The organism is Arthrobacter sp. SLBN-53 (assembly GCF_006715585.1).
Classification (GTDB): domain Bacteria; phylum Actinomycetota; class Actinomycetes; order Mycobacteriales; family Mycobacteriaceae; genus Mycobacterium; species Mycobacterium neoaurum_A.
Genome location: NZ_VFNN01000001.1, coordinates 1201479 through 1259149 on the forward strand (window position 1 = coordinate 1201479; position 57671 = coordinate 1259149).

At 67.9% G+C, this 57671-nt stretch carries 54 protein-coding genes and 2 tRNA genes; 27 read left to right on the forward strand and 29 right to left on the reverse strand.

Features of this window, described 5'->3' with window-relative positions; genetic code table 11:
- The first annotated feature begins 194 nt into the window (after window positions 1-194).
- The 3 genes from FBY28_RS05695 to FBY28_RS05705 are packed head-to-tail and all read left to right on the forward strand — an operon-like array spanning window position 195 to window position 3331.
- Window positions 195-2396 carry a SpoIIE family protein phosphatase gene (locus FBY28_RS05695; RefSeq protein WP_286178486.1) on the forward strand — a complete coding sequence of 734 codons (2202 nt, stop codon included), beginning with the start codon at window positions 195-197 and terminating at the stop codon, window positions 2394-2396.
- 33 nt (window positions 2397-2429) lie between these two features.
- Window positions 2430-2723: a putative quinol monooxygenase gene (locus FBY28_RS05700; RefSeq protein ID WP_141865022.1), complete on the forward strand. Its 294-nt coding sequence runs from the start codon at window positions 2430-2432 to the stop codon at window positions 2721-2723.
- 5 nt (window positions 2724-2728) lie between these two features.
- The gene (locus FBY28_RS05705) at window positions 2729-3331 is read left to right on the forward strand and encodes a class I SAM-dependent methyltransferase (protein ID WP_216847516.1); all 603 of its coding nucleotides are present in this window, start codon (window positions 2729-2731) and stop codon (window positions 3329-3331) included.
- A 4-nt stretch (window positions 3332-3335) separates the two neighbouring features.
- Here the strand turns inward: FBY28_RS05705 and FBY28_RS25845 are convergent, their stop codons facing one another.
- The 5 genes from FBY28_RS25845 to FBY28_RS05725 all read right to left on the reverse strand — a co-directional run bounded on the left by FBY28_RS25845 (window position 3336) and on the right by FBY28_RS05725 (window position 6157).
- Window positions 3336-3836: a hypothetical protein gene (locus FBY28_RS25845; protein WP_019512136.1), complete on the reverse strand. Its 501-nt coding sequence runs from the start codon at window positions 3834-3836 to the stop codon at window positions 3336-3338.
- A complete protein-coding gene (locus tag FBY28_RS25850) occupies window positions 3833-4372 on the reverse strand; it encodes a hypothetical protein (protein WP_174241499.1) in 540 nt (179 codons plus the stop codon). The genes FBY28_RS25845 and FBY28_RS25850 overlap by 4 nt, the downstream gene beginning before the upstream one ends.
- Before the next feature lie 48 nt (window positions 4373-4420).
- On the reverse strand, window positions 4421-4807 hold the full coding sequence (locus FBY28_RS05715) for a hypothetical protein (protein ID WP_141865028.1): 387 nt from the start codon (window positions 4805-4807) through the stop codon (window positions 4421-4423).
- A 378-nt stretch (window positions 4808-5185) separates the two neighbouring features.
- Window positions 5186-5881: a hypothetical protein gene (locus tag FBY28_RS25855; RefSeq protein ID WP_174241500.1), complete on the reverse strand. Its 696-nt coding sequence runs from the start codon at window positions 5879-5881 to the stop codon at window positions 5186-5188.
- A gap of 45 nt (window positions 5882-5926) precedes the next feature.
- Entirely contained in the window at window positions 5927-6157 is a 231-nt protein-coding gene (locus FBY28_RS05725) for a hypothetical protein (protein WP_141865030.1), read from the reverse strand.
- Between the two features lie 155 nt (window positions 6158-6312).
- Here FBY28_RS05725 and FBY28_RS05730 point away from each other — a divergent pair, with 155 nt between their 5' ends.
- Together FBY28_RS05730 and FBY28_RS05735 are read left to right on the forward strand one after the other, a co-directional pair.
- On the forward strand, window positions 6313-6657 hold the full coding sequence (locus FBY28_RS05730; RefSeq protein ID WP_141865032.1) for a hypothetical protein: 345 nt from the start codon (window positions 6313-6315) through the stop codon (window positions 6655-6657).
- A 10-nt stretch (window positions 6658-6667) separates the two neighbouring features.
- Complete coding sequence (locus FBY28_RS05735) at window positions 6668-7420, forward strand: enoyl-CoA hydratase (RefSeq protein WP_141865033.1); 753 nt, start codon at window positions 6668-6670, stop codon at window positions 7418-7420.
- Here FBY28_RS05735 and FBY28_RS05740 read toward each other — a convergent pair.
- The 8 genes from FBY28_RS05740 to FBY28_RS05775 form a co-directional block, all read right to left on the reverse strand.
- A complete protein-coding gene (locus tag FBY28_RS05740; RefSeq protein WP_141865035.1) occupies window positions 7417-8523 on the reverse strand; it encodes a dihydrolipoamide acetyltransferase family protein in 1107 nt (368 codons plus the stop codon). The genes FBY28_RS05735 and FBY28_RS05740 overlap by 4 nt on opposite strands.
- Window positions 8520-9551: an alpha-ketoacid dehydrogenase subunit beta gene (locus FBY28_RS05745; RefSeq protein WP_141865038.1), complete on the reverse strand. Its 1032-nt coding sequence runs from the start codon at window positions 9549-9551 to the stop codon at window positions 8520-8522. The genes FBY28_RS05740 and FBY28_RS05745 overlap by 4 nt, the downstream gene beginning before the upstream one ends.
- Window position 9552: 1 nt before the next feature.
- Complete coding sequence (pdhA, locus tag FBY28_RS05750) at window positions 9553-10620, reverse strand: pyruvate dehydrogenase (acetyl-transferring) E1 component subunit alpha (protein ID WP_141865040.1); 1068 nt, start codon at window positions 10618-10620, stop codon at window positions 9553-9555.
- Window positions 10621-10715: 95 nt separating this feature from the next.
- Window positions 10716-11528 (reverse strand): HpcH/HpaI aldolase/citrate lyase family protein, encoded by an 813-nt coding sequence (locus tag FBY28_RS05755; protein WP_141865043.1) that lies wholly within the window; start codon window positions 11526-11528, stop codon window positions 10716-10718.
- Window positions 11525-12025, reverse strand: coding sequence for a MaoC family dehydratase (locus FBY28_RS05760; RefSeq protein ID WP_141865045.1), 501 nt, complete (start codon window positions 12023-12025; stop codon window positions 11525-11527). Before FBY28_RS05760 ends, FBY28_RS05755 begins: the two co-directional genes overlap by 4 nt.
- Window positions 12022-13182: an acyl-CoA dehydrogenase family protein gene (locus FBY28_RS05765; protein WP_141865047.1), complete on the reverse strand. Its 1161-nt coding sequence runs from the start codon at window positions 13180-13182 to the stop codon at window positions 12022-12024. Before FBY28_RS05765 ends, FBY28_RS05760 begins: the two co-directional genes overlap by 4 nt.
- Complete coding sequence (locus tag FBY28_RS05770; protein WP_141865049.1) at window positions 13179-15185, reverse strand: acetyl-CoA carboxylase biotin carboxylase subunit; 2007 nt, start codon at window positions 15183-15185, stop codon at window positions 13179-13181. The genes FBY28_RS05765 and FBY28_RS05770 overlap by 4 nt, the downstream gene beginning before the upstream one ends.
- 5 nt (window positions 15186-15190) lie before the next feature.
- On the reverse strand, window positions 15191-16729 hold the full coding sequence (locus FBY28_RS05775) for a carboxyl transferase domain-containing protein (protein WP_141865051.1): 1539 nt from the start codon (window positions 16727-16729) through the stop codon (window positions 15191-15193).
- 92 nt (window positions 16730-16821) lie between these two features.
- Between FBY28_RS05775 and FBY28_RS05780 the strand changes: the two genes are divergently transcribed.
- Together FBY28_RS05780 and FBY28_RS05785 are read left to right on the forward strand one after the other, a co-directional pair.
- A complete protein-coding gene (locus FBY28_RS05780) occupies window positions 16822-17421 on the forward strand; it encodes an SACE_7040 family transcriptional regulator (protein ID WP_216847518.1) in 600 nt (199 codons plus the stop codon).
- Between the two features lie 33 nt (window positions 17422-17454).
- On the forward strand, window positions 17455-18201 hold the full coding sequence (locus tag FBY28_RS05785; protein WP_141865053.1) for an MmpS family transport accessory protein: 747 nt from the start codon (window positions 17455-17457) through the stop codon (window positions 18199-18201).
- On the opposite strand, the gene FBY28_RS05790 is transcribed toward FBY28_RS05785, so the two are convergent.
- The gene (locus FBY28_RS05790) at window positions 18198-19499 is read right to left on the reverse strand and encodes an MFS transporter (protein ID WP_141865055.1); all 1302 of its coding nucleotides are present in this window, start codon (window positions 19497-19499) and stop codon (window positions 18198-18200) included. The genes FBY28_RS05785 and FBY28_RS05790 overlap by 4 nt on opposite strands.
- A 34-nt stretch (window positions 19500-19533) precedes the next feature.
- Here FBY28_RS05790 and cmrA point away from each other — a divergent pair, with 34 nt between their 5' ends.
- On the forward strand, window positions 19534-20340 hold the full coding sequence (cmrA, locus tag FBY28_RS05795; RefSeq protein WP_141865057.1) for a mycolate reductase: 807 nt from the start codon (window positions 19534-19536) through the stop codon (window positions 20338-20340).
- 51 nt (window positions 20341-20391) lie between these two features.
- Here the strand turns inward: cmrA and FBY28_RS05800 are convergent, their stop codons facing one another.
- On the reverse strand, window positions 20392-22002 hold the full coding sequence (locus FBY28_RS05800; RefSeq protein ID WP_141865059.1) for a helicase HerA-like domain-containing protein: 1611 nt from the start codon (window positions 22000-22002) through the stop codon (window positions 20392-20394).
- Between the two features lie 81 nt (window positions 22003-22083).
- On the opposite strand from FBY28_RS05800, the gene orn reads away from it, so the two are divergent.
- The 5 genes from orn to FBY28_RS05825 all read left to right on the forward strand — a co-directional run bounded on the left by orn (window position 22084) and on the right by FBY28_RS05825 (window position 25280).
- A complete protein-coding gene (orn, locus tag FBY28_RS05805; RefSeq protein ID WP_031601619.1) occupies window positions 22084-22713 on the forward strand; it encodes an oligoribonuclease in 630 nt (209 codons plus the stop codon).
- A 46-nt stretch (window positions 22714-22759) separates the two neighbouring features.
- Window positions 22760-22832: transfer RNA gene (locus tag FBY28_RS05810), tRNA-His, on the forward strand.
- Between the two features lie 118 nt (window positions 22833-22950).
- Complete coding sequence (locus FBY28_RS05815; protein WP_141865061.1) at window positions 22951-24066, forward strand: hypothetical protein; 1116 nt, start codon at window positions 22951-22953, stop codon at window positions 24064-24066.
- A gap of 60 nt (window positions 24067-24126) precedes the next feature.
- A complete protein-coding gene (locus tag FBY28_RS05820) occupies window positions 24127-24813 on the forward strand; it encodes a DUF899 domain-containing protein (protein WP_141865063.1) in 687 nt (228 codons plus the stop codon).
- Entirely contained in the window at window positions 24810-25280 is a 471-nt protein-coding gene (locus tag FBY28_RS05825; protein ID WP_141865065.1) for an SRPBCC family protein, read from the forward strand. The genes FBY28_RS05820 and FBY28_RS05825 overlap by 4 nt, the downstream gene beginning before the upstream one ends.
- Here FBY28_RS05825 and FBY28_RS05830 read toward each other — a convergent pair.
- Entirely contained in the window at window positions 25277-26425 is a 1149-nt protein-coding gene (locus tag FBY28_RS05830) for a L,D-transpeptidase (RefSeq protein WP_286177784.1), read from the reverse strand. The two genes, FBY28_RS05825 and FBY28_RS05830, sit on opposite strands and share 4 nt — an antisense overlap.
- A gap of 231 nt (window positions 26426-26656) precedes the next feature.
- Between FBY28_RS05830 and FBY28_RS05835 the strand changes: the two genes are divergently transcribed.
- Window positions 26657-26732, forward strand: a tRNA-Lys gene (locus FBY28_RS05835).
- Between the two features lie 85 nt (window positions 26733-26817).
- Here the strand turns inward: FBY28_RS05835 and FBY28_RS05840 are convergent.
- On the reverse strand, window positions 26818-27567 hold the full coding sequence (locus tag FBY28_RS05840) for an IclR family transcriptional regulator (RefSeq protein ID WP_141865067.1): 750 nt from the start codon (window positions 27565-27567) through the stop codon (window positions 26818-26820).
- A 134-nt stretch (window positions 27568-27701) separates the two neighbouring features.
- Here FBY28_RS05840 and FBY28_RS05845 point away from each other — a divergent pair, with 134 nt between their 5' ends.
- The 5 genes from FBY28_RS05845 to FBY28_RS05865 all read left to right on the forward strand — a co-directional run bounded on the left by FBY28_RS05845 (window position 27702) and on the right by FBY28_RS05865 (window position 31935).
- Window positions 27702-29054, forward strand: coding sequence for an SLC13 family permease (locus tag FBY28_RS05845; RefSeq protein WP_174241545.1), 1353 nt, complete (start codon window positions 27702-27704; stop codon window positions 29052-29054).
- Window positions 29051-30472, forward strand: coding sequence for an acyl-CoA synthetase (locus FBY28_RS05850; protein WP_141865069.1), 1422 nt, complete (start codon window positions 29051-29053; stop codon window positions 30470-30472). The genes FBY28_RS05845 and FBY28_RS05850 overlap by 4 nt, the downstream gene beginning before the upstream one ends.
- A complete protein-coding gene (locus FBY28_RS05855) occupies window positions 30469-30861 on the forward strand; it encodes a PaaI family thioesterase (RefSeq protein WP_141865071.1) in 393 nt (130 codons plus the stop codon). Before FBY28_RS05850 ends, FBY28_RS05855 begins: the two co-directional genes overlap by 4 nt.
- 193 nt (window positions 30862-31054) lie before the next feature.
- On the forward strand, window positions 31055-31468 hold the full coding sequence (locus FBY28_RS05860) for a hypothetical protein (protein WP_141865074.1): 414 nt from the start codon (window positions 31055-31057) through the stop codon (window positions 31466-31468).
- 284 nt (window positions 31469-31752) lie between these two features.
- Window positions 31753-31935 carry a hypothetical protein gene (locus tag FBY28_RS05865; protein ID WP_141865076.1) on the forward strand — a complete coding sequence of 61 codons (183 nt, stop codon included), beginning with the start codon at window positions 31753-31755 and terminating at the stop codon, window positions 31933-31935.
- On the opposite strand, the gene FBY28_RS05870 is transcribed toward FBY28_RS05865, so the two are convergent.
- Window positions 31922-32149: a DUF3618 domain-containing protein gene (locus FBY28_RS05870; RefSeq protein WP_141865078.1), complete on the reverse strand. Its 228-nt coding sequence runs from the start codon at window positions 32147-32149 to the stop codon at window positions 31922-31924. The two genes, FBY28_RS05865 and FBY28_RS05870, sit on opposite strands and share 14 nt — an antisense overlap.
- Before the next feature lie 92 nt (window positions 32150-32241).
- Between FBY28_RS05870 and bcp the strand changes: the two genes are divergently transcribed.
- Window positions 32242-32715, forward strand: coding sequence for a thioredoxin-dependent thiol peroxidase (gene bcp, locus FBY28_RS05875; protein WP_019511616.1), 474 nt, complete (start codon window positions 32242-32244; stop codon window positions 32713-32715).
- Here the strand turns inward: bcp and FBY28_RS05880 are convergent.
- The 4 genes from FBY28_RS05880 to FBY28_RS05895 form a co-directional block, all read right to left on the reverse strand.
- Entirely contained in the window at window positions 32704-34038 is a 1335-nt protein-coding gene (locus FBY28_RS05880) for a dipeptidase (RefSeq protein WP_141865080.1), read from the reverse strand. The genes bcp and FBY28_RS05880 overlap by 12 nt on opposite strands.
- Window positions 34039-34142: 104 nt before the next feature.
- Entirely contained in the window at window positions 34143-34532 is a 390-nt protein-coding gene (acpS, locus tag FBY28_RS05885) for a holo-ACP synthase AcpS (RefSeq protein ID WP_019511614.1), read from the reverse strand.
- 29 nt (window positions 34533-34561) lie between these two features.
- Window positions 34562-43792, reverse strand: a complete 9231-nt coding sequence (locus FBY28_RS05890) for a type I polyketide synthase (RefSeq protein WP_141865082.1) — start codon at window positions 43790-43792, stop codon at window positions 34562-34564.
- Between the two features lie 555 nt (window positions 43793-44347).
- Window positions 44348-45142 (reverse strand): MerR family transcriptional regulator, encoded by a 795-nt coding sequence (locus FBY28_RS05895; RefSeq protein ID WP_216847520.1) that lies wholly within the window; start codon window positions 45140-45142, stop codon window positions 44348-44350.
- Here FBY28_RS05895 and FBY28_RS05900 point away from each other — a divergent pair.
- Window positions 45117-46403, forward strand: coding sequence for an MFS transporter (locus FBY28_RS05900; RefSeq protein WP_141865084.1), 1287 nt, complete (start codon window positions 45117-45119; stop codon window positions 46401-46403). The genes FBY28_RS05895 and FBY28_RS05900 overlap by 26 nt on opposite strands.
- Here FBY28_RS05900 and FBY28_RS05905 read toward each other — a convergent pair.
- Complete coding sequence (locus tag FBY28_RS05905; protein WP_286177789.1) at window positions 46393-47640, reverse strand: low temperature requirement protein A; 1248 nt, start codon at window positions 47638-47640, stop codon at window positions 46393-46395. The two genes, FBY28_RS05900 and FBY28_RS05905, sit on opposite strands and share 11 nt — an antisense overlap.
- A gap of 66 nt (window positions 47641-47706) precedes the next feature.
- Between FBY28_RS05905 and FBY28_RS05910 the strand changes: the two genes are divergently transcribed.
- Window positions 47707-48420, forward strand: a complete 714-nt coding sequence (locus FBY28_RS05910) for an IspD/TarI family cytidylyltransferase (RefSeq protein ID WP_216847521.1) — start codon at window positions 47707-47709, stop codon at window positions 48418-48420.
- Here FBY28_RS05910 and FBY28_RS05915 read toward each other — a convergent pair.
- Complete coding sequence (locus FBY28_RS05915) at window positions 48404-49006, reverse strand: IspD/TarI family cytidylyltransferase (RefSeq protein ID WP_141865086.1); 603 nt, start codon at window positions 49004-49006, stop codon at window positions 48404-48406. The genes FBY28_RS05910 and FBY28_RS05915 overlap by 17 nt on opposite strands.
- 169 nt (window positions 49007-49175) lie before the next feature.
- Between FBY28_RS05915 and FBY28_RS05920 the strand changes: the two genes are divergently transcribed.
- The gene (locus tag FBY28_RS05920; RefSeq protein WP_019511607.1) at window positions 49176-49514 is read left to right on the forward strand and encodes a hemophore-related protein; all 339 of its coding nucleotides are present in this window, start codon (window positions 49176-49178) and stop codon (window positions 49512-49514) included.
- On the opposite strand, the gene FBY28_RS05925 is transcribed toward FBY28_RS05920, so the two are convergent.
- From FBY28_RS05925 to FBY28_RS05940, 4 genes are read right to left on the reverse strand one after another with little or no spacing between them, the layout of a single operon-like run.
- A complete protein-coding gene (locus FBY28_RS05925; RefSeq protein WP_141865088.1) occupies window positions 49508-49741 on the reverse strand; it encodes a hypothetical protein in 234 nt (77 codons plus the stop codon). The two genes, FBY28_RS05920 and FBY28_RS05925, sit on opposite strands and share 7 nt — an antisense overlap.
- Window positions 49742-49776: 35 nt before the next feature.
- Window positions 49777-50925 (reverse strand): acyl-CoA dehydrogenase family protein, encoded by a 1149-nt coding sequence (locus FBY28_RS05930; protein WP_141865090.1) that lies wholly within the window; start codon window positions 50923-50925, stop codon window positions 49777-49779.
- 16 nt (window positions 50926-50941) lie between these two features.
- The gene (locus FBY28_RS05935; RefSeq protein ID WP_141865092.1) at window positions 50942-52087 is read right to left on the reverse strand and encodes a thiolase family protein; all 1146 of its coding nucleotides are present in this window, start codon (window positions 52085-52087) and stop codon (window positions 50942-50944) included.
- The gene (locus tag FBY28_RS05940) at window positions 52087-53328 is read right to left on the reverse strand and encodes a CaiB/BaiF CoA transferase family protein (protein WP_141865094.1); all 1242 of its coding nucleotides are present in this window, start codon (window positions 53326-53328) and stop codon (window positions 52087-52089) included. Before FBY28_RS05940 ends, FBY28_RS05935 begins: the two co-directional genes overlap by 1 nt.
- Before the next feature lie 105 nt (window positions 53329-53433).
- Between FBY28_RS05940 and FBY28_RS05945 the strand changes: the two genes are divergently transcribed.
- Complete coding sequence (locus tag FBY28_RS05945) at window positions 53434-54084, forward strand: TetR/AcrR family transcriptional regulator (protein ID WP_141865096.1); 651 nt, start codon at window positions 53434-53436, stop codon at window positions 54082-54084.
- A gap of 29 nt (window positions 54085-54113) precedes the next feature.
- Complete coding sequence (locus FBY28_RS05950) at window positions 54114-54995, forward strand: DUF1295 domain-containing protein (protein ID WP_174241546.1); 882 nt, start codon at window positions 54114-54116, stop codon at window positions 54993-54995.
- A gap of 59 nt (window positions 54996-55054) precedes the next feature.
- Here the strand turns inward: FBY28_RS05950 and FBY28_RS05955 are convergent, their stop codons facing one another.
- On the reverse strand, window positions 55055-55324 hold the full coding sequence (locus FBY28_RS05955) for a hypothetical protein (protein WP_216847522.1): 270 nt from the start codon (window positions 55322-55324) through the stop codon (window positions 55055-55057).
- A gap of 177 nt (window positions 55325-55501) precedes the next feature.
- On the opposite strand from FBY28_RS05955, the gene FBY28_RS05960 reads away from it, so the two are divergent.
- Entirely contained in the window at window positions 55502-56074 is a 573-nt protein-coding gene (locus tag FBY28_RS05960) for a TetR/AcrR family transcriptional regulator (protein WP_141865098.1), read from the forward strand.
- 74 nt (window positions 56075-56148) lie between these two features.
- Complete coding sequence (locus FBY28_RS05965; RefSeq protein ID WP_141865099.1) at window positions 56149-57600, forward strand: neutral zinc metallopeptidase; 1452 nt, start codon at window positions 56149-56151, stop codon at window positions 57598-57600.
- The last annotated feature ends 71 nt before the right edge of the window (window positions 57601-57671 follow it).

Here is a 57671-nt window from a genome sequence, read left to right on the forward strand (position 1 = left end):
CGAGCCTAACGTAAAGATTCGGTCCCGATCGTGTCGCGGCACCCGGGCGGACGGCAATTCGCCGACCTGGCACGCTGTGCACCGTAGTCGGGGAGAGGTAGTCGGGGAGAGAACGGGGAGGTCCACCCATTTCGCGTCAGAATGATGATGACGTCGCCGTCGAGGGCCTCCTGCCGCCCGGCACCGTCATCGACCTGGACAATTGTGCGCGCGAGCCCATCCACATTCCCGGTAGTGTCCAACCGCGCGGTGTACTCGCGGTGGTCCGCGAACCCGGTTTCGAGATCCGCCAGATCAGCGCGAACGTCGACGACCTGCTGGGACGTTCCGTCGACGAAGTGCTCGACAAGGATCTGTCGGCCCTCATCGGCATCGATCAGGCCAATCTGATCAGACAGGCCGCCGCCACTTTCGGGGACCTGCGTCAGCGCAACCCCCTGGAGCTGACCGTGGAGGTCCGCGGACTCACCCGGCCGTTCGACGCGCTGTTGCATCGCGAACCCGGCGGCATCCTGCTCATCGAGATCGAGATGGCCTACGGCGAGCGCCCCTTCTCGTTCCCCAACACCTACCAGGCCGTACGCAACTCGGTAGAGGAACTGAATCGCGCCGACGGGCTCGGGGCCCTCTACGACACCGCGGCGAAGGCGGTCCGCGAGCTGACCGGATTCGACCGCGTCATGGTGTACCGGTACGACCGGGACTACAACGGTGAGGTCGTCGCCGAGAACAAACGTGACGATATCAATTCCTTTCTCGGACTTCACTATCCGGCCAGCGACATACCCGCCCAGGCACGCGCGATGTATGAGAAGAGTTGGCTGCGCCTGATCTCCGATGTCGACTACGCGCCGGCGCCGTTGGTGCCGCCGACGGACCCGGACACTGGGACGCCGGTGGATCTGACCCACGCCACCCTGCGCAGCGTCTCCCCCATACACATCGAGTACTTGAAGAACATGGGCGTGCGAGCGTCGATGTCGATCTCGCTGTTGCGACACGGGCGCCTGTGGGGTCTGATCGCCTGTCATCACTATGCCGGGCCGCACCTGCCGCCCTACGGTGCGCGCGCCGCCGCCGAGTTCCTCGGTTCGACATTGTCCCTGCGCATGGTCGACCGGTTCGAGGAAGACCAGTTACGCGAACAGCTCGCCGCGCAATCGCTGCTGAGCCATCTGACGGTGGCCACGCACAACGACGCGGAACCGCTGACCACCACCCTTCTGGGCACTCCCAGCGTGCTCGACCTGCTGCCCTCCACCGGGGTCGTGGTCAACGTCGGTGGCGAGTACGCAGCACTGGGTTCGCCGCCGGCGAGCGAGCAGGTCGCGGCCATCGCGGCGTGGGCCCGGAACACCGGTGAGGAGATCGCGGTCACCGAATGTCTTTCACGTGATGTGCCTGCGGTGCCGGTCGATCCTCAGGTCGCAGCCGGGGCGCTCGCGCTGAATCTGCCGGAGGACCAGTACGTCATCTGGTTCCGCGACGAGGCCGTCCGCTCGGTGGACTGGGGTGGCGACCCGCACAACAAGGCGATCGCTGTACAGGAGGGTGACCAGATCCGGCTCAGCCCGCGCAAATCATTCGATCGTTGGCGGGAGGTGGTCGACAAGTGCAGTGAGCCTTGGGCGCCCATCCAGCTGGAGTCGGCCGAAGGGTTACGCGCCAACCTGGTCGAAGAGCTCTATCGCCGGACCCGCAGTGCGCTTCGAGTGGCCGAGGTGCTGCAACACAGCTTGCTACCGGAATCCATCCCGACCGTCGAGGGCTGGGAATTGTCCGCCGACTACCGTCCGGCGGCCGGCGGACGAGTCGGCGGCGACTGGTACGACGCGTTCGAACTCCGCGATGGCCGGCTGGTCGTCCTGCTCGGTGATGTGGCCGGCCATGGCCTGGCTGCGGCGGGAACCATGGCTCAGTTGCGAAATGTACTGCGGGCCAATCTTTTCGCCGGCGCCGCGCCTGGAACAGCTATCAGTGATCTGAACTCGTTCAGCGTCCACCTGATGCCCCGCACGTTCGCCACCGTCATCGTCGCCCGGATCGATACCCGCACCGGCCATGTGGAGGCGTCCTCAGCCGGTCATCTCATGCCGTTCATCACCGGGTCGGTCGACGACGCGCCCACCGCGGCGCCGATCAAACTATCGCCGCCGATCGGCGTCCGGGGCGCGAGCTATGTCACCAGCGAGTTCGTCCTAGAGCCCGGCCAGTACATGGTGATGTTCTCGGACGGATTGGTGGAACGGCGGACCGCATCGATAGACGAAGGTCTGCAGCGCTTGGCGACCCAGCTCGCGGCGTCCCGGGATCGACGTGCGCCGACGGTGTCGGAAGCGATGACGCCCAACGACACCGATGACGACGTCACCGTCATCATCCTGGGCCGCCGGTGAACGACCGTACCGACACACCTTGAGGAGATTGCAATGCCAGTGACCGTGTTCCTCGAACTCCGTTTCCAGCCGGGTGCCGTCACACGTGCCCGCGCGGTAATGGGGCGCGCGCTCCAAGACACCCGAGCGTTCGCCGGCAACATCAGCACCGAAGTCCTGATCGACGAGGACGACGAAACACATTGGGTGATCAGCGAAGTATGGGAGTCGGTCGAACACGACGAGGCCTACCGAGCGTTTCGCGCAGGCACCGGCAAGCTCGCCGAGCTGCCGCCACTGTTGAGCGCGCCACCGATTAAGACGCGGTACGTCACGTCCGACGTGTGATGCCGATGGCCGCAACGGATGGCTACTGGAATCACAACACGGCTTACCATCCGTGGCTGCTCACACTCACCCGTCGAGACGGTCATGCACTCGATGTGGGGTGCGGCGATGGCCTGCTGGCGCAGCGCCTTGCCACGGTGTCACGAGCGGTGACGGCGCTGGATCCGGACCCGGCGGCGATTACGCGGGCCCATGACCGGATCGGAACCGAGACGAGGGTCTCGGTGCAGAACTGCTCATTCGACGATTTCGATTCCGGCGGAGATCGTTTCGACCTGATCACGTTCGTCGCCAGCCTGCATCACATGGATCTGCGCACGACGCTGCAGAGAGCCCGCGGTCTGTTGGCTCCGGAAGGGACCATCGCCGTCGTCGGCCTGAGCGCCAACACCTCGGTCGGTGACTGGCTGATCTCGGCCCTGTGTCTTCCCGCGGTGCGCCTCGGATCACGTTGGCATCGGGAACATCCCGATATCGGCGTGGTCATCGCCGACCCGCGCGAATCTCTTTCCGAGATTCGACGCGTGGCCAGCGACGTCCTGCCGGGCGTGACGATCCGCCGAGCCCTGTACTACCGGTACCTACTGCGCTGGACGCTGCCCGACTGACGGGTCACCAGTCGTCGGACCGAATACCCGCAGTGGCGTCCGGCATGACGCTGCCGGTGCCCGGCGTCGACAGGGACCAGCCGCCGACTCCCTCACACACCAGGTCGGTGGGCATCGACACCTGCGACGGCACCGGGACGCCCAACCCGGAGATACCCGGCATGTTCAGCTGCGGGGTGGGAAGCATTCCGGTCAGCCCACCGACGCCAGACGGGGCGGCCAGCGAGGGTTGCGGAAGCATTTCGGCCAACACGCCCGTGACACCGGCCAGCGGGGCCATCACCATGCCCGGGAGACCGGACGCGGCGCCGGCCGCCGGGAGGATCGCGCCCGGAATACCGGCGAACGCGGTTCCACCGCCTGCTGCCGCGGCGGGTGCGCCGACCCCGACCGCACCGGCCGGGGCAGCCGCCTGGACTGCAGCCACCGCGGGCGCGGTCACTGCCTGCACGGCTCCGAGCCCGCCCGTGCTGGCCATCAGGGGGCCGACAGCGGCGGCGTTCACGCCACCCGCACCCGCACCGCCCGCTCCTGCGCCGCCCGCGCCACCCGCGGCACCACCAGCCGCGCCGCCACCGGCACCACCACCCGCAGCACCACCGCCACCAGCTCCTGCTCCGCCGGCACCACCCGCAGCACCACCGCCGCCAGCTCCTGCGCCGCCGGCACCACCGGCGCCTGCTCCACCGGCACCACCCGCAGCACCACCGCCACCGGCACCGCCGGCAGCACCACCGCCACCGGCACCGCCCGCACCCGCGCCACCGGCACCACCACCTGCGGCACCACCACCGCCACCGGCACCACCCGCACCGCCGGCAGCACCACCGCCACCGGCACCACCGGCACCGGGGATCGCGACGGCCGCCGCATCCTCGATCGGTGCGCCGATCGGCGCACCGGCTGCACGCGCAGCGGCATCGTCGAGGGCCGCGCCGGGCAATCCACCGACACCAGGGGCTCCACCTGCGCCGGGCAGACCGGCACCGGGCGCACCTGCCGCGCCCGCGGCATCGACGAGCGCCGCCGCGGGACCTTCACCGTTGAGTCCTGTGCTGGCCAATAGCGGTCCGACACCCGCACTATCCATCAGGGGGGCGCCACCTGCCGCGTCGGCAAGCGGTGCGCCAAGCGCTGCGGGCGCTCCGCCCCCGACGGGGGCACCACCACCCACGGGAGCACCGCCACCCACCGGGGCGCCACCACCCACCGGGGCGCCACCACCCACCGGGGCGCCACCACCCACCGGGGCACCGCCACCAGCACCACCACCGGCCGGGGCACCGCCACCAGCAACACCACCGGCCGGAGCGCCACCGACTGCAGCCGCCGGGGCACCGGCGCCACCGGCGCCCGCACCGCCACCAGCTGCGCCCGCACCGCCACCAGCTGCGCCCGCACCACCTGCGCCACCACCGGCCGCGCTTGCGCCGCCGGTACCACCGGCAGCCTGCAGAGCCGCTCCGGATCCGCCACCGGCCGCCGCGCCTGCGTCAGCGATCACCGCAGCGGGTGCGCCTCCGACAGCGGCGCCCGGAGCGCCGCCGACCACCGCACCCGGGGCACCGCCCCCTGCGACGCCGGGAACGCCGATACCCGGAACGCTGACGCTCGGAATGTCGACATCGATGGGCACCGACAGTTCCACCGGGGGAGACGAGATCTCCGCGGGTGGGCCCGACACCTGCACCGGCGGGGCATGCACCTCGACCGGCGGGGCAGCAACTTCGACAGGGGGTGCGTGCACCTCGACAGGCGGCACCGAGACCTCAGCCGGGGGCAACGCCACCTCGACCGGCGGGACCGCCACCTCGACCGGCGGAACCGCGGCGGCGAGTTCAACCGGCGCACCGGTCACCCCACCGCCCTCGACGACTCCGGCAGCGGGGACGGCTCCTGCGCCGCCGACACCACCACCGGTGGCGCCACCGCCAGCTGCACCGCCGCCGGCCGCGCCACCGCCACCACCAGCCGCACCACCGCCAGCACCACCACCGGCCGCGCCACCGCCAGCTGCAGCGCCACCGCCAGCACCACCGCCGGCCGCGCCACCGCCAGCACCACCGCCGGCCGCGCCACCGCCAGCTGCACCGCCGCCGGCCGCGCCACCGCCACCACCAGCCGCACCACCGCCAGCGCCGCCACCGGCACCACCGGCGTCAGCACCACCGATTGCTGCCGCGGGGGCAGCACCTTCGCCGCCGCCGACCACCGGCGCGGCGGCGGCCGCAGGTGCGGCTGCCGCACCGTCGACCACCGCAGCGGCAGGGACCGGCACCTCGATCGCGGGTGGCGGGGCCACCGCGGCAGCATCGACCAGCTCACCCGCGGGGGCGCCTGCCGGAGCCGCCACACCGGCGGCCGGATGAATTGCGGCCCCACCGGGAACACCACCGGGGGCACCCCCGCCTGCTCCGCCCGCACCAGGGGCTCCGCCGCCACCGACCGCGGCCGCGGCGTCGGCAAGTGGAGCGCCAACGGGGGCTCCCCCGCCTCCGGGCGCCGCACCAGCGGCATCGACGATCGCCGCGCCCGGTGCGCCGCCGGCACCCGGAACTCCGCCCGCCAACGGAGCACCTGCTCCCGCGGCGTCGATCAACGGAGCGCCTGCTGCGACGGGAGCACCGGCGCCACCGGCACCCGCTCCACCGCCGCCACCGGCTCCGGCTCCGCCGGCACCACCCGCACCACCGGCACCGCCCGCGCCGCCACCGGCCGCGCCGCCACCACCGGCCGCGCCAGCTCCACCAGCTCCGCCCGCACCACCACCGGCTCCACCAGCACCGCCACCAGCCGCACCGCCACCACCGGCCGCGCCGGCTCCACCGGTTCCACCTCCGGTCACACCCGCCGCCGGGAAAGCACCGGCCGCGGTCGCCGGGGGCACGACAACCGGCGCGGCGCCGCCGCCGGTGAACGGCGCGGCGATGCCCTGCAACGACTGGCCGAGATCAGGCGGCGACGCGGCGAGGTTCTGCACCATGCCGACACACGGAACGCCGCCGGCGCTCGACTGCAACGCAGGTTGCGCATCGGCCGTCGCTATCAACAACAGCGGCGGCGTGCACAAAGCCGCCGCAGCAAAAATGCTGACAGCCAAACGATTTGACCTACTCACCATGTCATCCCCAAGCGTTTTCAAATTGACGTCGCAGTCAGGGAAGAAGGTAAATGACATCCATGAAACTCACCGGCGCGCCAAACGGGACGGTTACCGTTCCGATGCAAAGGAGATCCGGGCCCGTGACAGAACAGCAGCGAAATCCCAGATAACCGACGAAACGCCGACACCACCTGCACGCCGGCCCGGGTGTCCCGATCCGTAGCCTTGGCCGCATGACCGACCTCGTCCTCGTCGACATCGCCGATCGCGTCGCGACCATCACCGTCAACGATCCCGATCGGCGCAACGCTGTCACCGCCGAGATCTCTGCAGGCCTGCGCGCCGCGGTCGAGGCCGCGGAGGCCGACTCCAACGTGCACGCGGTCATCGTCACCGGGGCAGGCAAGGCCTTCTGCGCAGGAGCCGACCTGACCGCGCTCGGTGAGGCGGCCGAGGACGGACTGCGCGTCATCTATGACGGCTTCCTGGCCGTGGCCGATTGCTCCCTGCCGACCATCGCCGCGGTCAACGGCGCCGCCGTCGGGGCGGGCCTGAACCTGGCACTCGCCGCGGACGTCCGCATCGCGGGCCCGGCGGCTTTGTTCGATCCCCGGTTTCAGAAACTGGGCATCCATCCCGGCGGCGGCGCCACCTGGATGCTGCAGCGCGGCGTAGGACCCCAGGTCGCCCGGGCCGCGTTGCTGTTCGGCAAGCGTTTCGACGCACAGGAGGCGGTGCGGTACGGGCTGGCGCTCGACATCGCCGACGACCCGGTGGCCGCTGCGCGCGAACTGGCTGCCGGTCCGGCCGGTGCACCGCGCGAGGTGGTGATGGCGACCAAGGCCTCGATGCGGGCGACCGCCAATCCCGGTGTCGTGGACAGCGAACAGCACGCCATCGCCGTCGACATCGAGATAACCCCGCAAGCGCGCTCCATCGAGTCCCCGGAGTTCCAGAGTCGGTTGTCCGCGGCCAAGCGACGTTAGAGGTCGGCCAGCGCCAGCTCCGGTGCCTCCACCAACTCACGCAGATCGGTCAGGAACGCCGCGGCCTGCGCGCCGTCGATGATCCGGTGGTCGAACGCGCAGCTCAACTCCATCGTCGCGCGCGCAACCACCGCGCCGTCGACGACCACCGCACGTGGCTTCAGCGAGCCCATCCCCAAGATTGCAGCCTCGGGATAGTTGATCACCGGTACACCCGAATCCAGGCCGAGCGCACCGAAATTCGACACGGTGAACGTCGACCCCATCAGCTCGGCCGGACGCAATGTCCCGCCGCGCGCTCCGTCGATGATGCGTGCCACCTCGGCGGCGAGCGCGCGGGTGGTGCGCTGCTGCGCGTCGGTGACCACGGGAACGAGCAGTCCGCGCGGCGTGGCCACACCGACGCCGAGGTGCACCGACGAATGCCGGTGGATGCGCGGACCGTCGGTGGTGTCCACCCATGTCGCGTTCAGGAGCGGATGTCGGGTCAACACCGACGTCAACAGTCGCAGCGTCAGCGCGAACGGCGTGACACCGAGCCGGCGCGAGAGCCCCTGTAGCGCCGTCCCATCGACCACCACAGCGGCATGAGCATCGGGAATCTTGCTCCGCGACAGTGTCATCCGCTTCGCCATCTCGACCTGCACGCCGGAAAGCGGCACCATGTCCGGGGGCGCCGAAGCGGCCAGCACGTCATCACGGGTGACGATGCCGTCGGGGCCGGTCGGCGTCAGCGAGGGCAGCTCGACACCATTCTCGCGAGCCAACTTTCGGACCGACGGCTTGGCGCGGGCACGACGGGACGTGTCCATTCGATCATCGGCGCCGTAGCCCACCAGCACCGGACCGGATCCGGAATTCTCGGCGACACCTATTCGCACCAGGACGGCACCGACGGCAAGCGTCTCCCCCACGGCCCCGCCGAGTTCGACTATCCGGCCGGCGTGCGGGCTCGGGATCTCGACCTCGGCCTTGTTGGTCTCCAACGTGCACAGCACCTGGTTGAGTTCGACGGTGTCGCCCACCGCCACCGACCAGCCGGTGATGGTGGCTTCCTCCAACCCTTCCCCGAGGTCGGGCACCCGGAACTCCCGGGTGCTCATTGCGCCATCACCTTCTCGACGCAGTCCAGCAGCCGATCCACCCCTGGTAACCACAGCTTTTCCAGCCGCGCCGGTGGGTACGGCGTGTCGAATCCGGTGGCCCGCAACACAGGAGCCTCCAGGTCGTAGAACAGCTCCTCGGAGATGCGAGCCGCCAGTTCGGCACCGAAGCCCAGCGTGCGCGGCCCCTCGTGCATGACCACGCACCGGCCGGTGCGCCGCACCGAATCGGCGATGGTGTCGAAGTCCAACGGGTTCAGCGTCCGCAGGTCCATGACCTCGACGCCGACACCTCGATCCGCCGCCGACTCGGCGGCGTTGAGGGCGACATCCACCAGGCCCCCATAGGTGAGCACCGTGACGTGTTCACCTGGACGCCGGATGGCCGCACGCCCGAAGGGCAGCTCGGCCGACTCGGTGTCGACGATTCCCCTGGTCCAGTACCGCCGTTTCGGCTCCAGGTAGACGACCGGGTCCGGGCAACTGATCGATTGCCGCAGTAGCCAATACGCATCCGACGGCGTCGAGGGGACCACCACCTTCAAACCGGCGGTGTGCAACCAATAGGTCTCGGTGGACTCCGAATGATGCTCGACCGCGCCTATTCCGCCGAAGGACGGGATGCGCACGGTCACCGGCATGTCGACGTCACCGTGGGTGCGCATCCGATATTTGGCGAGGTGACTGACCATTTGGTCGAAGGCCGGGGCGGAGAACCCGTCGAACTGGATTTCCGGCACCGGGACGAAACCACGGATCGCCATCCCTATCGCGATACCGATGATCGCCGACTCGGCCAGCGGCGTGTCGAAACACCGCCGTTCGCCGTATGTTTCGGCCAATCCATCGGTCACCCGGAACACGCCACCGAGCCGGGCGACATCCTCGCCGAACACCAGGACCCGCTCGTCGGCGGCCATCGCGTCGTGCAGTCCCTGATTGACGGCCTGTGCCAGGGTCATGGTCAACAACGACGGCCGGGGTTCGCCGAAGTCACCCATCGGCGGTCGTTCGATGATCTGGGTCATCTCAGGACTCCTTCCCCAGCTCGATGAGCAACTCCTCGCGTTGGCGGGCCAACTCCGGGGTGATGTCGTGGTAGACGGTGTCGAACACCTCGGCGATATCGGGATCGGGCGCGCCGACCAGCGCCTCCCGCAGGTCCGTGCGCAGCCGCGCCGCCCTGCCGGCAACCCGCTCGGCGAGTCGGTCGGTCAGCACTCCGGTCGCTCGCAGGTACGCGGTGTACCGGGCGATCGGGTCGCGGGCCGCCCAGTCCTGGACGTCCGCGTCGTCGCGGTAGCGGCTGGGGTCATCGGAGGTGGTGTGCGGCCCCATCCGGTAGGTGAGTGCCTCGATGAACGTCGGGCCACCACCATCGCGGGCACGCTGGGCGGCCTCGGACATGACGGCAAAGCAGGCCAGCACGTCGTTACCGTCGACGCGCACCGCCGGCATGCCGTATCCGGCGGCGCGATCGGCCAGCGAGGTCGCCGCATGCTGGCGGTGCTCGGGCGTCGAGATGGCGAACTGGTTGTTCTGGATGAAGAACAGCACCGGAGCAGCGAACACCGCGGCCAGGTTCAGCGCTTCGTGCGCGTCCCCCTCGGAGGTGGCGCCGTCCCCCATGAACGCCACCGTCACCGAGTCCTCGTCGAGGCGTTGGGCGGCCATCGCCGCACCGACGGCGTGCAATCCGTGGGTGCCGATCTGAATGCAGATCGGCGCGCAACATCTCTCGGTGAACGACAGGCCGCCGTGCCAAGATCCTCGCCACACCGCACCCATCTGTGGGGGTGAGATACCGCGGGTGAGGAAGGCGCCGAGCTCGCGGTACTGCGGGAACAGCCAATCGGTCTTGCGCAGGCTTGCCGCCGCACCGATCTGCGCCGCCTCCTGCCCGCGGCAGGACGCGTAGAGCGCGAGCTCACCCTGGCGCTGCAGGTTCACGAACTCGGTGTCGAGTTCGCGGGTCAGCACCATCAGCTCATAGAGCCAGCTCAGTGTTTCCGGTGGGAGATCGCGTCGATACCGCGTCTCGGCGGTCGGGGCGCCATCGGCACCGACCAGTTGTAGGGGTGCAGAAATGACAGCCATACCGCCTCCTTCAGGGTGGCGGCATGTTCGGCCGCCGTTTCCTCGAGGTGCTCGGCACAGAGGCGGTCGTGCGACCCCCTGGTCAGGGGCGCCGGCTAGCTACCGGGGTGGGGCGCAAGCTGGACGATCCGCTCGGCCCGCCGCAGTACCGGGGCATCCACCATTATGCCCTCGAAGGCGAATGCGCCCCGGTGGTTTGCCGCGGCGGCCAGGACGTGTCGCGCCCACTGCACCTGCTCCCCGGTGGGCGCGTAGCCATCCCGGATCACGCTCACCTGCGTCGGGTGCAGTGCCACCTTGATGTCGAAGCCGACGGCGACGGCGTCGTCGGTCTCGCGGCGCAATCCGTCCAGATCCTTGATGTCGATGTACACCGAGTCCAGCGCCAGCTTGCCGTGGGCCTTGGCCGCCAGCAACGACTGGGACCGGACATGCGTGGCGACGTCCCGATAAGACCCGTCCGCGACGCGGTTGGTGGTGCCGCCGAGGGCACCGAACAGGTCCTCCGCACCCCACATGACGCCGATGGTGTTGGCCGCCGCGGCGGTTTCGGTCACCGTCAGCGCGCCCAACGGGGTCTCGACGATCAGGACCACCTGCAGCGGTGCCAGGGCCGTCACCTGTTCGGGCGCCTCACATTTGGGCAGCATGACGGTGGTGTAGCCGGTGCGCGCCAGCGCCTCCAGGTCCAGCCGCTGGTCCTCGGTGCCGTGCGGATTGATCCGGATGACAGTGCGGGCCGGATCCAGCGGGGTGTCGACGATCGCATCGCGGGCGGCGGGCTTGTCACCGGCACCGTCCTCAAGGTCGAGGATGACGATATCGGCGGCGGCGGCCGCCTTGGCGAAACGTTCGGGACGATCCGCCGGACAGAAGATCCATGCCGGACCCTTGTTCGCGAAGTTCACCGGTCCTCCTGAGGCCTCTTGCGCACCATGGTCTTTCGCGATGCGGTGGCGACGATGTCACCGTGCTGGTTGCGGCCGACGTGGGCGAAGGTGACGATCCCTTCACCGGGGCGGCTCTTGGACTCCCGCTTGTCGACGACCTCGGACTCGGCGTACAGGGTGTCACCGTGGAAAAGCGGCTTCGGGAAAGCGATCTCGGAGAATCCGAGGTTGCCGACGATGGTGCCCTGGGTCAGCTGCGCCACCGAGAGGCCGACCAGGGTCGACAACGTGAACATGGAGTTGACCAGTCGCTGGTTGAACGGCGGCTGCGCATCGGCGAACGCAGCGTCCAGGTGCAGCGCCTGGGTGTTCATCGTCAAGGTGGTGAACAGGACGTTGTCGGCCTCGGTGATGGTGCGGCCGGGCCGGTGCAGGTACAGCACGCCGGTCTGGAACTCCTCGAACCACAGCCCGCGCTGCTCGACGACCTTGCGGGGTTCCCCGTCCGCCGTCACAGGCCCAGCCCCCGCGCGATGAGCATCAGCTGCACTTCGGTTGTGCCTTCGCCGATCTCGAGGATCTTGGAGTCCCGGTAGTGGCGGGCCACCGAGTACTCGTTCATGAACCCGTAGCCGCCGAAGATCTGGGTGGCGTCACGGGCGTTGTCCATGGCCGCCTCGCTGGACACCAGCTTGGCCACCGACGCCGCCTTCTTGAAGGGTTTGCCCGCCAGCATCAGCGCGGCGGCGTCGTAATACGCGGTGCGCGCGACGTGGGCGCGCGCCTCCATCCTGGCGATCTTGAAGGCGATGGCCTGGTAGCTGCCGATGGCCGCACCGAACGCCTCGCGTTCCTTGGCGTATTTCACGCACTCGTCCACGCAGCCCTGGGCGGCGCCGACCGACAGCGCGGCGATCGCGATGCGGCCTTCGTCGAGGATGCTCAGGAAGTTGGCATATCCGCGGCCGCGTGCGCCGAGCAGATTCTCCCGCGGCACCCGCACGTCATCGAAGCTCAGCGGATGGGTGTCCGAGGCGTTCCAGCCGACCTTGTTGTAGGCCGGCTCGGCGGTGAACCCCGCCGTCGGGACCGGCACCAGGATCGCCGAGATCTCCTTCTTGCCCTCGGTTTCACCCGTCACGGCCGTGACGGTGACGAGCTTGGTGATATCGGTGCCGGAGTTGGTGATGAACTGCTTGGAGCCGTTGATGACCCAGTCCGAACCATCCTCTTTGGCGGTGGTCTTGGTGGCACCGGCGTCGCTACCGCCACCGGCCTCGGTGAGTCCGAAGGCCCCCAGTGCTTTTCCGCTGGCCAGCAGTGGCAGCCACTGTTGCTTCTGCGTCTCGTTGCCGAATCGGTAGACCGGCATGGCGCCGAGGGAGACACCGGCTTCCAGGGTGATGGCCACGCTCTGGTCGACCTTGCCGAGTTCCTCCAGCGCCAGGCACAGGGCGAAGTAGTCGCCGCCCATGCCGCCGTACTCTTCGGGGAATGGGAGCCCGAAGAGTCCCATCTCGGCCATGCCGTCGACGACCTCGTACGGGAAGCTGTGCTCGGCATCATGTGTGGCCGCCACCGGTGCCACGACGCTCTGCGCGAAGTCGCGGACGGTCTTGGCCAGCTGCGCGTAATCGTCGGGCAGCGTGCCGGTGGACAGGTAATCGGTCATCGTTGGGACTCCTTGCTTGCGGTGATGCGGGCAAGGGGCTGCCCGACCTTGACCTGGTCGCCGACGGCGACGAGTAGCTCGGCAATACCGTCGACGGGTGCCTTGAGCGCGTGTTCCATCTTCATCGCCTCGACGGTGACGACGACCTCCCCGGCGGACACGTCGGCGCCGCTGTCGACTCCAACGGCGACCACCGATCCCGGCATGGGGCTGAGCAATTCGGCATCGCCGGCATGCGCGTCGTCGGCGCGCGCCGAGGACTCTCGCACCTCACGCACCAGGATGGTACGGTCCGGGCCCGCCAGCCAGATATCGGCGCCGTCGGCGGCGACGACGAACTCGGTGCGCAACCCGTCGACCACGATGCTGAGCTCCCGGCCGGACAGGGCGGCGCCGATGCGATAGCTCTGCCCGTGTTCGACGGTGGCCGTGGCCGATTCGGGTACACCGGTCAGGCGGACGTGCTCGACGCGCTCCCCCGAAGCCACCCGCGCCACGGTCGGGGCGTGGGCTCCGGTGCGCCAGCCCGAGGGCGCCGACCACGGATCATCGCTGCGGTTCTGCCAGCCCTGCAACCAACGGAACGCCGCGGCCGCGATCAAGTCTGCGTCATCGGCGTGCGGGGCAACGTAATCCGGCAACCGCCGGTCCAGCAGTCCGGTGTCGAGGCGGCCCGACCGCACATCGGGATCGGCGAGCAGGAAGCGCAGGAAGTCGATGTTGGTGGTGACGCCGAGGACCGCGGTGTCGGATAGCGCACGGTCCAGACCACGCAGAGCCGCATCGCGGTCCGGGCCGTGGGCGATCACCTTGGCCAGCATCGGATCGTAATCGCTGCCCACCACCGTTCCGGCGTAGATCCCCGAATCGACCCGCGTCGTGCCGATCCCCCGGCCACCAACGGGTTCGACGACGTCGAGCACCGTGCCGCCGGTCGGCAGGAATCCGCTGCCGGGATCCTCGGCGTACACCCTCGCCTCGATGGCGTGCCCGGTGAGTGTGATATCGGTCTGCGTGAACTGCAGCGGGTCGCCGGCCGCGATACGGATCTGCTGTTCGACCAGGTCGACGCCGGTGACCATCTCGGTCACCGGATGCTCCACCTGCAGGCGGGTGTTCATCTCCATGAAGAAGAACTCGTCGGGACGGTCGGCCGAGACGATGAATTCCACTGTGCCCGCACCGGTGTAGTCGACGCTGCGTGCGGTGTTACATGCCGCTTCGCCGATCCGGGCCCGGGTGGCCGCATCCAACAGTGGCGACGGGGCCTCCTCGATGACCTTCTGGTGCCGGCGCTGCAGGCTACATTCCCGCTCGCCGAGGTGGATCACGTTGCCGTGGTTGTCGGCCAGCACCTGGACCTCGATGTGCCGGGGATTCAACACGAACCGTTCCAGGAACAGCGTGTCGTCGCCGAATGCCGAGGCCGCTTCGCGCCGCGCCGAGACCAGGGCCGCCGGTAGTTCGGTGGCATCGTGGACCACCCGCATGCCCTTGCCGCCACCGCCCGCGGACGGTTTGACCAGGACCGGAAAACCGACGTCGGGTGCGCCGGCGATCAGCTCATCGTCGGTCAGCCCGGGCCGCGAGATGCCGGGCACCACCGGGACGTCGAACTCCGAGACCGCCGCCTTGGCCGCGATCTTGTCGCCCATCGTCTTGATCGCGCGCACCGGTGGGCCGATGAACACGATGCCCGCGGCGTGCAGGGCGGCCGCGAAATCTGCGTTCTCGGCCAGGAACCCGTATCCGGGGTGCACGGCTTGTGCACCGGTGCGCCGAGCGGCATCGACGATGGCGTCGATGTTCAGATAGCTCTGCCGGGCCGCGGCCGGACCGATGCGCACGCCCGTATCGGCCTCGCGGACGTGGCGGGCACCGGCGTCGGCGTCGCTGTAGACCGCGACCGACCGGATGCCCAGCGCGCGCAGCGACCGGATGACGCGGACGGCTATCTCCCCGCGGTTGGCGACCAACACAGTGTGGAAGAGTTCGGTAACCATCTGCATCACATCCTGAAGACGCCGTAGGACACTGGCTCCAACGGAGCCTGTGCGGCCACTGACAGGGCAAGTCCCAGAACCGTTCTGGTGTCGGCGGGGTCTATCACGCCGTCATCCCACAACCGGGCGGTCGAATAGTACGGATTGCCCTGGTGTTCGTATTGCTCACGAATCGGCGCCTTGAAGGCCTCCTCCTGCTCCGGTGTCATCTCGCCTCGTACGGTGGCCAGCACCGAGGCGGCCTGCTCACCGCCCATGACCGAGATCCGAGCGTTGGGCCACATCCACAGGAAACGCGGCGAATATGCCCGTCCGCACATCGAGTAGTTGCCCGCACCGTAGGACCCCCCGATGACCACGGTGAGCTTGGGTACGCGGGCGCACGCGACCGCGGTGACCATCTTCGCGCCGTGCTTGGCGATACCACCCGCCTCGTAATCGCGGCCCACCATGAATCCGGCGATGTTCTGCAGGAACACCAGCGGGGTGTTGCGCTTGTCGCACAGTTCGATGAAATGCGCTCCCTTGACCGCGGATTCGCCGAACAACACGCCGTTGTTGGCGATGATCCCGACGGGGTGACCGTGGATGTGGGCGAAGCCGGTGACCAGCGTGGTGCCGTATTCGGCCTTGAATTCGGCGAATTCACCACCATCGACGATCCGGGTGATCACCTCGTGCACGTCATAGGGCACCCGTGAATCCACCGGGACCACATCGTAGAGCTCGGTTTGGTCGGCGATCGGATCGACGGCGGGCCGCATCTGCCACGGTGGGTCCTGACGCGGGCCGAGGGTGGACACGATGCGCCGGACGATGCGCAGCGCGTCACGGTCGTCGTTGGCCAGATGATCTGTCACACCGGAGGTCTTGGAGTGCAGGTCTCCGCCGCCGAGTTCCTCTGCGGTGACCACTTCACCGGTCGCGGCCTTCACCAGGGGTGGGCCGCCCAGGAAGATGGTGCCCTGATTGCGAACGATGACGGCCTCGTCGCTCATCGCCGGGACGTACGCGCCACCGGCGGTGCAGGATCCCAGTACCGCGGCGATCTGCGGGATGCCCCTGGCACTCATGGTGGCCTGGTTGAAGAAGATCCGCCCGAAGTGTTCGCGGTCGGGGAACACCTCGTCCTGGCGTGGCAGGAAGGCGCCTCCGGAATCGACGAGATAGAGACACGGCAGCCGGTTCTGCGCGGCGATCTCCTGGGCGCGCAGGTGCTTTTTGACGGTGATCGGGTAGTAGGTGCCGCCCTTGACGGTGGCGTCGTTGGCCACCACCATGCATTCGCGTCCGCTCACCCGGCCGATACCGGCGATCAGCCCGGCGCCGGGGCATTCGTCGTCGTACATGCCATCGGCGGCCAGCGGCGCGATGTCGAGGAACGGACTACCGGGATCGAGCAGGGTGTCCACCCGGTCTCGGGGTAACAGTTTTCCGCGCCCCACATGCCGGTCCCGCGCCTTGTCCGGTCCGCCGCGTGCCGCGGTGGCCAGTTTGGCGCGCAGTTCGGACACCAGCGCGGTGTGCGCTTCACGATGCGTCATCGATGAACCCGTCCATTTGAGTTAATCATGATTAACTCATGGTATGTTAATCGTAATTAACTCAAATGTCTACGTTCGAGATGGATCCGGGGATGCCCACTGAGACTCCGCGCAGCAGAGCCAAATCCGACCGGCGCGATCAATTGATCGCCGCCGCGGAGCGGTTGGTGGCCGAACACGGGTACCTGTCGGTCCGGTTGGAGGACATCGGCTCGGCGGTCGGCGTCAGCGGGCCGGCGATCTACCGGCACTTCGCCAACAAGGAGGCCCTGCTGGTCGAGCTGCTCGTCGGGATCAGTACCCGATTGCTGGCCGGCGGGCAATCCGTCGTCGCCGAGGCAGCCGGGGCCCGCGAGGCACTGGACGGCCTCATCGAGTTCCACCTCGACTTCGCGCTCGGCGAATCCAATCTCATCCGCATCCAGGACCGCGATCTGAGCCACCTCCCACCGGCAGCGGCGCGACAGGTACGCAAAGCGCAGCGTCAGTACGTCGAGATCTGGGTCGACGTACTGCGCCGGATCGACCCCGATATCGACGAGGCCGACGCCCGGGTCATGGCGCACGCCGCGTTCGGCCTGCTCAACTCCACTCCGTACAGCCTGAAAGCCCCGAGCACCACCCACCCGTCCAGGCCGGTGCTACGGGCGATGACGGTCGCCGCCTTGACCGCCGCCCACCGAAATCCGTAGCCGCGCGGGTACCGTGGGGCCCATGAGGTGGGCATGACCGAATATCCCCGTCGGGACGAGCCGACCCGTCGGCTCGACGGTGGCCAGTACGGCTATCCCGGGTACTCCGACCCCGCATACGCGGGCCAGAGCCCCTACAGTGCTCGGCCCACCGAGCAGATCCCGGCGTATCCGGCCTACGGTTATGACCCGTACACCGGTCAATACGGCGGCACACCACCTCCCCCTCCGCCGGGTGCTCCCGAGCCTCCGGAGCCGCCGCGTACCCCGCGCTGGTTGTGGGTTGTTGCCGGTATCGCCGTCGTCACCGTCATCGGGTTGGTCATCGCGCTGGTGATCGTCAACAGCAGCCAGCAGCAGACCGTCGTGGCGCCCGTACCGTCGCTGACCGAACCGACCGGCGCACCTTCGCCGCCCACCACCACCCGGCGCCCCACCACGACGACCAGCCCGCGCACCGCCGCACCGGCACCCAGCACGACACCGTCGACCACCGCGCCGTCGACCCCGGGGACCACCGAAACCGTGGTCTACACCGTCAGCGGGCAGGGCCGCGCCATCAACATCACCTACGTCGACAATGGCGGTGTCCTGCAGACCGAGTTCAACGTGGTCCTGCCGTGGAGCAAAGAGGTGTCGCTGCCGGGCCCGGCCAACCAATCGGCCAGCGTCAGCATCATCAACGTCGGCCGCGAGGTCACCTGCTCGATCGACATCGAGGGCGCTCAGGTGCAGCAGCGCACCGGCTCCGGCCTGACGATCTGCAGCCCGCTGCCCTAACGCGCGCTGACCCGCGGCGTCTTGACGCCCAGCATCAGGATCAGGCCGAGCGCGAGCACCGCGCACAGTCCGCCCATGCCGGCCCGGTCGGTGCCGAACGCGTCGATGAACAGGAAGAACAGCCACGGCGCGAGCGGGGCGGCGGCCCGGCCGGTGGTCATGTACAACCCGAACGCGACCCCCTCCTTACCTTCGGTGGACATCCGCAGCATCTGGGTGCGCGCCGCCGACAGCGTCGGGCCGATGAACAGACACAGCAGCAATCCGCACACCCAGAACGCCAGCTGACCCGACAGCGTCATCAGCGTCAGCCCGACGATGATCATGAGCGACAGCGCGCCGAGGATCACCGGCTTGGCACCGAACCGGTCGTCGAGCAGCCCGCCGACCACCGCGCCCAGTGCAGCCACCAGGCAGGCGCACACCCCGAACAGCAGCACGCTGGCCGGGGAGATGCCGTACACATTGACACCGAGCACCGCACCGAAGGTGAACACGCCGGTGAGACCGTCGCGGAACACCGCGCTGGCGACCAGGTAGTAGACGACGTTGCGGTCACGGCGCCACTCGCTGCGCACCTCGTGCCACAGCTTGCGGTAGGAGGCGATGATGCCGACCGGCCGATGTGCGGCGTCCGCGGGCGGATTGGGCCCCTTGAGCACCAGCGGCAGTGCGAACACCACGAACCAGGCGGCGGTCAGCAGCATCGCGGCCCGCACGTTCTGGCCGTCATCGGTGGGCAGCCCGAGCAGACCGCCGTCACCGGAGATGAACAGCGCGTAGACGATCAGCAGCAGGCCCACGCTGCCGCCGTAACCGACCGCCAGTCCGGCCCCGGAGATGCGTCCCGAGGTTGCCGGCGTGGACAACTGGCTCAGCATCGCGTTGTAGGGCACGGTCGCCAGGTCGTTACAGGCGGCGGTGATGGCGAGCAGCGCCAGCCCGGCCCACAGATACGAGTAGTCGGTGCCGATGAAGCTCATGCCGGCGACCAGCACCACGACCGCTCCGGTGAGCAGCGCCAGAGCGCGGCGGCGACGGTGCGGCGCGTCGACCCAGATACCGGTGATCGGCGCGAACAGCGCGACGATAAGACCGGCCACCGTGAGCGCGCGACCCAGCCAGCTCGACGGGGAGGTGTCCCCCGGCAGCCCCTCCCCGACGGCGTTGGTGAGGTAGACGGAGAAGACGAAGGTCACCACGATCGCGTTCACCGCGGTGGCACCGCAGTCGTAGAGAACCCACGATCGGACCTGGGACCGCCGGGCCGTATCGGGCGCCGACCCGGGGCTGCTCATGGCCGTCACCCTAACGGTCCCTACGATTTCTCCCATGCCTGTACCCGCTCCCCATCCCGACGCCCGCGCAGTCGTCACCGGCGCCTCGCAGGGCATCGGTGAGGCCCTCGCTTTCGATCTCGCCGGACGCGGCCACCATCTGATCGTCACCGCGCGCCGCGGTGACGTGCTGACCGACCTCGCCGAACGCATCACCGCACGGCACGGTGTGACGGTCGAGGTGCGTGCGGTCGATCTGGCCGACCCCGCCGCCCGCGAGGTGTTCTGCCAGGAGCTGGCCGGGCGCAACATCTCGATCCTGTGCGCCAACGCCGGCACCGCCACCTTCGGACCGCTGGCCAAGCTCGACCCCGCCGGTGAGAAGGCTCAGGTACAGCTCAACGCCATCGCCGTACACGATCTGTGCCTGGCCGTGTTGCCGGGCATGTTGAAGCGCCGGGCCGGCGGCATCCTGATCTCCGGGTCGGCGGCAGGCAACTCCCCGATCCCGAACAACGCCACCTACGCGGCCACCAAGGCGTTCGCCAACACCTTCAGCGAGTCGCTGCGCGGGGAGGTCAAGAAGGACGGCATACACGTCACGCTGCTGGCGCCCGGGCCGGTGCGCACCGAGCTGCCGGATGTCTCCGAGCAGTCGCTGGTGGAGCGGCTGATCCCGGATTTCCTGTGGATCAACACCGAGTACACCGCCAAGGTCTCACTCGATGCCCTGGAGGCCAACAAGATGCGCATCGTGCCGGGCCTGACGTCCAAGGCGATGTCGGTGGCCAGCGGGTACGCCCCGCGCGCGATCGTCACCCCGATCGTCGGCGCGGTCTACAAGAAACTCGGCGGCGAGTAGCGATTTCGGCGCGCCGGCGCTCGGTCAGCGAGCGCGAGCGCGCCGAAATCACTAGCGCCGCCGACGCCGGCCGGTGCCGAAGATGCTGCGGGTGATCTCCCGCCCGATCACCGTGCCCGCCGAGCGCATGGCGCTCTTGAACGCCGGGCTGTCCACCACCTTGTCCAGCAGGCTCGGCTCCATCGGGGCCGGCGGCGGGTAATCGGGGATCGCGATCGGATCCGGATACAACGGCGGCGGCAGATCAGGCACGGTCGCGGTCGGCGGGGGCGGCACCGGGGCGGTCACCGGCGGCGGAGGCGGTGCCAGTCGCGCGGTCAGCAACTCGTAGGCCGACTCGCGGTCGATGGTCTGCCCGTAGGTCGCCTGCAACGGGCTGGCCTGCGCCGCCGCCCTGATCGCATCCGGACCGATGGTGTCCATCAGGGAGCGCGGCGCCCGCATCCGCGTCCACGCGACCGGGGTGGGGGCACCGTTCTCCGAGAGCACGGTGACGATCGCCTCCCCGATGCCCAACGACGTCAGCGCCGACTCCAGGTCGTAGGTCGCGGTCTTGGGATAGGTGCGGACGGTCTTGGACAGCGCCTTCTGGTCGTCGGGGGTGAACGCGCGCAACGCGTGCTGCACCCGGGCCCCGAGCTGGCTGAGCACGCCATTGGGCACATCGGTGGGGAGCTGGGTGCAGAAGAAGACGCCGACGCCCTTGGAGCGGATCAGCTTCACGGTCTGCTCCACCTGCGCCAGGAACGCCTTGGAGGCGTCGCCGAACAGCAGATGCGCCTCGTCGAAGAAGAACACCAGTTTCGGCCTGTCCAGATCGCCCTCCTCGGGCAGCGTCGTGAACAGGTCGGCCAGCACCCACATCAGGAAGGTCGAGAACATGACCGGGCGGGCCGCCTGGTCACCGAGCTCCAGCAGCGTGATGACGCCGCGACCCTGCGCATCGACCCGGATCAGATCCTTGGGCTCCAGCTCCGGCTCGCCGAAGAAGGTGTCCGCGCCCTCGGCCTCCAGGTTGACCAGCGCGCGCAGGATCACCCCGGCCGTCGTGGTGGACACCGCGCCCAGCGCCTTGAGTTCGGGCTTGCCCTCGTCACTGATCAGATACTGGATGACCGCGCGCAGGTCTTTGAGATCCAGCAGTGCCAACCCCTTCTGATCGGCGAAGTGGAAGATCAGTCCGAGCGTCGATTCCTGGGTTGCGTTGAGCCCCAGCACCTTCGACAGCAGGATGGGCCCGAAACTGGTGATGGTCGCGCGCACCGGGACACCGATACCGTCGGTGCCAAGGGACAGGAACTCGACCGGGTGGGCGGTAGGCGCCCAGGCATCGCCGGTGTCGGCGGCGCGTTGCAGGGTCCGGTCGCTGTTGACGCCCGGCTGCGACAGACCGGACAGGTCGCCTTTGACATCGGCCATCACCACGGGCACCCCGGCGGCCGAGAGCTGCTCGGCCATCAGCTGCAGTGATTTGGTCTTACCGGTGCCGGTGGCGCCGGCGACCAGACCGTGCCGGTTCACCATCGCCAACGGGATGCGCACCGCCGCGCCCGGATCGACGACCCCGTCGACGACGACCGCGCCGAGCTCCAGAGCCTGGCCCTGGGTGGCATAACCTGCGGCGATCTGTTGTGCGGGGGTCTGCTCGGGCTGCACTGTCATGCGGCAGACACTACTGAAACGCACCCCGTCGGGGCGGGTTCACGCAGCTGATCATCGGCGGTGGGAATACTGTGGATCGCTGTGCGTGAAGAACTGGTGTGGATCGACTGCGAGATGACCGGGCTCGATCTGAAGTCCGACAAGCTCATCGAGATTGCCGCGTTGGTCACCGATGCCGACCTCAACGTCCTCGGCGACGGTATCGACGTGGTGATCCACGCCGAGGCCGAGGACCTGTCCGGCATGGTCGAGGTGGTCGCCAAGATGCATGCGAACTCCGGGCTGGACAAGGAGGTGCTGGCTTCCGACATCGACCTCGCCACCGCCGAGACGATGGTGCTGGACTACATCCGCAGCCATGTGAAGACGGCCAAAACCGCTCCGCTGTGCGGCAATTCGATCGCGACCGACCGCGGTTTCATCGCCCGCGACATGCCGACCCTGGACAACTACCTGCACTACCGGATGATCGACGTCAGCTCGATCAAGGAACTGTGCCGACGCTGGTACCCGCGGATCTACTTCGGTCAGCCCGAGAAGGGTCTGGCCCACCGGGCGCTGGCCGATATCCACGAGTCCATCCAGGAGCTCAAGTACTACCGGCGGACCGCGTTCGTGGCCGCGCCCGGGCCCTCGACCAGCGAGATCGCGGCGGTCGCCGCCGAGCTGGGCCCCCGCGGCAGCGCGCCGAACCAAACCGATTCGGTGTAACGACCCTCATGCGGTTAAGATCGTCAGCGCCGCTCACGCGGCAATGGTGGCTGTAGTTCAGTTGGTAGAGCACCAGGTTGTGATCCTGGCTGTCGCGGGTTCGAGTCCCGTCAGCCACCCGGTAACGGGAACGCCGCCCACTCAGGTGGGCGGCGTTTTCGCGTTCGAGGTCCCGGTTCGGAGAAAAAGCGGCGCGTTTCCACATTTCCGTCACGCACCCGCAGGATGATCAGGCAGGTGGGGACCTCCAAGACCGTCGCAGGCCTGGCATGCCTGGCGCTGCTGGCGGCCGGCTGCGGCACCGCGGTCTCCAGCGGGCCCACCGTCGTGCGCGACGCACCCACCCGACTGATCGACCGTGACGTGCCGTGGGCGCGGGTGGGCTCGGGTTGGACGCTGGCCACCTGGGCCGAGACCCCCGACACGACCACACTGACGCTGGTCAGCCCGGCCGGTGACCGGCATCGGATCACCGAACTGGCCGCGAACTATCGGCTCACCGACTGGTCCGGCGACGGCAGGCGCGCACTGTTCAGCTCCAGCGATTACGACTCGGGCACCTATGGCACCACGACGCTCACCGAACTGGACCTGAGCACCGGCGCCACCACGGTCACCACCATGGAGGGACGCATCGCGGCCCGCTACACCCGGCCCACCGGCAAGGCCCTGTTCGTCACCGACGAGGACCGCAGGACCCTGCGCCGTGTCGACCTCGACGGCGTCGAGCAGCTCTCCTACGCCACCGACCGGCTCGGGGCGGCGGGCAGTTTCAACGGCCACCACCTGGCCAGCATCGACGGCACCCTGCTGGTGCTCGGCGCCGACAAGGGCCTGGCCGTCGTCGGCAACAACGGCCGGTTACGCGACCACCTCGATCTGCCGGGGCCGAACACCAACTGTGTGCCGGTGCGCTGGTGGAACAGCGGCTCCGTGCTGGCCCGCTGTTCGGATGTGGAGCTGATCGGCAATCAGTTGTGGCAGATCCCGCTGGACGGGTCGACACCGACCGCGCTCACCGCGTTCAGCACGGGCCGCCGCGATGACTACGGCGATGTGGCGGCCTGGCGGTTGCCCGAGGGCGCGTTCTTCCAGTCGCTGGGCGCGTGCGGAGCCACCTCGCTGGTGCGCCGCGATGCGCTGCTGGCGGTGCCCGGAGTGGACGCCGGCAAATCCGTGGTGGTCGTCGGCGCCAGCGGCGGGACGCTACTGCTCCGGGTCACCGATTCCTGCGGACCGGGTATCGCCCTGATCGCTTTTGACACCGCCGCCGGGACCTCTCGGGTGCTGTTGGGTCCCCCGGCCACCGCGGGCCGGGTGTCGGCGGCGCTGGCATTCAGCGACGACCGGTAGCGATGAGTAGTGCCCGCGGGGGCGGTCTACACAACGACACACTTCGTGGAGGGAGACAACATGACCGCCAAACCACCGGTGGTGGACCAGGACACGTGGCGCACGGCGTTGGAGGACCTGCGCCGACGGGAGAAGGCCGCCACCCGCGAGCTCGACGCCATTGCCGCCGAGCGCCGCAGACTTCCGATGGTCGAGCTGCCCGAGTACGTCTTGACCGGAGCCGACGGCCCGGTCCGGCTGGCCGACGTGTTCGCCGGGAAAGCACAGCTGATCACCTACCACCACATGTGGAGTGACGGGGCGCAGTGGCAGTGCGGCGGGTGCACCGGTTTCACCTCGCAGTTCACCCGGCTGGATTTCCTGGACAACTACGACGCACGCTTCGTCATCGTCACCAACGGGCCGATCGAGGAGGCACTGGCCTACCGGGACAGGGTCGGTAATGCGATGGAGTGGTATTCGGCGGCCGGCACCGGCTTCGGTGCCGATGTGGATGCCGCGCCCGGCGAGGGATTCGCGGTGAATGTCTTCATGCGCGACGGGGACAAGGTCTACCGGACCTGGCACACCAACGGTCGCGGCACCGAACAGCTCAGCCATTCGTTCGCGCTGATCGACCTGTTGCCGTGGGGCAGACAGGAGGAGTGGCTGGACTCCCCCGCGGGTTGGCCGTCGCGTCCGACATACTCCGGATGGTTGGACAGCCCCGATATCGCACGTCTCTACGGAAAGGGTTCCGCGCAGTGAGCACCACCGAGCGTTATGTCGTCACCCGCACCATCCCCGCCGCACCCGACCGCATCTTCGCCGTGCTGTCCGACCCGACCCGCCACCAGGACACCGAGCCCAGCGATTGGGTGCGCGACGCGGTCAGCCAGCAGCCCATCACCGAGGCCGGGCAGATCTTTGTGGTCAACATGTTCAAGGATTTCGTCGGCGGGCACTACGTGATGCACAACCTGGTGACCGATTTCGAACACGACCGCCGGATCGGTTGGCAGCCCGGACAGCTCGATGAATCGGGTCAGCATCAGCCCGGCGGATGGTCCTGGCGGTATGACCTGGCCCCCAACGGAGACGGCACCGACGTCACCATCACCTACGACTGGTCGGGCACCCCGCAGAGCTTCCGCGACCAGGTCGGCAGCATGCCCCCGTTCGGGCCGCAGTACCTCGAACAATCCCTGGCGGCCCTGGAGCGCTCGACGGTCTAGGTGCTGGCGTTTCCGGCCTTCCACTGCGGCCACGGGATGTTCCAGTCCCCCAGTCCGTCGGTGCCGGGAAGCACCGAACCGACCGTGCCGACCACCTCGACGATGTCACCGCGTTTGGTGTTCTCGTAGAACCACTGCGCATTCGCGGTGCTGACGTTGAGGCAGCCGTGGCTGACGTTGCTGTAGCCCTGGCTGCCCACCGACCACGGCGCCCCGTGCACGTAGATACCGCTGTAGGACATCTGCGTGGCGTAATCCACCTCGGTGCGATATCCGTTGGGCGAGTTGACCGGGACGCCATAGGTCGACGAGTCCATCACCAGCTCGGCGAACCGGTCACCGATGATGTAGGTCCCGTTGTTGGTCGGGGTGCTGTCCTTGCCCATCGAGATCGGCATGGTCTTGATCACCTCGCCGTTGCGCCGGACGGTCAGCGTCTTGGTCGAGTCATCGGCCGTCGCAATTAGCTGGTCGCCGATGGTGAAGTCGGTGCTCGCGTTGTCCTGGCCGAACAATCCGTCACCCAACTGGACGCCGTAGGTGTTGACGGCCACCTCGACCTTGGTGCCGGGCTTCCAGTATTGGGCTGGGCGCCAACGGACTTCGCGATTGTTCAGCCAGTAGAAGGCACCTTCGACCTTGGGCGTCGTGGTGACCTTGATGGCCTGCTCCGCGGCGGACCGGTTGGCGATGTTCTCGTCGAAGCGGATGGCGATCGGCTGGCCGACGCCGACGACCTCGCCCTTGTTGGGCAGCACATAGGGCATGGTCAGGTTCTTCGGCGAGTGCGTCTCGAAGGTCATCTGCGTCGACGCCGCGCCGGCCAGCCCCTGGGAGCTGGCCGTCAGTGTGTAGCTGGCGTTGTAATCCAGCGGATCGGTGGTCGACCAGGTCAGCCCGTCCTTGCTTAGCTGACCTGCCACCGCCGAGCCGTTCTCGTCGACGAGGTTCACCGACCCGAGCACTCCGCCCTCGGTGCTCACCGTCACCGGCTCTTCGACCGTCACGCCGACGGCACCATCGGTCACCGAAGCGCTCAGCTTGGGCACCAGCAGATCACCGAAGGGGGTGCCCTTGTCGGCGATGGTCCTCGGTTGTTCGGGGGCCTGTTGAGAGCTACAGGCGCTCAGCGCGATTGCGGCCACCAGCCCCACTGCGATCGCGGTCCCCCACGTCCTTGCTCGACGTACGCCCACCCGCGGCGAATCCTGCACCATACTTCTAGCCCCACCTCATGCCACGGACCCGCTGGGTCACAAACTTCCTGGCGATAGTCTAAGGGAACCGCCGACAACCGGTCGGCCGACGAGCGCATAAACCGGCTCTGTAATGCGGATTTCACCTCTGCGCGCCGGTGCTGTTATTGTTTCATCCGCGCGCCGTTAGCTCAGTTGGTAGAGCAGCTGACTCTTAATCAGCGGGTCCGGGGTTCGAAACCCTGACGGCGCACCAACGCAAAGGCCCTGCTTCGGCAGGGCCTTTGTCGTTTAGGGCGTTGGCAGAAGCGTTGCCCACACCAGTCGTTGAGCTCGGACGCTCAGCGCTCCCCGCGCAGCGCCCGGCTGATCCTGCCCGCCGCGTCGCGGACCTTCGCTCCGAGATCGTCGAAACGTTCGGCGCAGATGCGGCTGGACGGCCCGGACACCGACAGCGCGGCGACCGGCCCTGCCGGCCCCACGATCGGGGCCCCGAGGGAGGAGATGCCGACCGAGAGCCCACCCTCGTTCACCGAGTACCCCCGCTCGCGAATCTCGTTGACCACCGCGCGGATCCGGTCCGGATCGGTGAGGGTGTCCGGCGTCTGGGCCGGCAGCGCGCCGGACAGGTAGCGATCGAGGTAATCCGGTTCGCACGCGGACAGGTACGCCAGCCCGGTGGCCGAGGCGTGCAGTGCGATCCGCTCGCCGAGCGCCAGGAACGCGCGCAGCCGGTGCGGGGTGTCCAGGCGCTCCACCAACACCAACGAGTCCCCGTCGGGCGCGGCGAGGTGGACGGTCTCGGTCGTCGCCAACTGCAGCTCGTTCATCACCGGCAGCGCGATATCGCGCAGACTCTCCCCGCCGCCGGCGCGGCCGACCACCGCCACCACGCGGTAGGTCAGCTGCCAGCGGGTCGGGGTGGTGTCCGTCGGTCGCAGCCAGCCCACTTCCTGCAGGGTCAACAGAGTCCGCTGCACCGTGCTCTTGGGCAGTTCGACCCGGCGAGCCAGTTCGGACAGGCCCACCGGCTGCGCCTCGGCGACCGCCTCGAGTACCCGAAATGCCGATACGACGCTTTCTGTGGCCAAGGTTGCCTCCCTGCATTGATGTGAGTTAGGTTACAGCAGTTCGGTCTACCAGACGAACCATTGGTCCATCCTACGGACCGATGTTCCCAACTGACAACAAAACCGGCAGCAAAAGCCAACAGGAGGTGCTCGCCGTGACGGCACAACTGGTCGCACTCGGGATATTCATCGCGGTGTTCGCGATCGCCGCCATCCGCAACGTCAACATCGGCATAGTCATGTTTCCCGTCGCCTGCGTGGTGGGACTCTGGCTGGCCGACCTGAGCCTGAGCCAGGTCATCGGCGAGTTCCCGTTGAGCATCCTGGTGCTCCTGGTCGGGGTGACCTACTTCTTCGGTATCGCGCACAGCAACGGCACCATCGAATGGCTCATCCAGGCCTCGCTCGCGCGAGTGGGCAACCGGGACACCCTGTTCCCCGCGGTGTTCTTCGCGCTCACCGCCGTCATCTCGGCCATGGGCGCACCGCTCGGCGGCCTGGTGATGGCGCCGATGGGCATGAGCATCGCGCACAAGCGCGGTATCGATCCCATGTTGATGGCCCTGGCCATGGGCGCCGGCCTGAGCGCCGGAGCCTTCGCACCAACCAGCCTCTTCGGCATCATCACCTGGGGCACCGCCAACGAAGCCGGTATCGCGCTGAGCCCGCTGCTGCTCTTCGGTGTCGCGCTGGCACTGAACCTCGTGCTGCTCGCGGTGGCCTACGTGATGTTCGGCCGCAAGAAGGTCATCACCGCCCAGGCGCCCGCCTTCAGCGAGGCCATGGTCGCCCGCGGTGCGGCCCTGCCCCAGTACGGCGGCTCCACCCTGGATATCGGCGACGGCGACACCCCAGGGGACGACGATGAGTTGCCCGCCCCCGAACGTCCCACCGGGATGCAGATGTTGACCATCGCGATGATGGTGGTGCTCGTCGGCGCGGTGGTGGTGATGTCACTGATGGGCCTGACACCCGATATCGGCGTGCTCGGCTACGGATTGGGTGCTGTCGCCGCCCTGCTCGACGCCTCCTCGGGCAAGAAGGCGATGAGCCGGATCGACTGGGGTTCGGTGCTTCTGGTCGGCGGCATCATCACCTACGTCGGTGTGCTGACCGAGATGGGTGTGGTCGACATGCTCGGCGAGGGTGCGGTTCATCTCGGCTCACCCCTGGTGGCCGCGGTGCTGCTGTGCGCGGCGGCCGGCCTGATCTCGGCCTTCGCCTCCACCACCGGCATGCTGGCCGCCCTTGTGCCGCTGGCCCTTCCGCTGATCGCCGACGGTGGAATACCCGGCTGGGCGCTGATCTGCGCCATCGGTGTGTGCGCATCCATCGTCGACGTCTCCCCGTTCTCCACCGTCGGGGCCACCTACGTGGCGACCACCGTCGACGAGGATGCCCGGCCCCGGATGACCAAGCTGCTCACCCGGTGGGGGCTGTCGATGGTGGTGGTCGGACCGGTGGTCCTGACCCTCGTGCTCATCGTGCCCGGGATGGTCTTCTCATGACCGGCCCCCTGCTGCGCGCATTGCTCGACGACGACCTCGCCGATGATGATCAGATGATCTCCATCGACGGGCACTCGTTGTCGCGCAGACGACTTCGTGAGATCGCATCGTCCTTCGGTGCCGATCTGCGCGCCGGCAGCCCCGCCCCGGTGGTGGCCGTCGACGCCGAACCGACGCTGCGCACCGTCGTGGCGGTCACCGGCTGTCTGCTCGCCGGCATTCCGGTGGTGCCTGTGCCACCGGACGCCGGACCGGCCGAGGTGAACCACATCCTGGCCGACTCCGCGGCCACCGTGTGGGTCGGCGCTGCGCGCCAGGGTGTCGAGCTGCCCGTCGCCGTGCCCGACCACGACCGGACACCGGCCACTGAACTGGAACCTGTTGACCCGCAGCAGGTTGCGATCATCCTCTACACCTCCGGAACGACCGGCGCGCCGAAGGGTGTGCTGTTGAGCCACCATGCGATCGCCGCCGGTCTGGACGGGCTGGCGCAGGCCTGGGCGTGGACATCGGCCGATACCGTGGCCCACGGCCTCCCGCTGTTCCACACCCACGGCCTGATCCTCGGCGTGCTGGGATCACTTCACATCGGCTCGCGGCTGGTCCACACCGGCAGACCGACCCCGCAGCGTTACGCCGAGACCGCCGCCACCATGTACTTCGGCGTGCCGACGGTCTGGACCCGCATCACCCGCGACGAGCAGTCCGCCACGGCGCTGTCCTCGGCGCGGCTGTTGGTCAGCGGCAGCGCTCCGTTGCCGGTGCCGGTGTTCGAGCGGCTGCGCGAGCTGACCGGGCACGCCCCGGTCGAGCGGTACGGCATGACCGAGACCATGATCACGCTGAGCACCCGCGCCGACGGTGAACGACGCCCGGGCTGGGTGGGCCTGCCGATCACCGGTGCGCAGACGCGCCTGCGCGCCGACGACGGCAGCTCGGTCCCCCACGACGGAGAATCGATCGGCCGACTCGAGGTCCGTGGCCCCATGCTTTTCGACGGATACCTCAACCTGCCCGCGGTCACGTCATCGTGCTGGACCGAGGACGGTTGGTTCGTCACCGGCGACCTGGCCGCGATCGACGAGCACGGCTACCACCGCATCGTGGGTCGGGAGTCGGTGGACCTGATCAAATCCGGCGGCTACCGCATCGGCGCCGGGGAGATCGAGACCTCGCTGCTCGCCCTGCCCGAGATCTCCGAGGTCGCGGTGATCGGCGCACCCGATGACGACCTCGGACAGCGAATCGTCGCCTTCGTCGTCACCGACTCCCCGACCGCCGGCGAGGTGCTGGCCGAGGAACTCATCGCCCACGTCGCCGAGGACCTGTCCTGGCACAAGCGTCCCCGCGAGATCCGATTCGTCACCGCCCTGCCACGCAACGCGATGGGCAAAATCCAGAAGAAAGCACTGATGTGAGCACCCAGGCACCTGTCGACCACTACGCCCGCCACCTCGGCATCGTCGTCCAGAACTTCGACAACGGTTCGGCGACCGCTTCGCTGACCGTCGGTCCGGAACACCTGAATCCGCACGGGACCGCACACGGCGCGCTGTTGTTCAGCGTGGTCGGCGCCGCGCTGGCGGCCGCGGCGAACAACTCCACCCACAGCGGCGTGGTCAGCTCGATCCACATCGACTATCTGGCACCCGCGCGCGAAGGAGACGCGTTGGTGGCCTCCGCCTCGGTCGACGAGCGGCTCGCTCGCGAGGACATCTTTGTCGTACGACTCGTGAACACCGCGGGCGGCACGGTCGCCCGCGCGACCGGTAGGGCCACCCGCCGCGCCAAACATTCCACCCCGTGACAAACATGGCGGATAAAGCACGCGCAACACGACACGCCGTGTAAGAATTCAATCCGTTATCGAATTGCAGTGTCCGCTATATTATTTCCCGCTCCGTAAATAAAAGTGGCTTGATTCGTCGAATTGAATTTCCCGGCCGAATACCGGCCGGTGGCGCAGTGACAGATCCGCCGGGGTACCGGGAAGGAGCGGGATGGTGCGCTCGACTCGAACGCCTACGCGCCCGTTGCTGTTATCCGTTCTGGCACTGTTCTGCCTGGGCACCGCCGCCTGCGGCATCCGGGTCGAGAACATCGCGGCGCCGGTGCAACTCCCCGCGGCGACCGGCACGTCGGCGCTGCGCGACCCGGCCGCAAGCGTGATACTGACTCCCTGCATTCCGGGCGACGGTCGACCGCACGCCGTTTCCGAAATCGGCGTGATGCTCCTCGGCGAAGACCTTTATGCCGTCGATTGCGAACACCGCGTCAATTCCGGCACCGTTCCCACAGCGCGTACCGATAAAGACGTCAACGCCGATCTTGCGATCACCGACGAATTGGTCAGCGCGGTGTTGGTCGGCACCGGCGGGTTCGGTTATCAACCGGTCATCGGCCTGTCGGGCTGACCTCCGTCGGCCCGCCGTGATTGCGGACCGTTGCGGCCAGAGTGGACAAAGTTGCCGCTCGATGCCGTCATCCTCTTCGCGCCGAATGTGCTGAGATCGTGCCATCACGCGCAGTTGTTGACCTGCGAAGGCAGCGCACAGTGCGCCATCGGCGGTAAAAACCCAGGTAGTTCGCGCAAAAACCAGCAAACGCGGCTACCGCGGTCATGCTAGGCTCAAGTTAGCTGACTGCCGAGAGATCGAGTGTCAGCAATGTGTCGGGGGACGAAACGAGGTATTAGCTGATGCCGAGCGATAGCGCATCAAGGCCGGCGGCCGCCACATCCGAGGCCGCCGCAGCCACCGTGAGCGCCGTGGATGTCATCAGTTGCAGCCGCCTCGGCCGCACCGCCAATCCACCGACCAGGTCGATCCTGGACTGGTGGCGGTCACGCCGCCATCGCTACGACGCCGTCAGCGGCGCCTGATCCCCCGGATCACCAGCACCACCACGACCACGCCGACACCGGCCAGCGATATCAGCACCGGCGGCTTCGTCACGAACGCCAGCGCCTTGGCCTTGGCATCATCGGCAAGCCGCTGGGGGTTCGCGCGCACGGCCAGTGAGTCCACCGTCGCCGCCAGCTGATCACGAGCCTGGTCGATGTCCTTCTTGATCGCCTCGGGATCCCGATCAGCCACTGTGTCCTCCATGTCGTCGGCGTACCGAATTACCCTAGAGCAGCCGGAGCCGACCACGTTGCCCCGGTCGTGAAAGAAAGGCACATCCACCCATGGCACAGACCCCTCGGCTGGCAGTCGGCGACAAGGCACCGGACTTCAGCCTTCCCGACGCCGACGGCAACACCGTTGCGTTGTCCGACTTCGCGGGCCGCAAGGTGATCGTGTACTTCTACCCGGCCGCATCCACCCCCGGCTGCACCAAGCAGGCCTGCGATTTCCGGGACAGCCTGGCAGAACTCAACGAGGCGGGTCTGGACGTCGTCGGCATCTCACCCGACAAGCCCGAGAAGCTGGCAAAGTTCCGCGACGCCGAGGGACTGACCTTCCCGCTGCTGTCGGATCCGGACAAGAAGGTGTTGACCGCCTGGGGCGCGTTCGGCGAGAAGAGCATGTACGGCAAGACCGTGCAGGGGGTCATCCGCTCGACGTTCCTCGTCGACGAGAAGGGCGTCATCGAGGTGGCCCAGTACAACGTCAAGGCCACCGGCCACGTCGCCAAGCTGCGCCGCGACCTATCGGTCTGAGCCGAGGGCCTGCAGGAAGAGTGCCTCGGAAGTCGCGGCGCGCTCCAGCACGCCAAGGTCCAGGCTCTCGTTGATGCTGTGCGCCTGGGTGCCGGGATCCTCCACTCCGGTGACCAGGATCTCGGCGTCCGGGAAGGCCGCGGCGAACTCGGCGATGAACGGGATCGACCCGCCCATGCCCATATCGATGGGTTCGCGACCCCACGCGGTGCGGAACGCCTGCCGGGCCGCCTCGTACACCGGTCCCGTGGCATCGATGGCGTACGGCTGACCGATATCACCGGGGGTCACCGTGACCCGGGCGCCCCACGGCGCGTGCGCCTGCAGGTGTCGGGTCAGCGCGGCGAGGTGTTCGCGGGCGTCCCCGCCGGGTGCCACCCGCATGCTCACCTTTGCCCGGGCGCTGGGCACCAGGGTGTTCGACGCCTTGTCGATCGGCGTGGTGTCGATCCCGATCACCGTGATCGCCGGGCGCGCCCACATCCGTTGCACCACCGGACCCGAACCGATCTGCTGCACCCCGTCGAGCAGGCCGGAATCGGCGCGCACCCGCTCGTCGCTGAACTCGACCTCGGCGGCCGCGGCTTCGTACAGTCCCTCCACCGCGACATTGCCCGCATCGTCGTGCAGGCTGGCCAGCAGCCGCACCAACGCGCTCAGCGCATCCGGCACCACCCCGCCCCACAGCCCGGAATGCAGACCGTGATCCAGCGTCGACACCTCCACGACACAGTCGGCGAGCCCGCGAAGCGAGACCGTCAGCGCCGGGATGTCGACCGCCCAGTTGTCGGAGTCGGCGATGATGATGACATCGGCGGCCAGCAGGTCATGATGTGCCGCCAACAACGCCGTCAGAGATGGCGAGCCGGACTCCTCCTCGCCCTCGACGAACACCGTGACCCCCACGGGGAGTTCGTCCCCGAAGGCCCGGATGGCCGCCAGATGTGTTGCGATACCGGCCTTGTCGTCGGCGGTGCCGCGGCCGTAGAGCCGGCCGTCACGCTCGGTGGGTTCGAACGGCGGCGAGTGCCACTGCGTCGCGTCACCCTCGGGTTGCACATCGTGGTGGGCATACAGCAGCACCGTCGGCGCACCCTCGGGTGCCGGGCGACGGGCGATCACGGCGGGAGCGCCGCCTTCGGCAACGATCTGGATATCGTCGAAACCGGCCTGTGACAACAACGTTGCCGTCAGCTCGGCGCTGCGGTGCACCTCCGGCCTGCGGGCCGGGTCCGCCCAGACGGACTCGATGCGGACCAGATCCTCCAGATCGGCCCGCACCGAGGGCAACAACTCACGGACACGCGCGGCAACATCGGTCATGGCTCAAGGCTAGTCCGCTGCCGTCGCCCCACGAGCGGGCACAAACTCCCGCCCGCGGGCGGCGTGTCCGGCAACAGACACGCACGCTCGCGGGGGACGGGAGATCAGGCCTCGAGGATCGCCACCGCCGCGGCGGTGTCCGCCTCATGGGTCAGCGACAGGTGGATCGTCACGTCCTTGAGGTGCTCGGCGATCGCACCGGTCAGGCGGACCTTGGGCCGCCCCCACATATCGGTGACCACCTCGATATCGCGGTGGATCCCCTCGGGCAGCATCGGCCGCTTGGAGAACCGCGAGCCCGACCAGGCCTTGATCACGGCCTCCTTGGCCGCCCACCGCGCCGCGAGGTGACGCGCCGCCGACGAACTCTTGTCCGCGGCGTCGCGCCTCTCCCCCGGTGTGAACGTCTCGGCGAAAACCGTTCCCGGCTGGTCGACCTGCTCGGCGAAATCCGGTATCGAGACCAGGTCGATCCCTACTCCAACGATGCCCATTCCGGAAACGGTATCCGACGTCTGTTCGCTCACTTCGCGTAGTGGTTGTCAGCGCCGAGGCGGGCCTCGGGATCGAGCAGCATCGCCGCCTCCTGAGGCTTCTCCGGGCCGTCCCCGCCGAAGCGGCGATCGGCAGGCTTTTCGTACAGCGCGGGTCCGCCGGCGATGGCCGACGCCAACCGATGCTGACCGTCCAGCACGCGGGCGTTGGCCCGGGCCTGGTAATCGGCCCGCTGATCGGCGGGCAGGGCCGCAAGCAGCGCCTGCGGGTGCACCAGCGCCACCAGACCGGACACGTGCCCGAAGCCCAGGCTGGTCACCAGACCGGCCTTGATCGGGAACTTCTCACCAAGATGCAGCGCCTCGCGCAACCACACGAAGTGCTTGGCATGGTCCAGCTCGCTGTCGACGCAATCCAGGCTGCGGTTCGGCGGGATGACACCGTCACGCAGGATCTGGCACAGGCCCATCATCTGGAAGGCCGCCGCACCGCCCTTGGCGTGCCCGGTCAGGCTCTTCTGGCTGACCACGAACAGCGGCGCGCCCTTGGACCTGCCCATCGAGGCGGCGAGCCGCTCATGCAGCTCGGTCTCGTTGGGATCGTTTGCCAGCGTGGAGGTGTCGTGCTTGGAGATCACCGCGATGTCATCGGCACCGACGCCCAGCTCGGCCAGCGAACGGGCCAAGCGGGACTGCGTGCCGCCGAGACCGGATGCCAGCGCACCGAGCCCGGGAGCCGGGATCGAGGTGTGCACACCGTCGCCGAAGGAGGAGGCGTAGCCCACCACTGCGAGCACCGGCAGACCCATCTGCACCGCGAGGTCGCCGCGGGTCAGCAGAATCGTTCCGCCACCCTGGGATTCGACGAACCCGAGGCGCCGACGATCGTTGGCGCGGGAGAACTTCGAATCGCTGATTCCCTTGGCGCGCATGACCTCGGTATCGGCGGTGGCCGACATGTCACCGAAGCCGGTTACGGCCTCCAGCGTCAGGTCGTCGTATCCGCCGGCGACCACGAAATCGGCCTTGCCCAGCTTGATCTTGTCGACGCCCTCCTCGACCGACACCGCCGCCGTCGCGCAGGCCGCGACCGGGTGGATCATCGAGCCGTAGCTGCCGATGTAGGACTGCACGACGTGGCCGGCGAAGACGTTCGGCAACACCTCCTGCAGGATGTCGTTCGGCTTGCTCTGACCCAGCAGGTTGCCGTGGAACATCCGCTGCATGGACGTGAGCCCACCGATACCGGTGCCCTGCGTGCAGGCCACCAGGCTCGGATGCACCCAGCGCATCAGCTCGGCCGGGGTGAAGCCCGCGGTCAGGAACGCATCCACCGTGGTGACCAGGTTCCACAGTGCGAGACGATCGACCGAACTGGCCATGTCCTGGCTCACGCCGTACACGGTCGGGTCGAACCCGGTCGGCACCTGGGCGCCGACGGTGCGCGACATCTTGGCCTTGCGCGGCACCCGGATCTCGGTGCCCGCCTTGCGGGTCACCAGCCAGTCACCACTGTCGGGGACCGGCGCGATCACGGTGTGTTCCGGATCGGACTGGGCGAAGCCGCGGGCGTCGCTCTCCGAGGACACCACGAAGCTGAAGTCCTTGTCGAGGAACACCGAAACCAGCAGCGGCGTGGTGTGATCGGCGGTGATGGCACCATCGTCGACGAACTCGCGGATGCCGACCTTGGCCACCACGGCGTCGTGGTAGCGCTCGACCAGTTCGGATTCGTCGACCAGGTCACCGGTCGCGGTGTCGTACCAGCCCGGCTTGGGATCGTCTTCCCACTTGACCATTCCGGTGGTCCAGGCCAGCTCCAGGACGCCGGCCGCGGACAGCTCGCCGTCGACCTCCATCTCGAAGCGGGTCCGCGACGAACCGTACGGGCCGAGTTCGGCACCACCGACGATGACGACCATGTCGGCCGGATCGACGTCCAGATCGTCCCAGGCCGGAGCCGGGGCCGCCTGGTAGCCGCGCGGCGGCGAGGGCAGCGCCCGGATGGTCCCGGCCTCGTCCTCGTCGTCCTCGTCGGAACCGGCCGAGGCCATCTCCTCACGAGCCTTGGCGGCCAACTCGGCCATGTCGATCTCGATCTCGCCGAGGCCGCCGGTCATGTCGACCTGGATCGGCTCACGCGCGGCGGCGACCTTGGAGTTGATATCGCACAGCGACAACAACATCGAGGCCATCTCTTCGGTCGTGTAGGTGGTCAGACCCGCCTCTTCGACCGCGCCGACGATCGCATCGTTGTGACCCATCAGGCCGGTGCCCTTGGTCCAGCCGATCAACGCGTGCGCCAGCGAAACCCGCTGGCTCCACGAGGATTCGGCCTTCCACCGGGTGACGACGGCGTCGAGGGCCGCCTTGGCCTCGCCGTAGGCGCCGTCCCCGCCGAACATGCCGCGGTTGGGCGAACCCGGCAGCACGACGTGCAGGCGGGATGCGATATCGCGCTCCGAGCCGATGTGCGACAACCCGGCGATGAGCCGCTGAATGGCCCACAGCAAGACCTTCATCTCCATCTCGGAGCGCGCGCCCGCCTCCGACAGGTCCCCGCTGACCCGCGGTGCGGCGAACGGGAACAGCAGCGTCGGGTTCTGCGCATCCTTGAGGTGGATGGCCTTGGGCCCCAGGTTCTCGGTCTGCTCACTGCCGACCCACTCCACCAATGCGTCGATATCGGCGTAGGAGGCCATATTGGCGGGCACCACCCACAGCGTCGCGTTGAAGCGGGCACTGTCGCGATACAGCTTGCGGTAGAACGCCAACCGGTCATCGTCCAGGCGTGAGGTGGTCGCGATCACGGTCGCGCCGCCCTCCAGCAGCTGGGCGACCACCGATGCGGCGATCGAGCCCTTGGAGGCACCGGTCACGACGGCCACCTCTCCTGCGTAGCCACCCTTGTCAGGGTTCTCCGCACCGGCGGCGGCCCGGCCGTACAGCGCCGCGTGGACGTTGCGGCCGGCAGCCAGGGCCTTGCCCTGCCACCAGCTGGCCTGCGTGCCGACAACGTTGCCCGCACCCTCGAAACGCTCGGACAACCGCTGCCAGTCGGAGTCGATCTCGCTCTCGTCGAGCAGCCACAGCCGGGCCAGATCCTCACGGGCGCTTGCCCACCGGTCGTCGAACACGACGGCCTTGCGGGCGTCGAACACCGGGGAGACCAGACGCGGCCAGTCCGATCCGAGTTCGGTGGTCACCAAGTCGATCAGATCGGCGTCGCTGACGGTCTCCGGAGCGCTGACCGGGCTGTCGAGCCCCAGCTGGCCCAGGATGGTGCGGGCCGCGTTGGCCAGCACACCGTTGGGTCCGGTGACCTGCTCGGCGAATTCGCCGAGGGCTGCCGAGTCGACGACACCACCACCGGCGGCGCCGGAGGACGGCAGGCTGACCGGGATGCCCTTGCGCGCACCGACCGCGGTGACCGCGGCATCGATGACCTTGTCGACCGAGGCCGCATCGGCCAGGGCGCCCTCGTGCAAGCCGCCCATGTTGCCACCGCGGACGCTGGAGCCCTCGCGGGTGCCCAGCGCAACCTCGGCGGTCACGTGCTTGGCCCAGCCCGGTCCCAGTTCCCATGTCTTGGCGACACGTTCGGCGATGTAGGCCGGGCGCTTGCCCGAGGGGCCGAAGACGGTCCGCAGCTGATCGTTGATCGAATCCGACAGCACCGGGCCGAACGGCTTGTAGGTGCGGGCCAGCTTGGTCACCTGCGCCTTGAGACCGGACAGATCGGCCTCGGCGGCGCCGTCGATGGCGCCGAGGTTCAGCTCGGAGCCCAGGTCGACCAGCATCTGGTTGCGGCGCGAGGACGCGCCGTCGGTGATCGACTCGATGGAGTCCAGCGGTTCGATCTGGTCGATGCGCATCTTCGCTGCCAGCGCGATGAGCACCAGCGTGGCATCGGCCGCGTCGAAGGTGATGTCGTCCGGGCGCGGTCCACCCGACGGTGCGGCCGCGGGGGCCGGGGCAGCGGCCGGAGCCGCTGCCGCGGGCGCCGATTCGGGAGCCGAGGCAACCGCTGGGATCTCCTCGACCTCGGGCTCGGGATCGGTGTCGGTGGCGAACAGCACCGCGGCGTCACGCTCGGCGTTGAGCACCTCGGTGGTGCTGTGCGAGTACTCCGGCAACTTCAGCGTGTTGGTCGCCAGGCCGGCCACCGTCGGCGCGGTCTTCACACCGATCTCGACGAACCGCTCGACACCGAGGCCACCGGCGGCCTCCTCGATGAACAGCAGGTCCTGGGTCTCGATCCAACGCACCGGGCTGGCGAACTGCCAGGCCAGCAGCTCGATGACGATCTTGCGCATCAGCTCACGCGGACGCTCGTTGCGCCAGGTGTCGTAATCGGCGAGCACCTCGTCCAGCGGCTCGGCGGGCACCAGATCGCGGATCTCCTGGATGAAGTCACGATCCAGGGTGAACGGACGCGGCACCAGGTTCGGGATGTACTTGCCCACCAGCAGTTCCGGGTCGGCATCGGTGGGCATCACGCGCTCCAGCGAGCGCCGGAAGTCGGCGACACCGACACGCAACACCTCGGAGTGGAACGGCACGTCGATACCGGGAACCAGGATGAACGATCGCTTGCCGCCGCTGATCTCGCGCCGCCGCTCGATCTCCTCCTCCAGGGCCTCCAGCCCGCGAACCGTGCCGGCGATGGCGTACTGCGAGCCACGCAGGTTGAAGTTCACGATCTGTAGGAATTCCCCGGTGCGCTCGGAGATCTCGGCGACGAAGGCGGTGACGTCGTCATCGTCGAGATCGATCTGCGACGGCCGGATCGCGGCCAGCCGGTAGTTGGACCGGCCCTTCTCGTCGCGCGGGACGATGTCGTGCATCTTGGAGCCGCGGTGGAACACGACCTCCAGCAGGGCCGGCAGTTCGTAGACGCCCGAGACACAGGCCAGCGCGGTGTATTCACCGACGGAGTGACCGCAGGCGATGGCACCCTCGACGAAGGCGCCCTGCTCGCGCATCTCGGCGACCTGCGCGGCCGCCACGGTGGCCATGGCGACCTGGGTGAACTGCGTCAGGTACAGCACGCCCTCGGGATGGTGGTAGTGCACACCGGAGGCGATCAGGCTGGTCGGGTTGTCCTTGACCACGTGCAGCACCGAGAAGCCCAGCGTGTCGCGGGTGAACTTGTCGGCGATGTCCCACACCTTGCGGGCGGCCTTGGACCGGGCCCGGACCTCCATGCCCATGCCCTTGTGCTGAATGCCCTGACCGGGGAAGGCGTACACCGTCTTCGGCGCGGCCAGCTGTGCCGAGGCGGCCATCACCAGATCGCCGCCGACCTTGGCGGTCACCTCGATGATCTCCGCGCCGCGGTCGATGCCGACCCGGTCGACACGGAACTCGATCTCGTCGCCCGGTAGCACCATGCCCAGGAAACGGGAGGTCCAGCCCACCAGACGGGCCGGCGGGGTGGCGCGGCCGTCGGTGGCGGTGACGACGTGCTGCGCGGCGGCCGAGAGCCACATGCCGTGCACGATCGGGCCCTTCAGGCCCGCGAGAAGCGCTGCGGCGCGGTCGGTGTGGATCGGGTTGTGGTCACCGGACACCACGGCGAACGCGCTCATATCGGTGGGCGCGGTCATGGTGACGTCCCGACGACGGCGACGCGGGGTGTCGGTCGCGTTGTCGGTCATCGCACCACCGGCGCGAATGGGATCCTCCAACTCGACGGCGCCGGTGCGTCCACGGATGGCGAAACGCTCGACCAGACGGGCCAATTCGGTGCCCTGCGCGTCACTGATGACGACCTCGACCGGCACGACACGGCCGACCTCGGTGTCGATGGCGGCCGAAGCCGTTGCGGTGACGGTCAATTCGGCGGCGTCCTTGGGCATCGGCGCCAGCAGGTGGGCGGCGTGATCCAGGTGCACCAGGCTCAGCAGGCCTTCGATGACCGGGAATCCGGCGTCGGTGACCGCGGCGCCGATGGTGGCGAACACCGCGGGCCAGCACTTGCCGACCAGGGCGTCCGGAACCAGGGTCAGTCCGGGGGCCAACGGGGCGCCGAAGGTGGCCGTGACACCGGTGTGGTCGGCGACCTCCTCGGGATCCCAGCCGACGGTGACGGTCGCGGTGTTGTCCACGACGGCCGGCAGCGCGTCGACGCCGTCGACGCCGGCAGCGATGGCCAGCACCGCGCGCATGGCCGCGGCGGCATCCTCGGTGGTGACGACCGGCATACCACCGTTGACGGTGGCGGCGGGCAGCGTGAGCTTGATGTCGATCCAGATGTCGCTCAGCGGAACGCTCAGCGTCACACCGTCATCGGTGAGCTCGAGGCGCGAACCGGTGGACGGGTGTGTCGCGGCGCGGTTCTCGTTGACCTGCCATTCGCCCGGGGCGCCGATCCTGTGCACCGGGTTGATCGCGGTGCGACCCGCCCACAGCACGTCGGGCGAATCCAGCACCACGGCAATGGGTCCGGTGGCACCGGGATTGGCCTGCCGGCGCGAGACGACCGGCACCGGGGTGGCGCCGGAGGCGACGACCTCGTCGATGGCGGCCTGCTCGAAGCGGTCGAGCAGTTCACCGACGGGCTCGTCGACGCGGGTGATACCCGCGACTGCGGCGGTGCCGGGGATGATGCAGACCTGGTCGGCGGTGTAGCGGGCGTCGTGTGCCTGCCATAGCGAGTCGCTGCGCCACCAGCGGCGGACGTCCTTGTCGATCACCGGCACGAAGTTCACCGGCTTGCCCGGTGTCTTGCACAGCGTGACGAAGAACGGGACGTCGGCCGGGTGCAGCTTGAGGGTCTCGGCGTCCGGGTACCGGTTGAGCAGCGTGTCGACGGCGGCGGCCGGATGCTCCAGCAGCGCAACACCTTCGGGGCTCTTGGCGAACAGGGTGTCGATCGGGCCGGAATCCTTGGGATGCAGGCGGGCCTCGGCGCGCTTGAGCATCTCCTCGAAACGGTCGCGCCAGGTGATGTCCAGCCATGGCGAGTCCTCGGACTTGGTGTCCGCGGTCGAGTCGCCGTCGCCGATGGCCAGTTCCACGTAGCGGTCCAGCCACTGCAGGTAGGTCATGTCGGCGAGGTCACCGAAGTACGGCTTGGCGGTGTCGGCCATCGCGGCGATGATCTCGTCGCGGCGCTCGGCCACGGCGTCGGCGTCACCGGCGACATCGTCGAGCAGCCGGCCGCAGCGGGAGGCGGTGTTGTCGATCTCGTGGATGTCGGCACCGAGCTGGCTACGCCCGGATGCCATGCCGCCCTGGGCCTTTCCGGCGCCCACCCAGACATCGGTGCCCTTGGTGTCGACCAGCAGCTGCTTGACAGCCGGCGAGGTGGTGGCCTCAAGGGTGGCCATCGCGGCGGTGCCGACGAGGATGCCGTCGACCGGCATGAGCGGGAAGCCGTAGGTCTGCGACCACCGGCCGGCCAGGTAGTCGGCGGCCCGCTCGGGGGTGCCGATGCCGCCACCGACGCAGATGGTGATGTTGGACAGCTTGCGCAGGTCGGCGTAGGTGCTCAGGAGCAGATCGTCGAGGTCCTCCCACGAGTGGTGACCACCGGCGCGGCCGCCCTCGATATGGGCGATGACGTCCTTGTCGGGCACCTCGGCGGCGATCTTGATGACGGACTTGATCTGGTCGACGGTGCCCGGCTTGAACACCACATGGGTGATGCCGATCTCGTTGAGCTCCTCGATCAGCGCGACGGCCTCGTCGAGCTCGGGGATGCCCGCGGTGACGACGACACCGTCGATGGGCGCACCGGACTGGCGCGCCTTCTGCACGATGCGCTTGCCGCCGAGCTGCAGCTTCCACAGGTAGGGGTCCAGGAACAGCGAGTTGAACTGGATGGCCCGGCCCGGCTCCAACAGCTCGGCCAGGTCCTCCAGGCGGTCCTCGAAGATCTTCTCGGTGACCTGGCCGCCGCCTGCCAGCTCGGCCCAGTGTCCGGCGTTGGCGGCCGCGGCGACGATCTTGGCGTCCACGGTGGTCGGGGTCATCCCGGCCAGCAGGATCGGCGACCGGCCGGTGAGGCGGGTGAACTTGGTGGACAGTTTCACCGAGCCGTCGGGCAGGGTGACCGTCGACGGCGCGTAGCTGGTCCACGGGGCGGGCACCTCGGGCACCGCGCCGACGGTGAACAGGCTGCGCTGGCCCGCGCGGGTGGCGGCGGGCACGATGCCGATGCCGAGTCCGCGGATGACCGGCGCGGTCAGTCGGGTGACGGTGTCGGCCGGGCCGAGGTCGATGATCCAGCGGGCGCCCGCGGTGTGCAGCGCCTCGACGTCGGAGACCCAGTCGATCGGGTTGACGAAGATGGACTCGGTCATCGCGTGGGCGAGTTCGGTGTCGATGCCGATCTTGGCGGCCCAGCGATCGACCAGCGCGACACCGTCGGCCAGGCGCGGGGTGTGGAAGCCGACCTCGACCTGGATGGGGTTGAAGACGGGCGCGAACACCGCGCCACCGCGCAGCTTGTTCTTGCGCTCGGCCTCTTCCTTCTCGGTGATCTTCGAGCAGTACAGCTCGAAGCGACCGAGCTGTTCGGGGGTGCCGGTGATGACCACCGAGCGGCGGCCGTTGCGGATCGAGAGCACCGGGGGCAGCACGGTGCGCACGTCGGTGGAGAAATCTTCGAGCAGCTCGGCGATCCGGTCCGGATCGACATTGGTCACCGAGACCATCGGCGACTTGTCACCGCGCCCGACCATGCCGCGCCGGCGCGAGACCAGGGAACCGGCGGCACCGATCAGCTGCAGCAGGGCGAGCAGCTCCGCGTCGCGGGTGCCCTTCGCCTTGAGCGACTCGACGCCGAGGATGCCCTGGGAGTGGCCGGCCATGGCCACCGGCGGGGTGCCCATCAGGTCCAGCCCCTGACGGGTCAGGGCGCGGATGGCGGCCATCTGGGTCAGCAGGATGCCGGGGCCGGAGATGGCGGCGGTGGTGAGCTGCTTGGTGTCGGGCAGCGGCTCCTCGGCCGCCAGCGCGCGAACCCACTGCAGCGGCTCGAAGCCGATCGGGCGGACGACGACGAGCTCCCGGGCGACCGGCTCGAGCAGCAGTGCCGCCTCGCCGACCAGTTCGCTCAGCTCGGACTCGATGCCGGCGGAGCTGACCAGCTCCTCCAGGCTCTCCAGCCACGCGCCACCTTGGCCGCCGAATGCGACGGCATACGGCTCGCCGGCATTGAGCAGGTCGACCAGAGCGTGCGCGCCACCCAACGAACCATCCTTCAAGCCGTTCTTACCGGCCGTCACCCTGTCGTGTTCGTTGATCGTCACGTCGTGTTCTCTCCCTCGGTGCAGTCTTTGTCACGCACTCGCGCTTGTCGTACCCGTGTGCCGCGCCGTCGCGGCGGGAAGCGAATCGGTCCCCCGCGGTCCGACCCGTCCTGTGGTCTGTGGTCTGCTGACGATTCAGCTCTGAATCGTCGGCGGGCCGGTGTCCGTCCGGGGCTGTCCGGGAATCATTTGAATCCGGTCCTGGACGTGTCCGACGGCCAATCCCGCCCCACTAAGAGTGTCATAAGGATCGGGGTCGTTTTTCGCGTTCAAATGGTTACTGGCGAGTTCTACGCCCGGGTAACCAGATGTTGGGTAACGACGGTCACAAGCGCGTTCAAACGCGTCCGGGACAAACGTCCTGCATGCGGGTGGTTACGGTCGAGTAGCTATAACTTCCCAGATCAGCGCTATGCCGTTATCAAATCGTTATCTAAGAATTCCGTGGTCTCCGTCTCCGCTCGGCGCGGTGACGACCGCCGCCGGGAAATGACACTCGGACCCAAAGTGCCCACTGTCGCGATATGGATAGTTTGCGGAGTTTGCTGGAAATTATTACTGATCGGTAAGTTTTGGCCCGCGTCCCGATGCGACCGGCACCGCTTCGGACAACCGGTCCCGCATCACCCGCTCGACCCATCCGGCCACCAAACCGACCAGATGCTCGGGACTGACGACGCCAGGGGTGGCGGTCCGCCACGCCGCGACAGCCTCCACGGCAAGCGAATCCACACCGTCGCGAAGGGCTTCGGAGATCGCGGACGCGACATCTGCGTACTCCCGCGGATCGCGGTGCGCACCGCCCATAGGTTGCCGCGGCCCCAGAATTGCCACGTCCAGCCCCAATACGTCGCCCACATCGCGGCCGGCGCGGACGGTCTCGAAGAATTCGGCGATGTGTGCCGAGGTGAACCCGCGCGCGAGCAACCGATCGATGGTCTGCAACTGCATCAGATGCACGGCATCGTAGAAAGCCGCACGCCCCACCCGGCGCGGTGGATCCAGCAACCCACGCTCGCGGTAGGCGCGAATATTGCGCGCACTGACCCCGGACGCACGCGCGAGGTCGTGCAGGCGATATTCGGCCGTGGTCAAGCGGCCATCACCGCCCGCTGGCCGCAGACATGCACGGTCATGATCACACTGTAGCGCGCGCTCGTGCTGTTCGAGCAAACTGATAAAAGGCTTAGAAACAGCGCCGATGCACAGCACGGCAACGCGGTGAGAGACGTCACCGGAAAATGATTCGCAATTCGTCCCATCAATTTGGGACCATTCATGCCAACCGATACGACCACCCGAGACGACGGAAGGGGCCGGTGCCGTGCGTCCCTGGATCGTCTGGGCCACCGGATTGCTGGCCTATATCGTGGCCGTGCTCAACCGCACCACCCTCGGCGTCTCCGGTCTCGAGGCGGGCGAACGCTTCCACGCCGGCCCGAGCATGTTGTCCACCTTCGTGGTGCTGCAGATCATCGTCTACGCCGCGGCGCAGGTTCCTGCGGGAGTGTTGCTGGACCGGTACGGGTCCAAGGTGTTGATCATCTCCGGCGCTGCCCTCATGGCGGGCGGGCAGCTCGCCATCGCGCTGACCCAATCCCTGCCGATGGCGCTGACCGCCAGGGCCATCGTCGGACTCGGCGATGCCATCACCTTCATCTCGGTGCTGCGCCTGGTGCCGCACTGGTTCCCCGCCCGGCGGGTCCCGCTGTTGACCCAGCTCACCGGCATCAGCGGCCAGTTCGGCCAGGTGCTCTCGGCCGTGCCGTTCCTGGCGTTGTTGGGGGTCGCCGGGTGGACCTCGGCGTACCTGTCGGTGGCGGCCTTCGCCGTGCTCGCCATGGTGCTGGCGGCGGCGTTGATCCGCAACACCCCCGACGGCAGGCCGGCCACCACGTCCGCGCTGAGTGTGCGGGCGACCCTGGCCAACGTCCGTACCGTCTGGCTGCGGCCGGGTACCCGACTCGGGTTCTTCACCCATATGGGCACCCAGTTCTCGGTGACCGCCTTCGCGCTGATGTGGGGCGTCCCCTATGTGACGACCGCGCAGGGCCAGACCCGCGGTGTTGCCGGGATGCTGTTGACCATCTCGGTGCTGACGGCGGTCGCCGCCGGGGTGGTGCTCGGCATCCTGTGTGGCCGATTCCCGCATCGCCGGTCCCGATTCGTCCTGGCGATCATCGGCAGCAACGCCGCCATCTGGACGGTCGTGCTGGCCATACACGGTCAGGCACCGTTGTGGCTGTTGGTCGTGCTGGTGGTGATCATCTCCGTCGGCGGGCCGGGTTCGATGGTCGGTTTCGACTTTGCCCGGACCTTCAATCCCAGCGCGACGCTGGGCACGGCGCAGGGCATGGTCAACATGGGGGGCTTTCTGGCCTCACTGATGCTGATGCAGGCAATGGGCTGGATCCTGGACGTCGCGGGCGGATACTCCCCCGAGTCGTTCCGGCTCGCCTGGACGGTTCAGTACGTGGTGTGGGCCGTCGCGGTGATCGGCATCCTGGTGACCCGACGCAAGACATGGCGGCAGTTGGGACTGCAGGGCGACGCCTCCGACCGGTGGTTGCTGGAGACCTTCGATCCGGAGCCAACCGACCTCAGGCGCTGATTCGCGCCGCCACCGCCGCCGCCGTGTGCCGGTGCCCGACCGTTTCGTGGCCGATGACGACCACCACCGGCGCAAGCGTGGTCACCAGCAGGCACACCGCGATGGGCACCCCGGAGACCGCGAGCAGCACCGAACCGGCCAGCACCGCGCTGGCCAGCAGGCTGAGCGCCAGATGAACTCGGCTGGTGGCCCGCAGCATCAGGGCGTGCAACAGGTAGATCAGCCAGATGTAGACCGCCACCGGCACCGCCACGGTCGCCACGCAGGCCGCCGACCCGAGCTCGGAATGCTCCTCCAGGTAGTAGGCCGCCAGGTGCAGACCCGCGCCGGTGCCGACGATCGCTCCGTACAACGCGATGGGTAGGTAGCCGAACCAGAACGAGGTCTCGCGGTGTGCGTGCAAGAGCTCACCGGCGGGCACCATGAAGTACATCCACCACATCCCGAAGGTCAGGCCGACACCGGCGACCGCGACCAGGATCGCCTCGGTACTCCAACCGTGGTCCGACACCACCGCCGTCAACGTCGCCACCGTGCCCACGACGCCCTCACCGAGGGCGATGATGGCCATCAACCCGTACCGCTCGGCGATGTGGTGGGCGTGCCACGGTGTGCCGCCCGCGCGGCGTTCGGCCACCACCGGACCTGCCATCTCGAACAGGGTCAGCGCGATCACCAGCAGGCCCGTCACGAGCAGCCCGGTGTGCAGCAGAATCACTGCGATCCAACCGATCTGGGCTATCGAGATGATCGCGGCGTAGGTCAGGCAGGCCCGCCGCCGTGCCGGATCCTGGCGCGCGGCCCGTAGCCACTGCGCGACCATCGCGACGCGCATGACCACGTAACCGGCCACCATCACCACATTGTCGACGTGCCCGCCGTGCTCCAACGAGGCGAACATGGCGGGCAGTCCGAGCGCCAGGATCAACACGCCCACCATCTGCAGCATGGTCGTCAACCGATACACCCAGTCATCGGTGTCGTATGCCGACGCGAACCAGGTGAAGTTGATCCACGCCCAGCACACGGCGAAGATCGCGAAGGCGAATCCGGCCAGACCCGCGCCGACGTGCCCGGCGGCGAAGGCGTGGGCGAACTGCGAGGCCGCGACTCCGAAGGCGATGACGAACGTTAGGTCGAACAGCAGCTCCAGCGGGGAGGCCACCCGGTGCGACTCGTGCGGATCGCGCCCGGACATGACCGATATGCCGCGCGGCCGCCTGTCGACAGTGCTCACCGCAGATTCCCCCTCCCACCGGCGCGCGCCGGTCACCGACAAGATTCAACACGCTAGCGTGGGCGCGTGCCCCCGACCGGTGACCCTGCCACTGCCGTCGGTGTCGTGCTCGCCGCAGGCATCGGTTCACGTGTCGGAGCCGACGGAAACAAGGCCTACCTGGCGCTGGCCGGCAGGCCGATGCTGGCCTGGTCGCTGCGCGCGGTGGCCGACACACCGGAGATCGGTCGGGTGATCCTGGTCTACCGGCGCGGTGAGTTCGACATCGCCGAAACGATGGTGCACGCCCAGCTCCCGGACCGCACCATCGAACTTGTCGAGGGCGGCGACACCCGACACGAATCCGAGTTCAACATGCTCTGCCACATCGCTGCCGATATCGAATCCGGGGCCGTGGACGTCGTTCTCATCCATGACGCCGCCCGCCCGCTGGCCGGGCCGGAGATGATGCGCGCCGCCCTGGACACCGCACGGCGCTTCGGCGGCGCGGTCCCGGGAATCGCCGCGGTCGGACTGGCCAGGGCCGGGCAGGACGGTCTGCATCCGCTCACCGAATCAATGGTGCGGGTGCAGACGCCACAGGCTTTCCGCGCCGAGCCCCTGCTGGCGGCCTACCGCCGCGCCGACGTCGAGGCCTTCGACGGCACCGACACCTCGGCCTGCGTACAACACTTCACCGATGCCGATGTGCGTGTATTCCCCGGTGCGGCAAGCAATTTCAAGGTCACCTATCCGCCGGACATCCGGCTGGCAGAGCACCTGCTCACCGGCAGGCGATGACGGCCTCCAGCAGCGCCGCATCCGCGGGTAGCTCCACCGGAACCGCATCGGCATCACCGTCGACGATGACCGCGCCGGACAGGCTTTCAACGGGTAGGCGGTCTGCACGCATACCCCGCGGATACTGCAGCAGCCGCAAGGTGGAGCGGTCCACCGTCGCGGTGATGGTGCCCCCGGCATCGACGGTCTTCACTGTGTCGGTGACCGGCAGCACCGGCACCACCAGCTCTGCGCCGTCGGCCAGGGCACTGACGACCCTGTCGATCATGTCCGCCGCCATGAGCGGGTGACGGTGATCGGCCAGCAGCACGTGGGTGGCGCCGTGGCGGCCGGCGCGCACCCCGGCCAACACGAGGCAATCCGCTCGGGTCGCGGAAGCGTCGACGGGCAGGATCTCGGTGGGCAGACCGGCCAGTGCCGCATCGAACCGGTCCGCGAAGGCCTCGTCGACGACCACCAGCACGTGGGGGGCCACCCGGGACAGCGATCGCACCATTCGACGCACCGCAGGGTCACCGCCCAGCGGTGTGAGCGCGCCGCCCGGGTTCTCCTGGGGCGCGAACACGATGACGGCGGTGAGTTCCACGGCGGTCAGGGTAGCCCGTTTGCCCAGCGTGATGGCCGGGTAAAGAGCTTGTACGGATCAATGGCGATCCTGTTAGCCTTTTGATCACAAAGGTGTGTAACAAATCAGCCATCCCGCACGACAGAGGGATGTCGCCCGAATCAGTCGGGTGGGGAAAGGTATAAACCACATGCTCAAGGTGTCGCGCACGAAGCTTGCCGTCGTGATCGGCGGGATCGCAGTAGCACTGCCGATGTCGGCCGGGATCGCCTCTGCCCAGCCCGACCTCAGCAGTGTCGTCAACACGACCTGCACATACGACCAGGTGATGGCCGCGATGAATGCCCAGCAGCCCGATCTGGCCGCGCAGTTCAACGCTCAGCCGATGGCCCTGGGCATGCTGCGGTCCTTCCTGTCCTCGGGACCGGTGGAGCGTCAGAACACGGTCAACCAGATCGCTGCCTACCCGGGTGCCGCCAGCTACCTGGGCGCGGTGCAGAACCTCGCGGGTACCTGCAACAACTACTGATCACCGCGGTATCGATCACGCTTGTCGAATGTCCCGTCCTCCGGTTCGGAGGGCGGGACATTTCGCTTTCGCAAGGACGCCGCGAGCACGCTCAGTCCCATTGCACAGGCGAACACGCCGAGGATCAGGTGCCGTGGCCAATCGGACGCGGCATAGGCCCACAGCTGCAGGCCGCCGGCCACCAGGGCCATCAGGCCGAATGTGAATCCGGCGATGCGCAGCGCCATGGGACGAGTGTGCCAGGGCCCGCAGCGGATGGCGCTTACAGACCGAGCGATTTCGCGATGATCACCTTCATGACCTCGCTGGTTCCGGCATAGATCCGTGCCACCCTGGCATCGGTGTACAACCGGGCGATCGGATACTCCATCATGTAGCCGTAGCCACCGAACAACTGCAGGCAGCGATCGACCACCCTGGCCTGCATCTCGGTGCAGAAAAGTTTGACCCGGGCCGCGTCGGCGGCCGACAGCTCACCGGCGACCAGCAGGGCCACGGCACGGTCGAGCATCGCCTGGCCTGCCTCGACCTCCGCAGAGCAGGCAGCCAGCTCGAACTTGGTGTTCTGGAACGACGAGACCGACGCCCCGAAGATCGTCCGGTCCCTGGTGTAGCGGATTGCCTCGGCTATCGCCGAGCGTGCCTGGGCCACCGACCCCACCGCGATGGTGAGCCGCTCCTGGGGCAGGTTCTGCCCCAGGTATCCGAATGCCTCACCTTCCTGTCCTAGCACATTGGCGGCGGGCACCCGCACATCGACGAACGACAGCTCCGCGGTGTCCTGGACCTTGCAGCCCATCTTCTCCAACTCACGGCCCCTGGTGAATCCGGGCATCCCGTCCTCCACGACGAAAAGCGTCAGACCCTTGCGCCGGTTGTCCGGGTCGGTGGCGGTGCGCGCGACGACGATCACCAGGTCGGCTTGCATACCGCCGGTGATGAAAGTCTTGGCGCCGTTGAGGATCCAGTCCTCACCATCACGGACCGCCGAGGTCCGCATGCCGGCCAGATCCGATCCGGTGCCGGGTTCGGTCATCGCGACCGCGGTCAGCAGCGTGCCGTCGGCCAGCCCGGGAAACCAGCGACTGCGCTGTTGCTCGTCGGCGTAGTGCAGGAAGTACGGCAGGATCACCTCGAGCTGGGTGCGCACCGTGGACAACGTCACCAGGGCACGGGCCGCCTCCTCCTGCAGCACCACGTTGTAGCGGTAGTCCGGTTCGCCCCCTCCCCCGTACTCCTCGGGAATGGCCATCCCCAACATGCCAAGCGCACCCATCTTCTCGAACACCGCGCGCGGCATACGGCCGGCCTTTTCCCAGTCGGGATATGCGGGCACGACCTCCTTCTCGACGAAGTCGCGGGCGAGCTCGCGGAACGCCTCGTGGTCCTCGGTGAACAGATCTCGTTGCACTGCAGGCTCCTTTCGCTCAGGCCACGAGCTCGACGAGGGTGGCGTTGGCGGTCCCACCGCCCTCACACATGGTCTGCAACCCGTACCGAATACCGTTGTCGCGCATATGGTGGATCATCCGGGTCATCAGCACCGCACCCGATGCGCCGAGCGGGTGGCCCAATGAGATGGCGCCGCCGAGCGGATTGAGCCTGGCCTCGTCCACCCCGGTCTCGGCCAGCCAGGCCAGCGGAACCGGCGCAAACGCCTCGTTGACCTCGAACACACCCACCTCGTCGATCCCGACGCCGGCCTTGCGTAACACCTTCTCGGTCGCCGGAATGGGAGCGGTCAACATCAGCACCGGGTCGGCTCCGGTGACAGCCCCCGCCCGATAGCGGACCAGCGGCGTCAGACCCAGGTTCAGCGCCTGGTCGGAGCTCATGACCAGCAGCGCTGCAGCACCGTCAGAGATCTGCGAGGAGTTCCCGGCGTGGATGATGCCTTCCTCGGTGAAAGCCGGTTTGAGACCGGCAAGGGTATCGACCGTGGTGCCTCGTCGGACACCCTCGTCGAGGGTGATCACGTCGGTTTCGGTGAACACCGGCACGATCTGGTCGATGAAGGCACCGGAATCCTGCGCCGCAGCGGCACGCTCGTGCGACCGCGCGGAATACTCATCGCAGCGCCCCCGCGAGAGCTCCCACTTCTGGCAGATCATTTCGGCGGACAGACCCTGATTGAAGGTGAAATCCTCATATCGGGCCAGCACTTTCGGTCCGTATGGCTGTCCTGTGGTGCGCGCCGCTCCCAGCGGGACGCGGCTCATCACCTCGACTCCACCGGCGACCACCACATCTTGCTGGCCCGACATGACGGCCTGCACAGCGAAGTCCAGCGCCTGTTGACTCGATCCGCACGCCCGGTTCACCGTGGTGCCCGGGATCGATTCCGGCCAGCCGGCCGCCAACACCGCATAGCGACCGATGTTGCTCGATTGATCACCCACCTGCGATACGCAGCCCCAGACCACGTCGTCGACGAGTGTCGGGTCCACGCCGGTGCGTTCGGACAGTTCGTTGAGCACCATGGCGGACAGGTCCGCGGCGTGCTGCTCGGACAGACCACCGTTGCGCTTTCCGACCGGGGTGCGCACGGCTCCTACGATGACGGTCTCGCGCATTACGCCTGCTCCTTCGTCGTGGGCGGGTGCGCCCTGGTGTCGGTGAATTCGGGCCCGATTGCACCCGCATCGCGCAGGGCGGCCACTTCTGTTTCGCTGTAACCGATTTCGGCCAGCACGGTATCGGTGTGCTCACCGAGTCCCGGAACCGCTCCCATGCCCAGTTCGAAGCCGGTGATGATGGGGGGCGGAAGCAACGCGGTGATCTCACCGTGCGGAGTATCGACAGCCCGCCACCGGTCGCGTGCCGTCAGATGCCGGTGATTGACGACCTCGCTGGGGGTGTTGAAGCGTGAGTTCCCAATCCCGGCGGCATCGGCGGTTCGCTGGATGTCCTCGAGATCGTGTCGAGCGCACCATGATTCGATCGCAGTGTTGAGTTCCTCACGGTGCGCGCACCGCTGGACGTTGGTGGCCAGGCGCGGGTCGTCGGCCAGGTCGGGACGATCGATGATCTCCCGGGCGAGTCGCTGCCACTCTCGATCGTTGGTGGTTCCGAGCACCACCGTGTGTCCGTCGCGGGTTCCGAACGCTCCGTACGGCGCGACGGCCGGTGAACCCATTCCCAAGGGCTGCTGGTCCATTCCGGAATGCTGGGCGTAGGTCAGCGGATATCCCATGATGTCGGTCATGGTGTCGAACAAGCTGACCGAGACCGCCGGCGCAGCATCGCCACCGCCTGCGGCACGGCCCACCAGGAGCGCGAGAATCGACAGGGCCGAATAGAGGCCGGTGGTGATATCGGCGACCGGCGGACCCGGTTTGGCGGGCATGCCCGGATGCCCGGTGGTCGCACATGCTCCGGATTCGGCCTGCACCAGCAGGTCGTAGGCGCGCTTACCCGAGAGCGGGCCCCCGGCCCCGTACCCGTCGATCTGTACGGGGATCACGTGCGGATGTCGCCGCTGCAGATCCTGCGGACCCACGCCCAACCGGTCCGTGGCGCCGGGTGCGAGGTTGGAGACGAAGGCATCGGCGCCGGCCAGCAGGCGGTGCAGGACGTCCAGGCCGGCGGGTGACTTGAGGTTCAGCGTCACCGAGTGCTTGCCCCGGTTCGCCCAGACGAAATGCGCGGCCATGCCGTTGACGACATCGTCGTAGGACCTGGCGAAATCGCCGCCGTCGGGATTCTCGATCTTGATGATCCGGGCCCCGAAGTCGGCGAGCACCCTGGTACACATCGGCGCCGATATCGCCTGCTCCATGGCAACGATCGTGATGCCGGCAAGTGGACCTGTCACACAAATCACATAACCATGCCGATGCCGACCGGCAGGACACGACCCGTGGCAACGCTGATGCAGAATGCGATTCTCACAAAACGAGATCGGAAGTATCCTGGCCCGGTGACCGACAGCGACACCGAACCCGCCTGGAAGCAACGCGCCGTGGAGCGCTCGCTTCGGCCGGCCAAGCTGCGTGCCGCGCAGCGAGTGGAGCGCTTTCTGCAAGCCGCTCAGTCGATCATGGCCGAGAAGGGCAGCACCGACTTCACCGTCCAGGAGGTGGTCGACCGGTCCCGACAGTCGCTGCGCAGCTTTTACCTGCAGTTCGACGGCAAGCATGAACTGTTGCTCGCACTGTTCGAGGATGCGCTTGGCCAACTGGCCGATCAGATTCGTACTGCCATCGCCGGGCACACCGACCCGGTCCAGCGCCTGCGGATGACCGTCGGATTACTGTTCACGTCCGCACGTTCCGAGGCCGCCGTGCAGCGCCCGCTGTTCAGCGATGTCGCGCCCCGGCTGTCGGTCTCCCATCCTGCCGAGGTGATGGTGGCCCAGGCGCCCGTGCTGAACCTGCTGTCGGACTTGATGGCCGACGCGGCAGCGGCGGACAGGCTGCGGCCCTTCGCCGACCCTCGCCGGATCGCTCGGATCACGATGCAGACCGTCATGACCTTCGCGCAGTCCGGTGACGGTGACACCGCCGACGATTCGGTCAGCGCGGACGAGATGTGGGATTTCATCGCGCACGGGATCACCAACGGCGGCTGACGGTTCGCGCGCCGTCGTAGGCTCCGACGATGACGACGATCGGCAAAGCGCGCTCACTCGGGTTGGTCACCGGCGCCTATCTCGTGGCGGTGGCGGTGGCCGCGGCGTGGCTGTGGTGGGGTCCGTCCACGGCCATCCTGTGGCTGGACACCCTGATCGCCGACGTTCTCGCGACCCTGGTGATCTTCGTGTTCAGCCGGATCTATCGCAATTCGAGCTTCTATGACGCCTACTGGAGCGGCATCCCGCCGCTGTTGTTGTTCTATTGGTGGTACCGGTCGGCCCCGGACGTCGATCCGTTGCGCGCGTGGCTGATCACCGTCGTCATCGTGCTGTGGGCCCTCCGGCTGACCGCGAACTGGGTCTACGCATTCCCAGGACTGCATCACGAGGACTGGCGCTACCCGATGTTCAAGCAGCGGGCCGGACGATTCGAGATCGTGGCTGATCTGGTCGCCATCCATCTCATCCCGACACTGCAGGTCTTCCTCGCGATGGTGCCGGTGTACATCGCCATCACCCGGCCGGGTTCCGGTCTGACCTGGTTGTACTGGGTGGCGCTGGTCATCGGGGTCGGCGCGGTGGCGCTGGAACTCGTCGCCGACGTGCAGATGCACAGGTTCGTCGCCGAACGCCGGGAAGGCCAGGCGATGGACAAGGGGTTGTGGAGTTGGTCGCGGCACCCGAACTATTTCGGCGAGTTCAGTTTCTGGGCGGCACTGGCGTTGTTCGGTATCGCTGCCGCACCCGAGTATTGGTGGTTGTCGAGCCTTGGCGCGCTGGCCATGCTCGCCATGTTCCTCGGTGCCAGCATCCCGATGATGGAGGAACGCAGCCTGACCCGTCGTCCCGACTACCAGGATGTCATCGACCGGGTGTCGCGCTTCGTCCCGCGGCCGCCGAAATACTGACCTATACGCCGAACGGCTGCCCCCTGTACAGAAGGCAGCCGTTCGACGGATGGGTCTTTTCAGTAGGTGGGCACGAAGACGTTGTTGATCCACACGCCCCAGTGGTTCCATCCGCTGTCCCACACCTGAGGCTGGCCCTGCGCCCACGCCGGGTCCACGGGCTTGGGCGGAGCCCAGGCCGGCGCGGTGCCGACGGACGGTCCGGCGGGCGGAGCCGGCGGCATCGGGTGAGGCTCGGCGGCAGCGACACCGGCGACCGCGAGCGGTCCGGCGACCAGGCCACCGGCAACGGCTGCGCCCGCGATCAGCTTCTTCACATTCACATTCATCAGACGTCATCCTGTTCTGTGAGAACACCTACCTGAACGACTCGATGGTTACCGCCGGTTTCCAGGGCCTAAACATCGTCGTGCCATCTGTGACCGGGCTCTCATGGGCGTCTGGGGACTCGGTGCATCGGCCGGCGCCGACAAGGGTGCGACTAGCCGAGCGGCTACCCTGGACCGGTGAGCTCAACCGGCGGATCGGGCGACTACAGCGTCGCCCAGCAACGCGTCATCGCAGCATCGCTGGAACTGTTCGGGGAACATGGCGTCAGCGCCACCTCGTTACAGATGATCGCCGATGCTGTCGGGGTCACCAAAGCCGCTGTGTACCACCAGTTCAAGAGCAAGGACGAGGTTGTCATCGCCGTCATGGCGAGTGAGCTCGCCGCGCTGGCACCCGCGGTCGAAGCCGCCGAGGCCGAACCCGATCCGCAAGCAGCCCGCGACATCCTGCTGGCCCGCGTCGTCGACCGAATGGTCACCCGGCGCAGGCTGACTCGCGTCCTGCAGTACGACCCGGTCGTGGTGCGCCTGCTCGATGAGCACCCACCGTTCGCTCAATTCATGGGCCGGTTGCACAGGGTGTTGCTCGGCGCCGGAACCGATCCCGCTGCACGGGTGAATGCGGCGGTCATGTCCGCAGCACTGAGCGCGGCCCTGATCCATCCACTGGTCACCGACGTCGACGACGCCACTTTGAGCCGGCACATCCTGACAGTGGCCAGGCGCATCCTGGTCCCCGCGCAGAGCTGACGGTGGGTCGGCCCCCGTGGTCAACGGATCATCTCGGGCGGCGGTTGCGCACCTCGGCTTGTTAGCCTTCGACCATGGATCGACGGTTCGCAGGCCGTAGCGCCTGGCTGGGCGGGGTGCTCGCCCTCGTTCTGATCCTGTCCGGATGCGCCTCGACGGTGCTCGACGGCCGCCCGGTATCCATGCTCTACGACCCGCAGCGCGCCGGCGGACTGCCCGCCCGCGACGGACCGAGCGGGCCACGCCCCGACGCTCCCCCGCCGGTGAGCGTCGCCGAGAACAGCGATGGCGGCCCGGTGGACCAGTTGGTGTTGCGGGCCGTCGACGACCTTGAGGATTTCTGGTCACAGAACTGGGAGGGCGCTCTCAGCGGTACCTATGGCCCGGTGTCGCGACTCGTGTCCTACGACGCATCCGATCCCGCGTCACCCACCGTCTGCGGCAACGATCTCTACGACCTGTCGAACGCCTTCTACTGCTTCGGCGACGATGTGATGGCCTGGGACAGAGGCCAGTTCATCCCCGGCGCAGCGCAGTACTTCGGTGATATGGGCGTGGTCGGGGTGATCGCCCATGAGTTCGGCCACGCCGTGCAGGCCAAGGCCCACCTGGTCGAGAAGGCAACGCCCGTGCTCGTCAAGGAGCAACAGGCCGATTGTTTCGCCGGCGTCTATCTGCACTGGGTGGCATCGGGCAAGTCACCGCGATTCGACCTGAGCACCGGCGACGGGCTCAATCACGTTCTGGCCGGTGCCATCTACATCCGAGACCCGCTGATGACCCAGGAAGAAGCCATCCTGACCGGCGACGCACACGGGTCTGCCCTGGACCGGATCAGCGCCTTCCAGATCGGCTTCGCCGGTAACGCCGATCAATGCGCGGCCATCGACATGGCCGAGATAACGCAACGTCAGGGCGATCTCCCGAAGTTCCTGTCCTATGACTCCTACGGTGATCCGTCGGCCAGTGACAGCCCGATAGACGAACAACTGCTGACCAGCTTGATGGACACCCTCACCCAGATCTACCAGCCGGCCAGCCCGCCGTCACTGAACCTCGACATGGCGACCTGCCCTGACGCACAAACGGTTTCCCCAGCGTCCTACTGCCCATCGACCAACACCGTGAACGTCAACCTCCCCACCCTGCAGGCGTTGGGGACCCCGAAGGCCGAGGACCAGGGCGTACTGTTGCAGGGCGACAACACCGCGCTGTCGATCGTGACATCCCGGTACGCCCTTGCCCTGCAGAAGGAACGGGGCGACCCGCTGGATACGGCCGTGACGGCGCTGCGCACCGCGTGCCTGACCGGCGTAGCGCAGGGCCGGATGGCCGAACCCGGCGGCACACTTACACTGTCGGCCGGTGACACCGATGAGGCGATCTCCGGGCTGCTGACCAACGGTCTGGCGGCCAGCGATGTCAACGGCGTGACCGCGCCGGCCGGTTTCACCAGGATCCTGGCGTACCGGTCCGGCCTGGGTGGCAATGCCGAGACGTGCTATCAGCGGTTCGGTACCACATGACGCGGCCACCGAACCCGAATCAGCCGCCGGGACAAGCCCAGCCATGGTGGGCGCGGCCCGGTGGGGCGGCA

Coding starts and splice junctions, on each gene's coding strand:
- FBY28_RS05765 (WP_141865047.1), bottom strand. CDS start 13,182: ATGACCGATTACCTGTCCACCGGCACGCTGCCCGACGATTACGCGCAG.
- FBY28_RS05700 (WP_141865022.1), top strand. CDS start 2,430: ATGCCAGTGACCGTGTTCCTCGAACTCCGTTTCCAGCCGGGTGCCGTC.
- FBY28_RS05740 (WP_141865035.1), bottom strand. CDS start 8,523: ATGAGCACCCGGGAGTTCCGGGTGCCCGACCTCGGGGAAGGGTTGGAG.
- FBY28_RS05860 (WP_141865074.1), top strand. CDS start 31,055: ATGGTGCGCTCGACTCGAACGCCTACGCGCCCGTTGCTGTTATCCGTT.
- FBY28_RS05780 (WP_216847518.1), top strand. CDS start 16,822: ATGCCCACTGAGACTCCGCGCAGCAGAGCCAAATCCGACCGGCGCGAT.
- FBY28_RS05790 (WP_141865055.1), bottom strand. CDS start 19,499: ATGAGCAGCCCCGGGTCGGCGCCCGATACGGCCCGGCGGTCCCAGGTC.
- FBY28_RS05955 (WP_216847522.1), bottom strand. CDS start 55,324: ATGAATGTGAATGTGAAGAAGCTGATCGCGGGCGCAGCCGTTGCCGGT.
- FBY28_RS05920 (WP_019511607.1), top strand. CDS start 49,176: ATGCTCAAGGTGTCGCGCACGAAGCTTGCCGTCGTGATCGGCGGGATC.
- FBY28_RS05770 (WP_141865049.1), bottom strand. CDS start 15,185: ATGGTTACCGAACTCTTCCACACTGTGTTGGTCGCCAACCGCGGGGAG.
- FBY28_RS05880 (WP_141865080.1), bottom strand. CDS start 34,038: ATGACCGATGTTGCCGCGCGTGTCCGTGAGTTGTTGCCCTCGGTGCGG.
- FBY28_RS05745 (WP_141865038.1), bottom strand. CDS start 9,551: ATGACCCAGATCATCGAACGACCGCCGATGGGTGACTTCGGCGAACCC.
- FBY28_RS05950 (WP_174241546.1), top strand. CDS start 54,114: ATGACGACGATCGGCAAAGCGCGCTCACTCGGGTTGGTCACCGGCGCC.
- FBY28_RS05935 (WP_141865092.1), bottom strand. CDS start 52,087: ATGCGCGAGACCGTCATCGTAGGAGCCGTGCGCACCCCGGTCGGAAAG.
- acpS (WP_019511614.1), bottom strand. CDS start 34,532: ATGGGCATCGTTGGAGTAGGGATCGACCTGGTCTCGATACCGGATTTC.
- FBY28_RS05800 (WP_141865059.1), bottom strand. CDS start 22,002: ATGACAGTGCAGCCCGAGCAGACCCCCGCACAACAGATCGCCGCAGGT.
- cmrA (WP_141865057.1), top strand. CDS start 19,534: ATGCCTGTACCCGCTCCCCATCCCGACGCCCGCGCAGTCGTCACCGGC.
- bcp (WP_019511616.1), top strand. CDS start 32,242: ATGGCACAGACCCCTCGGCTGGCAGTCGGCGACAAGGCACCGGACTTC.
- FBY28_RS05705 (WP_216847516.1), top strand. CDS start 2,729: ATGGCCGCAACGGATGGCTACTGGAATCACAACACGGCTTACCATCCG.
- FBY28_RS05775 (WP_141865051.1), bottom strand. CDS start 16,729: ATGACGCATCGTGAAGCGCACACCGCGCTGGTGTCCGAACTGCGCGCC.
- FBY28_RS05850 (WP_141865069.1), top strand. CDS start 29,051: ATGACCGGCCCCCTGCTGCGCGCATTGCTCGACGACGACCTCGCCGAT.
- FBY28_RS05785 (WP_141865053.1), top strand. CDS start 17,455: ATGACCGAATATCCCCGTCGGGACGAGCCGACCCGTCGGCTCGACGGT.
- FBY28_RS05865 (WP_141865076.1), top strand. CDS start 31,753: ATGCCGAGCGATAGCGCATCAAGGCCGGCGGCCGCCACATCCGAGGCC.
- FBY28_RS05820 (WP_141865063.1), top strand. CDS start 24,127: ATGACCGCCAAACCACCGGTGGTGGACCAGGACACGTGGCGCACGGCG.
- pdhA (WP_141865040.1), bottom strand. CDS start 10,620: ATGGCTGTCATTTCTGCACCCCTACAACTGGTCGGTGCCGATGGCGCC.
- FBY28_RS05730 (WP_141865032.1), top strand. CDS start 6,313: ATGCCGACACACGGAACGCCGCCGGCGCTCGACTGCAACGCAGGTTGC.
- FBY28_RS05925 (WP_141865088.1), bottom strand. CDS start 49,741: ATGGCGCTGCGCATCGCCGGATTCACATTCGGCCTGATGGCCCTGGTG.
- FBY28_RS05965 (WP_141865099.1), top strand. CDS start 56,149: ATGGATCGACGGTTCGCAGGCCGTAGCGCCTGGCTGGGCGGGGTGCTC.
- FBY28_RS05735 (WP_141865033.1), top strand. CDS start 6,668: ATGACCGACCTCGTCCTCGTCGACATCGCCGATCGCGTCGCGACCATC.